The 55,933-nt window shown below is 72.0% G+C and carries 53 protein-coding genes, 5 tRNA genes and 2 pseudogenes (1 of these 60 running past the window's edge); 38 read left to right on the top strand and 22 right to left on the bottom strand.

The genetic code is table 11. The annotated features are described in order from the left end of the window. From pheT to ACFY0F_RS18275, 4 genes are all read left to right on the top strand, one after another. Positions 1-384, top strand: the end of a protein-coding gene (gene pheT, locus ACFY0F_RS18290; protein ID WP_388794657.1) for a phenylalanine--tRNA ligase subunit beta. Its footprint begins 2,130 nt before the window's first position; the window shows 384 of its 2,514 coding nt (coding positions 2,131-2,514); its start codon lies beyond the left edge, outside the window; its stop codon occupies positions 382-384. Positions 385-554: 170 nt separating this feature from the next. Next, entirely contained in the window at positions 555-1,637 is a 1,083-nt protein-coding gene (locus ACFY0F_RS18285) for a PP2C family protein-serine/threonine phosphatase (RefSeq protein ID WP_388794654.1), read from the top strand. Positions 1,638-1,811: 174 nt separating this feature from the next. After that, on the top strand, positions 1,812-3,152 hold the full coding sequence (locus tag ACFY0F_RS18280; RefSeq protein ID WP_388794651.1) for a transcriptional regulator: 1,341 nt from the start codon (positions 1,812-1,814) through the stop codon (positions 3,150-3,152). A gap of 57 nt (positions 3,153-3,209) precedes the next feature. Next, complete coding sequence (locus tag ACFY0F_RS18275) at positions 3,210-3,746, top strand: NUDIX hydrolase (RefSeq protein ID WP_388794648.1); 537 nt, start codon at positions 3,210-3,212, stop codon at positions 3,744-3,746. Positions 3,747-3,937: 191 nt separating this feature from the next. Here the strand turns inward: ACFY0F_RS18275 and ACFY0F_RS18270 are convergent, their stop codons facing one another. Next, positions 3,938-4,195 (bottom strand): hypothetical protein, encoded by a 258-nt coding sequence (locus tag ACFY0F_RS18270; protein ID WP_388794645.1) that lies wholly within the window; start codon positions 4,193-4,195, stop codon positions 3,938-3,940. 194 nt (positions 4,196-4,389) lie between these two features. Further along, positions 4,390-5,250: a 3-hydroxybutyryl-CoA dehydrogenase gene (locus tag ACFY0F_RS18265; RefSeq protein WP_388794642.1), complete on the bottom strand. Its 861-nt coding sequence runs from the start codon at positions 5,248-5,250 to the stop codon at positions 4,390-4,392. Between the two features lie 169 nt (positions 5,251-5,419). Here ACFY0F_RS18265 and ACFY0F_RS18260 point away from each other — a divergent pair, with 169 nt between their 5' ends. Next, positions 5,420-6,652, top strand: a complete 1,233-nt coding sequence (locus ACFY0F_RS18260) for a glycoside hydrolase family 10 protein (protein ID WP_388794639.1) — start codon at positions 5,420-5,422, stop codon at positions 6,650-6,652. 1 nt (position 6,653) lies between these two features. On the opposite strand, the gene ACFY0F_RS18255 is transcribed toward ACFY0F_RS18260, so the two are convergent. Together ACFY0F_RS18255 and ACFY0F_RS18250 are read right to left on the bottom strand one after the other, a co-directional pair. Further along, positions 6,654-6,857 (bottom strand): DUF1918 domain-containing protein, encoded by a 204-nt coding sequence (locus tag ACFY0F_RS18255; protein WP_388794637.1) that lies wholly within the window; start codon positions 6,855-6,857, stop codon positions 6,654-6,656. A 13-nt stretch (positions 6,858-6,870) separates the two neighbouring features. After that, positions 6,871-7,791: a DMT family transporter gene (locus tag ACFY0F_RS18250; protein ID WP_388794634.1), complete on the bottom strand. Its 921-nt coding sequence runs from the start codon at positions 7,789-7,791 to the stop codon at positions 6,871-6,873. Here ACFY0F_RS18250 and ACFY0F_RS18245 point away from each other — a divergent pair. The 3 genes from ACFY0F_RS18245 to ACFY0F_RS18235 all read left to right on the top strand — a co-directional run bounded on the left by ACFY0F_RS18245 (position 7,790) and on the right by ACFY0F_RS18235 (position 10,517). Then, a complete protein-coding gene (locus tag ACFY0F_RS18245) occupies positions 7,790-9,241 on the top strand; it encodes a PLP-dependent aminotransferase family protein (protein WP_388794631.1) in 1,452 nt (483 codons plus the stop codon). The two genes, ACFY0F_RS18250 and ACFY0F_RS18245, sit on opposite strands and share 2 nt — an antisense overlap. A 160-nt stretch (positions 9,242-9,401) precedes the next feature. Then, a complete protein-coding gene (locus tag ACFY0F_RS18240) occupies positions 9,402-9,839 on the top strand; it encodes a GNAT family N-acetyltransferase (RefSeq protein ID WP_388794628.1) in 438 nt (145 codons plus the stop codon). A gap of 84 nt (positions 9,840-9,923) precedes the next feature. Next, complete coding sequence (locus ACFY0F_RS18235; protein WP_388794625.1) at positions 9,924-10,517, top strand: histidine phosphatase family protein; 594 nt, start codon at positions 9,924-9,926, stop codon at positions 10,515-10,517. Here ACFY0F_RS18235 and ACFY0F_RS18230 read toward each other — a convergent pair. Beyond that, positions 10,508-10,942, bottom strand: a pseudogene (locus ACFY0F_RS18230) (DUF6314 family protein); the annotation flags it as partial. The gene ACFY0F_RS18235 and the pseudogene ACFY0F_RS18230 sit on opposite strands and share 10 nt — an antisense overlap. A 246-nt stretch (positions 10,943-11,188) precedes the next feature. Between ACFY0F_RS18230 and ACFY0F_RS18225 the strand changes: the two are divergent. From ACFY0F_RS18225 to ACFY0F_RS18200, 6 genes are all read left to right on the top strand, one after another. Further along, on the top strand, positions 11,189-13,891 hold the full coding sequence (locus ACFY0F_RS18225) for a YfhO family protein (RefSeq protein WP_388794622.1): 2,703 nt from the start codon (positions 11,189-11,191) through the stop codon (positions 13,889-13,891). Positions 13,892-13,987: 96 nt separating this feature from the next. Continuing rightward, complete coding sequence (gene argC, locus ACFY0F_RS18220) at positions 13,988-15,016, top strand: N-acetyl-gamma-glutamyl-phosphate reductase (RefSeq protein ID WP_388794619.1); 1,029 nt, start codon at positions 13,988-13,990, stop codon at positions 15,014-15,016. Positions 15,017-15,155: 139 nt separating this feature from the next. Further along, positions 15,156-16,307, top strand: coding sequence for a bifunctional glutamate N-acetyltransferase/amino-acid acetyltransferase ArgJ (gene argJ / locus ACFY0F_RS18215; RefSeq protein WP_388794616.1), 1,152 nt, complete (start codon positions 15,156-15,158; stop codon positions 16,305-16,307). After that, entirely contained in the window at positions 16,304-17,215 is a 912-nt protein-coding gene (argB, locus tag ACFY0F_RS18210; protein WP_388794613.1) for an acetylglutamate kinase, read from the top strand. Before argJ ends, argB begins: the two co-directional genes overlap by 4 nt. Then, the gene (locus tag ACFY0F_RS18205) at positions 17,212-18,408 is read left to right on the top strand and encodes an acetylornithine transaminase (protein ID WP_388794610.1); all 1,197 of its coding nucleotides are present in this window, start codon (positions 17,212-17,214) and stop codon (positions 18,406-18,408) included. The genes argB and ACFY0F_RS18205 overlap by 4 nt, the downstream gene beginning before the upstream one ends. A 7-nt stretch (positions 18,409-18,415) precedes the next feature. Beyond that, positions 18,416-18,955, top strand: coding sequence for an arginine repressor (locus ACFY0F_RS18200; RefSeq protein ID WP_388794607.1), 540 nt, complete (start codon positions 18,416-18,418; stop codon positions 18,953-18,955). Positions 18,956-19,138: 183 nt separating this feature from the next. Here the strand turns inward: ACFY0F_RS18200 and ACFY0F_RS18195 are convergent, their stop codons facing one another. The 5 genes from ACFY0F_RS18195 to ACFY0F_RS18175 are packed head-to-tail and all read right to left on the bottom strand — an operon-like array spanning position 19,139 to position 24,081. Further along, entirely contained in the window at positions 19,139-19,942 is an 804-nt protein-coding gene (locus ACFY0F_RS18195; RefSeq protein ID WP_388794604.1) for an FAD:protein FMN transferase, read from the bottom strand. After that, the gene (locus ACFY0F_RS18190; RefSeq protein ID WP_388794601.1) at positions 19,935-20,720 is read right to left on the bottom strand and encodes an FMN-binding protein; all 786 of its coding nucleotides are present in this window, start codon (positions 20,718-20,720) and stop codon (positions 19,935-19,937) included. Before ACFY0F_RS18190 ends, ACFY0F_RS18195 begins: the two co-directional genes overlap by 8 nt. A 49-nt stretch (positions 20,721-20,769) precedes the next feature. Beyond that, entirely contained in the window at positions 20,770-22,152 is a 1,383-nt protein-coding gene (locus tag ACFY0F_RS18185; protein WP_388794598.1) for a ferric reductase-like transmembrane domain-containing protein, read from the bottom strand. 59 nt (positions 22,153-22,211) lie between these two features. Next, on the bottom strand, positions 22,212-22,718 hold the full coding sequence (locus ACFY0F_RS18180; protein WP_388794595.1) for an FMN-binding protein: 507 nt from the start codon (positions 22,716-22,718) through the stop codon (positions 22,212-22,214). Positions 22,719-22,728: 10 nt separating this feature from the next. Further along, entirely contained in the window at positions 22,729-24,081 is a 1,353-nt protein-coding gene (locus tag ACFY0F_RS18175; protein WP_388794592.1) for a ferric reductase-like transmembrane domain-containing protein, read from the bottom strand. Positions 24,082-24,230: 149 nt separating this feature from the next. On the opposite strand from ACFY0F_RS18175, the gene ACFY0F_RS18170 reads away from it, so the two are divergent. Then, positions 24,231-24,971: a response regulator transcription factor gene (locus ACFY0F_RS18170; RefSeq protein ID WP_388794589.1), complete on the top strand. Its 741-nt coding sequence runs from the start codon at positions 24,231-24,233 to the stop codon at positions 24,969-24,971. After that, positions 24,968-26,446 (top strand): sensor histidine kinase, encoded by a 1,479-nt coding sequence (locus ACFY0F_RS18165; protein ID WP_388794586.1) that lies wholly within the window; start codon positions 24,968-24,970, stop codon positions 26,444-26,446. Before ACFY0F_RS18170 ends, ACFY0F_RS18165 begins: the two co-directional genes overlap by 4 nt. Here ACFY0F_RS18165 and ACFY0F_RS18160 read toward each other — a convergent pair. The 3 genes from ACFY0F_RS18160 to ACFY0F_RS18150 all read right to left on the bottom strand — a co-directional run bounded on the left by ACFY0F_RS18160 (position 26,433) and on the right by ACFY0F_RS18150 (position 28,753). Next, positions 26,433-27,131 carry a L,D-transpeptidase gene (locus ACFY0F_RS18160; RefSeq protein WP_388794583.1) on the bottom strand — a complete coding sequence of 233 codons (699 nt, stop codon included), beginning with the start codon at positions 27,129-27,131 and terminating at the stop codon, positions 26,433-26,435. The two genes, ACFY0F_RS18165 and ACFY0F_RS18160, sit on opposite strands and share 14 nt — an antisense overlap. 3 nt (positions 27,132-27,134) lie before the next feature. Beyond that, entirely contained in the window at positions 27,135-27,722 is a 588-nt protein-coding gene (locus tag ACFY0F_RS18155; RefSeq protein ID WP_388794580.1) for a pyridoxamine 5'-phosphate oxidase family protein, read from the bottom strand. Positions 27,723-27,829: 107 nt separating this feature from the next. Then, complete coding sequence (locus ACFY0F_RS18150; protein ID WP_388794577.1) at positions 27,830-28,753, bottom strand: hypothetical protein; 924 nt, start codon at positions 28,751-28,753, stop codon at positions 27,830-27,832. A gap of 181 nt (positions 28,754-28,934) precedes the next feature. On the opposite strand from ACFY0F_RS18150, the gene argH reads away from it, so the two are divergent. The 6 genes from argH (at position 28,935) to ACFY0F_RS18120 (ending at position 34,485) form a co-directional block, all read left to right on the top strand. Beyond that, a complete protein-coding gene (argH, locus tag ACFY0F_RS18145) occupies positions 28,935-30,368 on the top strand; it encodes an argininosuccinate lyase (protein WP_388794574.1) in 1,434 nt (477 codons plus the stop codon). Between the two features lie 53 nt (positions 30,369-30,421). Continuing rightward, the gene (locus tag ACFY0F_RS18140; protein ID WP_388794571.1) at positions 30,422-30,802 is read left to right on the top strand and encodes a hypothetical protein; all 381 of its coding nucleotides are present in this window, start codon (positions 30,422-30,424) and stop codon (positions 30,800-30,802) included. Continuing rightward, the gene (locus ACFY0F_RS18135) at positions 30,799-31,257 is read left to right on the top strand and encodes a hypothetical protein (RefSeq protein WP_388794568.1); all 459 of its coding nucleotides are present in this window, start codon (positions 30,799-30,801) and stop codon (positions 31,255-31,257) included. The genes ACFY0F_RS18140 and ACFY0F_RS18135 overlap by 4 nt, the downstream gene beginning before the upstream one ends. A gap of 97 nt (positions 31,258-31,354) precedes the next feature. After that, positions 31,355-32,326: an aldo/keto reductase gene (locus ACFY0F_RS18130; RefSeq protein ID WP_388794565.1), complete on the top strand. Its 972-nt coding sequence runs from the start codon at positions 31,355-31,357 to the stop codon at positions 32,324-32,326. Between the two features lie 84 nt (positions 32,327-32,410). Beyond that, positions 32,411-32,962, top strand: coding sequence for a TetR/AcrR family transcriptional regulator (locus ACFY0F_RS18125; protein ID WP_388794561.1), 552 nt, complete (start codon positions 32,411-32,413; stop codon positions 32,960-32,962). Continuing rightward, positions 32,959-34,485, top strand: coding sequence for an MFS transporter (locus ACFY0F_RS18120; RefSeq protein WP_388794558.1), 1,527 nt, complete (start codon positions 32,959-32,961; stop codon positions 34,483-34,485). The genes ACFY0F_RS18125 and ACFY0F_RS18120 overlap by 4 nt, the downstream gene beginning before the upstream one ends. An 87-nt stretch (positions 34,486-34,572) precedes the next feature. On the opposite strand, the gene ACFY0F_RS18115 is transcribed toward ACFY0F_RS18120, so the two are convergent. Further along, positions 34,573-35,244 carry a lysophospholipid acyltransferase family protein gene (locus ACFY0F_RS18115; RefSeq protein WP_388795256.1) on the bottom strand — a complete coding sequence of 224 codons (672 nt, stop codon included), beginning with the start codon at positions 35,242-35,244 and terminating at the stop codon, positions 34,573-34,575. A 369-nt stretch (positions 35,245-35,613) separates the two neighbouring features. Between ACFY0F_RS18115 and ACFY0F_RS18110 the strand changes: the two genes are divergently transcribed. From ACFY0F_RS18110 to ACFY0F_RS18100, 3 genes are all read left to right on the top strand, one after another. Next, entirely contained in the window at positions 35,614-36,819 is a 1,206-nt protein-coding gene (locus ACFY0F_RS18110; protein WP_388794555.1) for a glycerophosphodiester phosphodiesterase, read from the top strand. 76 nt (positions 36,820-36,895) lie between these two features. After that, positions 36,896-37,402, top strand: a complete 507-nt coding sequence (locus ACFY0F_RS18105; RefSeq protein ID WP_388794552.1) for an RNA polymerase sigma factor — start codon at positions 36,896-36,898, stop codon at positions 37,400-37,402. Positions 37,403-37,447: 45 nt separating this feature from the next. After that, positions 37,448-37,945: a GNAT family N-acetyltransferase gene (locus ACFY0F_RS18100; protein WP_388794549.1), complete on the top strand. Its 498-nt coding sequence runs from the start codon at positions 37,448-37,450 to the stop codon at positions 37,943-37,945. Here the strand turns inward: ACFY0F_RS18100 and ACFY0F_RS18095 are convergent. Next, positions 37,935-38,303 carry a hypothetical protein gene (locus ACFY0F_RS18095; RefSeq protein ID WP_388795253.1) on the bottom strand — a complete coding sequence of 123 codons (369 nt, stop codon included), beginning with the start codon at positions 38,301-38,303 and terminating at the stop codon, positions 37,935-37,937. The two genes, ACFY0F_RS18100 and ACFY0F_RS18095, sit on opposite strands and share 11 nt — an antisense overlap. 56 nt (positions 38,304-38,359) lie before the next feature. Beyond that, positions 38,360-38,719: a hypothetical protein gene (locus ACFY0F_RS18090; protein ID WP_388794546.1), complete on the bottom strand. Its 360-nt coding sequence runs from the start codon at positions 38,717-38,719 to the stop codon at positions 38,360-38,362. Between the two features lie 85 nt (positions 38,720-38,804). On the opposite strand from ACFY0F_RS18090, the gene ACFY0F_RS18085 reads away from it, so the two are divergent. The 9 genes from ACFY0F_RS18085 to ACFY0F_RS18045 all read left to right on the top strand — a co-directional run bounded on the left by ACFY0F_RS18085 (position 38,805) and on the right by ACFY0F_RS18045 (position 51,079). Next, a complete protein-coding gene (locus tag ACFY0F_RS18085) occupies positions 38,805-39,455 on the top strand; it encodes an HAD family hydrolase (protein ID WP_388794543.1) in 651 nt (216 codons plus the stop codon). Positions 39,456-39,809: 354 nt separating this feature from the next. Then, entirely contained in the window at positions 39,810-40,910 is a 1,101-nt protein-coding gene (locus ACFY0F_RS18080) for a methionine ABC transporter ATP-binding protein (RefSeq protein WP_388794540.1), read from the top strand. Positions 40,911-40,930: 20 nt separating this feature from the next. Then, entirely contained in the window at positions 40,931-41,653 is a 723-nt protein-coding gene (locus tag ACFY0F_RS18075) for a methionine ABC transporter permease (protein WP_388795250.1), read from the top strand. A 64-nt stretch (positions 41,654-41,717) separates the two neighbouring features. Then, positions 41,718-42,548 carry a MetQ/NlpA family ABC transporter substrate-binding protein gene (locus tag ACFY0F_RS18070; RefSeq protein WP_388794537.1) on the top strand — a complete coding sequence of 277 codons (831 nt, stop codon included), beginning with the start codon at positions 41,718-41,720 and terminating at the stop codon, positions 42,546-42,548. 155 nt (positions 42,549-42,703) lie between these two features. Further along, positions 42,704-43,342, top strand: a complete 639-nt coding sequence (locus ACFY0F_RS18065) for a GNAT family N-acetyltransferase (protein ID WP_388794534.1) — start codon at positions 42,704-42,706, stop codon at positions 43,340-43,342. A 145-nt stretch (positions 43,343-43,487) separates the two neighbouring features. After that, positions 43,488-44,702 carry a precorrin-6y C5,15-methyltransferase (decarboxylating) subunit CbiE gene (gene cbiE, locus ACFY0F_RS18060; RefSeq protein ID WP_388794531.1) on the top strand — a complete coding sequence of 405 codons (1,215 nt, stop codon included), beginning with the start codon at positions 43,488-43,490 and terminating at the stop codon, positions 44,700-44,702. Between the two features lie 347 nt (positions 44,703-45,049). Further along, entirely contained in the window at positions 45,050-48,814 is a 3,765-nt protein-coding gene (cobT, locus tag ACFY0F_RS18055) for a nicotinate-nucleotide--dimethylbenzimidazole phosphoribosyltransferase (RefSeq protein WP_388794528.1), read from the top strand. A gap of 138 nt (positions 48,815-48,952) precedes the next feature. Next, positions 48,953-50,197 carry a uroporphyrinogen-III C-methyltransferase gene (cobA, locus tag ACFY0F_RS18050; RefSeq protein ID WP_388794525.1) on the top strand — a complete coding sequence of 415 codons (1,245 nt, stop codon included), beginning with the start codon at positions 48,953-48,955 and terminating at the stop codon, positions 50,195-50,197. 63 nt (positions 50,198-50,260) lie between these two features. Then, a complete protein-coding gene (locus ACFY0F_RS18045) occupies positions 50,261-51,079 on the top strand; it encodes a TrmH family RNA methyltransferase (RefSeq protein WP_388794522.1) in 819 nt (272 codons plus the stop codon). A 256-nt stretch (positions 51,080-51,335) separates the two neighbouring features. Here the strand turns inward: ACFY0F_RS18045 and ACFY0F_RS18040 are convergent, their stop codons facing one another. After that, positions 51,336-52,700: a serine/threonine-protein kinase gene (locus tag ACFY0F_RS18040; protein ID WP_388795247.1), complete on the bottom strand. Its 1,365-nt coding sequence runs from the start codon at positions 52,698-52,700 to the stop codon at positions 51,336-51,338. A 196-nt stretch (positions 52,701-52,896) separates the two neighbouring features. On the opposite strand from ACFY0F_RS18040, the pseudogene ACFY0F_RS18035 reads away from it, so the two are divergent. From ACFY0F_RS18035 to ACFY0F_RS18020, 4 genes and pseudogenes are all read left to right on the top strand, one after another. After that, a pseudogene (locus tag ACFY0F_RS18035) lies at positions 52,897-53,204 on the top strand (hypothetical protein). 198 nt (positions 53,205-53,402) lie between these two features. Continuing rightward, positions 53,403-53,597 carry a hypothetical protein gene (locus ACFY0F_RS18030; RefSeq protein ID WP_388794519.1) on the top strand — a complete coding sequence of 65 codons (195 nt, stop codon included), beginning with the start codon at positions 53,403-53,405 and terminating at the stop codon, positions 53,595-53,597. A gap of 370 nt (positions 53,598-53,967) precedes the next feature. Further along, entirely contained in the window at positions 53,968-54,918 is a 951-nt protein-coding gene (locus tag ACFY0F_RS18025) for a phosphotransferase (RefSeq protein ID WP_388794516.1), read from the top strand. Between the two features lie 81 nt (positions 54,919-54,999). Next, positions 55,000-55,308, top strand: coding sequence for a zf-TFIIB domain-containing protein (locus ACFY0F_RS18020; protein WP_388794513.1), 309 nt, complete (start codon positions 55,000-55,002; stop codon positions 55,306-55,308). 90 nt (positions 55,309-55,398) lie between these two features. Here ACFY0F_RS18020 and ACFY0F_RS18015 read toward each other — a convergent pair. From ACFY0F_RS18015 to ACFY0F_RS17995, 5 genes are all read right to left on the bottom strand, one after another. Then, positions 55,399-55,470 (bottom strand) — tRNA-Val (locus ACFY0F_RS18015). 11 nt (positions 55,471-55,481) lie between these two features. After that, a tRNA-Val gene (locus tag ACFY0F_RS18010) sits at positions 55,482-55,553 on the bottom strand. 36 nt (positions 55,554-55,589) lie between these two features. Continuing rightward, positions 55,590-55,661: transfer RNA gene (locus ACFY0F_RS18005), tRNA-Val, on the bottom strand. A gap of 1 nt (position 55,662) precedes the next feature. After that, positions 55,663-55,736, bottom strand: a tRNA-Cys gene (locus tag ACFY0F_RS18000). Positions 55,737-55,774: 38 nt separating this feature from the next. Continuing rightward, a tRNA-Gly gene (locus ACFY0F_RS17995) sits at positions 55,775-55,847 on the bottom strand. Between the last annotated feature and the right edge of the window lie 86 nt (positions 55,848-55,933).

The following is a 55,933-nucleotide window of genomic DNA, read 5'->3' as shown; positions in this document are numbered from 1 at the left end:
GCCCTCGGCCTGCCCGAGCGCAGCTCCGCCATGGAGCTCGACCTGGACGCCCTGGAAGCGGCCGGCGACGGCGCCCCGCAGGCGCCGCGGATCTCCGCCTTCCCGGTCGCCACGCAGGACGTCGCCCTCGTGGTCGACCGGCCCGTCCCGCACGCGGACGTCGAGGCCGCGCTGCGCGAGGGCGCCGGTGAGCTCCTGGAGTCCATCCGCCTGTTCGACGTCTACGAGAACGCCGACCAGCTGGGCGAGGGCAAGAAGTCCCTGGCGTACGCGCTGCGCTTCCGCGCGAGCGACCGCACGCTGACCGTCGACGAGGCCTCCGCGGCCCGTGACGCGGCGGTGGCCCTCGCGGGCGAGCGTACGGGCGCGGTGCTGCGGAGCTAGCGAGGACAGCTGCCACCTGCATAAATGCACGGATCCGTTGAACTTTCACTCATTAGGGTGAGAACTTCGGGTGATCCATCCCCTTCGGGGGCATGCCGTGGACAGAATCGGACCGGCCTTTCGGGGTCGGTCCGTCTGCTCTGCCAGAGCCTGTATGGGGGGCCATCGGCATGATCCGTATCAACGCTCGGGGACCGACCCGAGGGTGGTCCGCCCGCAGGCCCGACCGGCGGCCGCTGTGCCGCGCGCTGGGACTGCCGCTCGCCTGGGGCGTCATGGCGGTCCTCTACAAACTGGCCTGTCCGCTCGCCCGGCAGGACGGGCTCGCCGCCAGGCTCGCCACCAGCGCCGTGTTCTTCACGGTCGGCACCGGCCTGGTGGCCCATCTCGGCCGGACCCTGCTGGGTGAGCTGCGGCAGGCCCGCCGAGCGGCGGGCGCCGCGCAGAGCGTGTTGCTGCGGCCCCCGCCCCCGCGCCTGGACGGTCTGAGCATCGCCGCCGCCCAACTGTCCGCCGACCGCGGAGCGGCCATCGGCGGCGACCTGTACGAGGCGGTGGCCACCGAACACGGCGTCCGGGTGGTGATGGGCGACGTGCGCGGTCACGGACTGTCCGCCATCGGCACCGCGGCCGCGGTCCTCGGCAGCTTCCGCGAGGCCGCGCACGACGAGCCCGGACTGGACCGCGTGCTGCGGCGCCTGGACCGCGCCCTGGCCCGGCACCTGAGGGAGCGGGCCCGCGCCGAGCATCCCGCGAGCGGGCAGGAACCCGACACCCCCGTCGCCGAGGAATTCGTCACCGTACTGCTCCTGGAGATCGACCGGGGCGGCGAGGTGCACGCACTCAACTGCGGCCATCCCTGGCCGTACCTGCTCAGCGGCGCCCGGGCCGAGCCCCTGACGGGGGCCGACCCCCTCCCGCCGCTCGGCCCCTTCCCGCTCCCGCCCGACCTGCCGGTCCTGGAGTGCGGACAACTGCCGCCCGGCGAGACCCTGGTGCTCTACACGGACGGCGCGGAGGACGCCCGTGACGCGCGGGGCCGCTTCTTCTCGCTGCCGACGGCGCTGAGCGAGGCCCTGCACGCCCACTCCGTCACGCCGCAGGCCATCCTGCGCAGGGTCTTCACGGCCCTGCTCCGCCACACCGGCGGCACCCCGGCCGACGACGTCGCCCTGCTCGTGCTGCGCAACGACCGCGACCCCCACCTCTGGGCCGCAAGGGCCGGCGCCGACGGCCAGGCCACCGCTGTATGAGGGGGAGCCGGTGGCCCGGCCGGCCTCTTGCGAGGCAATCAAGTCAATCGGCCGACGACTCTGCGCGACAGCGCGCGCACCGTGCGGATTCGCGTACTCCGTTCACACCCCGTGTGAAGACGCACCCGCTACTCTGGCGAAGGTGGCGCCCACCGAGCCACCCGGGGGGCCTTGATGCAGCCCAACACTCTGCTGGACGCGATCCTCGACGAGGCCGGGATCTCGCACGCCGGTCTCGCCGCCCACGTCAACCAGGCGGGCCGGGCGCGCGGTCTCGCGCTCCGGTACGAACACACCGCCGTCGCGCGGTGGTTGAAGGGACAGCGGCCACGCGGCCAGGTGCCCGACCTGATCTGCGAGGTGCTCGCCGCCCGGCTGCAACGGCCGGTCACCCTCGACGACATCGGCCTCGGTGTGCCCGGCGAGCCGAGCGTCCCGCACGGCACCTCGCTCTCCGGCTTCGTCGAACGCGCCACCGCCCTGTGGCGCTCCGACGAACAGCAGCGGCCCCACCTCCTCGGTGCCCCCGCGGTCACCGGAACACCCGCCGTGATGCCGGTGTGGGAGTGGGAGAACCCGCCGGAGGACGTGGACGTCTCCCGAGGCGGCCGGCACCGGGTCACCTCGGCCGACATCGAGATGCTGCGTGCCGCCCGCACCCACTACGAGCAGCTGTACCGCAAGGCAGGCGGCATCGCGACCCGCACCCGTATCGTCGGCTTCCTCAACGCGGAGGCGGCCCCGCTGCTGCGTGGCAGCTACACGGATGCCACCGGCCGCCAACTGCACCGGGCCACCGGCGGGCTGGTGGCGATCGCCGGCATCTGCGCCTACGACTCCGACGCGCACGGCCTGGCCCAGCGCTACTTCCACCAGGCCCTCAGGCTGGCCAAGGCCAGCGGGGACCGGGGACTTGGCGCCTACGTGATCGCGCTCCTGGTCAACCAGGCGCTGTTCATGCGGGAGTACCGGCAGGCCGTCGCCTTCGCGGAGGCGGCGCTGCGCGCCGCCGGCCGGCACATCACCCCCGCCCTCGCCTCCGACCTGTACGCGATGCAGGCCAAGGCGTACGCCCACCTCGGCGACGGCACGAGCGCCCTGTCCTGCATCCGGCGGGCGGAGACGGCCGCCGACCGCATCCGGCGCGGGCACGAACCCGACGAGACCGGCTATGTCCAGCCGGGCCTGGTCAACGTCCAGGTGGCGGAGGCGCTGCTCAGCCTCGGGGAACTCGCGGCCGCCCAGGAGCACGCGGCCGCCGCCGTGGACAATCCGGCCCACGACCGGGGCCGGGTGCACCGGCTCGCCATGCTCAGCACCATCGAACTCCGCCAGGGCAACGCGGACAAGGCGGTGGTTACGGCGGTGCAGATGGCCGAACAGGCCAGGGGCATGGAGTCCCAGAGACTGCGGGACAGACTGCGCACGGTACGCGAACACCTCGTGCGCAGTGGCTGCGCGGGCACTGCCGAGGCCGCCGAACTCATCGACGGGGCACTGCGCGTTCCCCTGTAGGTCCACCAGAGACGCTGCTGCGATATTGCCACTTACTCGACGGAAGGTGGCAGAACCGTGCAGTGGACGAAACAGAACGAACAAACTGTCTACGCGAACCGCTGGTTCAGCGTCAATCTCGCAGACGTCGAGCTGCCGGACGGCCGGCACCTCGACCACTTCCTGATACGGCTGCGTCCGGTGGCCGTGGCCACCGTGGTCAACGAGGCCAACGAGGTGCTGCTGCTGTGGCGGCACCGCTTCATCACGGACAGCTGGGGGTGGGAACTGGCCGCGGGGGTCGTCGAGGACGGCGAGGACATCGCGTGCGCGGCCGCCAGGGAACTCGAGGAGGAGACCGGCTGGCGGCCGGGGCCTCTGCGCCATCTGATGAGCGTGGAGCCGTCCAACGGCCTCACGGACGCCCGGCATCACATCTACTGGGCCGACGAGGGCGAGTACGTCGGACACCCGGTGGACGACTTCGAGTCGGACCGCCGGGAATGGGTCCCCCTCAAACTCGTTCCCGACATGGTCGCCCGCGGGGAGGTCCCGGCCGCCAACATGGCGGCCGCGTTACTACTGCTGCATCACCTCAGGCTCGCCGATGACTAGGGCCTGTCCGTCGGATCAGGTCGCAGCAAACCAGCGGTGACTCATCGACGCCGGTGAGCGGGGCTTGGTGCGTCCGGCTGCAAGGCGGAGGGGGGCGTCGACGCGATGCGGGTCCCCCCGCTCGAGCGGAGCCGAGAGTGGGGGAGGGCGTGCCAAGCCCCGCGTCTGCGGCCTGGTCCGCCGGACAGGCTCTAGTGGGCCAGCGCCTGCCAGACCGTCACCACGAGCGCTCCCAGTGCGGTGAGCGCGGCGAGCGAGGGCAGTGGCCAGCGTGCGTGTTCCAGCGAGATCACGCGGGTGTTCAGCTCGTCGACTTCCTTGGCGGTCTCCTCGGTGCGGTGGCTGAGCAGCGCCAGCCCGCCCTCGACGCGGGCGTACGCCATGTCGAGGCGGCGACGTAACTCCGCGAGTTCTCCATGGACCACGGGATGCTCAGGATCGACGGTCACGGGTCCACTCCCTTCCGTAGTCGAACGTGGTGGTTTTCGCATCCCAGCATGCGCATGATGAGTGAACTCGCCTGGTGGACGCGTGGGGAGAGTGTGCGACGGGCATATGCGTGCCCGGGGCGCACACGGGGAGTGAAACACGTGTGCCCGGCACCGAGCGGGTGCCGGGCACAGCGGAGCGTGGCAGCCTGTGATCAGCCGTACGTGTAGAAGCCGGATCCGGCCTTCCGGCCCAGCCGGCCCGCCTCCACCATCCGCTGGAGCAGCGGGGGAGCGGCGTACAGCGGCTCCTTGTACTCGGCGTACATCGAGTTGGCGATGGACACGATGGTGTCCAGGCCGATCAGGTCGGACAGCTTCAGCGGACCCATCGGGTGGGCGCAGCCCATCTCCATGCCGTTGTCGATGTCCTCGCGGCTGGCGATGCCGGACTCGAACATGCGGATGGCGGACAGCAGGTAGGGCACCAGCAGCGCGTTGACCACGAACCCGGAGCGGTCCTGGGCGCGGATGGCGTGCTTGCCGAGCAGCTTCTCGGCGAAGAGCTGGGCGCGGCCGAGCGTGCCCTCCGAGGTGGTGAGCGCCGGGATCAGCTCGACGAGCCGCTGCACGGGGGCCGGGTTGAAGAAGTGGATGCCGATGACGTGGTCGGGGCGCGAGGTGGCCACCGCGAGCTTCACCAGCGGGATGGAGGAGGTGTTGGACGCGAGGATCGCGTCCGGCCGGGTCACCACCTGGTCGAGCACCTGGAAGATCTCGGTCTTCACCTGCTCGTTCTCGACGACCGCCTCGATCACCAGGTCGCGGTCGGCGAACTCGCCGAGGTCGGTGGTGAAGCTCAGCCGCTCCAGGGTGGAGTCCCGCTCCTCCTCGGTGATCTTGCCGCGCTCGGCTGCCTTGGCCAGGGAGTTGAACAGCCGGGTACGGCCTATCTCCAGGGCTTCGCCGGTGGTCTCGGCGACCTTCACGTCCAGCCCGGCGCGGGCGCACACCTCGGCGATGCCCGCTCCCATCTGGCCGCAGCCCACGACTCCGACCCGCTCGATGTCGGTCACATCGTCCCCTTCGCTGATCAACGACCGGACGGCAGGCGCTCCGGGTTGTGCCCCTGCTCCGATCGAGCACGTTACTCCCAAGTATCGATGATCGATCGTCCGGGGAGGGGCATCCTTTGCCCCGAGACGATCCGTGACCGGGCGGATCCTGAGCGTATGGGGTGTGCCCATGGGGTCCACGAGGCGGGTCTCGCGGCGTGCGTTCGCCCTCGCGGCGCTGTCGACACTGGCGATGACGCAGGGCGCGTCGGCGGGGCCGCGCCGCCCGCGGGCGGCCACCGAGATGCGGGGCGTGTGGCTGGCGACGGTCGACAACCGGGACTGGCCCTCGCGTCCCGGCCTCACGGCAGCCGAACAGCGCGCGGAGCTGACCGCCCTCCTCGACCGCGCCGTCCGCGACCGGCTCAACACCGTGGTCTTCCAGGTGCGGCCCACCGCGGACGCCCTGTGGCCCTCGCCGTACGAGCCGTGGTCGCAGGTGCTGACCGGCACCCAGGGCAGGACCCCCGGCTGGGACCCGCTGGGCACCGCCGTCACCGAGGCGCACGCGCGGGGCCTGGAACTGCACGCCTGGTTCAATCCCTACCGGGTCGCGCTCCACGCCGACCCGACGCGGCTCGCCGCCTCGCACCCCGCCCGCAAGCACCCGGACTGGGTCGTGCCGTACGGCGGCAAGCTCTACTACAACCCGGGCCTGCCCGAGGTCCGGTCCTTCGTCGAGGACGCCATGCTCGACGCGGTCGCCACGTACCCGGTCGACGCGGTCCATTTCGACGACTACTTCTATCCGTACCCGGTCGCCGGGCAGACCTTCGACGACGACACCGCGTACGACGCGTACGGCGGTGACTTCGACAGCCGGGCCGCCTGGCGCCGTGACAACATCGACCGGCTGGTGCGCGAGACCGCGGCCCGGATCAAGAAGGTCCGGCCCGGCACCCGGTTCGGGATCAGCCCGTTCGGCGTATGGCGCAACGCCACGACCGACGAGCGGGGCTCGGACACCCGGGCCGGTGTCCAGACGTACGACGATCTGCACGCGGACACCCGCAAGTGGGTCCGCGAGAACTGGATCGACTACATCGTGCCGCAGGTGTACTGGCACATCGGCTTCGCCGCCGCCGACTACGCCACGCTCGTGGCCTGGTGGGCGGAGGTCGCCCACGGCACGAAAACGCGCCTGCACATCGGCGAGGCGCTGTACAAGGCGGGCGCCGCCGCCCAGCCCGCGGCCTGGCAGGATCCGGTCGAGCTCTCCCGGCACCTCACTCTGGCCGCGCGGTACCCGCAGGTGCGCGGACACGTCTTCTTCGCCGCACAGGACATGGCGAAGGACCCGATCGGGGCGATGGCGCGGGTGGTCGCCGACCACTACGGGCAGCCGGCGAAGCCACCCCGCTGATCTACTGTGTCCGGTGTTCCGGTTCCCGGTGCCGGACCTCGCAGTCGGGGCCGGGGGACATCACGGCCTCGCGGCCGTCCGGGAAGCGGACGCGGTACGGCGGGGTGCCCTCCGTACCCATCACTTCGACGACTACCGTGACCTGGTCGTGCTGGCCGACCACCCTGCCGTGCTGGACAAGCTGGTCGCCCACGGATGCGTGCATCTGCGGGGCCTCCTCATGATCGAGACCGTTGGGTGACGGCGATGCACACGAGCACGGCGGCGGCCGTCAGTGGAGCGGCCACCGTGAGGTGCTCGCCCAGCAGCAGCACCGACCACACCAGTGTGAGCAGCGGCTGAGCCAACTGCAACTGGCTGGCCCGCGGGATGCCGATGGCCGCCATGCCCCGGTACCAGACGACCAGCCCGAGGAACTGCGAGCCCGCCGCCAGCCACAGCACCCCGGCCACACCGTGCGCGGTGAGGGACACGGGTTCGAAAGACAGCGCCAGCGCGGCGGCCGGCACGGTGAGCGGCAGACACAGCACCAGCGCCCAGCCGATCACCTGCCAGCCCGGCATCACCCGGGCCAGCCGACCGCCCTCGGTGTAGCCGGCCGCGCACACCAGCAGCGCGCCGGCCAGGTAGCCGTCGGCGGCGGTCAGCGCGCCGCCGCTCTGCTGCACGGTGAACGCGAGAACCGCACCCGCCCCCGCGAGGGCCGCCACCCAGAACGTACGGGAGGGGCGGGTGCCCATCCGCAGGGCGGAGAAGAGCGCCGTGGTCAGCGGAAGCAGGCCGACGACCACGGCGGCGTGCGCGGTCGTGGAGGTCTGCAGGGCGAGCGTGGTGAGCAGCGGGAAGCCGAGCACCACTCCCGCGGCGACCACGGCCAGTCCCGCCCGGTGCCGGCGGTCGGGCAGGGGCACGCGCAGAAGGAGCAGGCAGAAGCCCGCGATGACCGCCGCCAGAACACTGCGCACCGCCACGAGCGACCAGGGCCCGAAGCCCTCCAGGCCCCAGACGGTGGCCGGGAAGGTGAGGGAGAAGGCCGTCACGCCGAGGGCGGCCTGAAGGGTGCCGCCGAAGCCGGGGCGTTCCCGGGGAGCGGTGACCGTTATCGATGGTGCGGTAGTAGCGCTACTCTGTGTCCTCATGCAAGAGCGTAGCAGTGTGGCGGAGCTGGCCGATCGCCTGCGACGGGAACTCGACCGCTATTCACCGGGTGGAAAGCTCCCGTCGAGCCGGGCACTCGTCGAACGGTTCCGGGTGAGTCCGGTGACCGTGTCGCGCGCGCTGGCACAGCTGGTCGCCGAGGGCCTGGTCGTCACCCGGCCCGGAGCCGGCGCCTTCCGCGCTCCCGTACGCACCGCGCCCACCGCCACCGGCGACACCTCCTGGCAGGAGGTCGCGCTCAGCGCCGACAGCGTCGCGGAACTCGTCCCGCGCACGGTCGACGCCTCAGGGGTCACCGTCTCCCTCGCCGCTCCACCGCCGGGCGTGCTGGAGTTCAGCGGCGGCTATCTGCACTCCTCGCTGCAGCCGGAGCGGGCGATGGCGGCGGCGCTGGCCCGGGCCGGGCGGCGCCCGGGCGCCTGGGAGCGGCCGCCGATGGAGGGGCTGCCGGAGCTGCGGGAGTGGTTCGCGCGCGGCATCGGCGGCGCCGTCACCGCGGCGGAGGTCCTGATCGCGGCGGGCGGGCAGTCCGCGCTGGCCACCGCGCTGCGCGCCCTCGCCCCGCCCGGGGCGCCGGTGCTCGTAGAGTCGCCCACCTACCCGGGCATGCTCGCCATCGCTCGCGCCGGCGGGCTGCGCCCGGTGCCCGTGCCGGTGGACCCCGACGGGGTGCGGCCCGAACTGCTCGCCGACGCGTTCCGGGCGAGTGGCGCCCGGGTGTTCGTCTGCCAGCCCCTGTTCCAGAACCCCACCGGAGCCGTGCTCGCCCCCGGGCGGCGCGCCGAGGTGCTCGCCATCGCCCGGGAGGCGGGCGCGTTCGTGGTCGAGGACGACTTCGTACGACGGCTCGTGCACGCCGACGCCGGTCCGCTGCCACGCCCGCTGGCCGCGGACGACCCCGACGGCGTCGTGGTGCACGTGGGGTCGCTGACCAAGGTCACCTCGCCCAGCTTCCGGGTGAGCGCGCTGGCGGCCCGCGGACCCGTGCTGGAGCGCCTGCGCGCGATCCAGGTCGTCGATTCCTTCTTCGTGCCCCGCCCGTTGCAGGAGGCGGCCCTGGAGCTGGTCGGCTCGCCCGCCTGGCCCCGCCATCTGCGCACGGTCGCGACCGAGTTGCAGGCCCGCAGGGACGCGATGACCACCGCCCTGCGCCGCGACCTGCCCGAACTCGCCCTGCCGCACGTCCCGTCCGGCGGCTACCACCTCTGGCTCCGCCTCCCGGACGGGACCGACGACTCCGCGCTCACGTCGGCGGCGCTGCGCGCGGGCGTGGCCGTCACCCCCGGCCGCCCCTACTTCAGCGCAGAGCCCCCGGCGGCCCATCTACGGCTCAGCTTCGCCGCGGTCGCGGGCACCGGGGAGATCGCGGACGGGGTGCGGCGACTGCGGAGGGCGTGCGACGAGGTGTTCCAGTACCTGCCGGGGCACTGACCAAGGGGCAGGCTCCCACAGACGAACTCCAGCGACCCGAACAGGTCTTCCGTGTCCGCGGCCCGCCCCCCACGGGCGGCATCGCACCCGCCGCCGACCACGCCCACGTACGCGGTGAAACGATTCGACACCCGTACTCGGGACCTGCCAGTCTCCTTGCATGACCGATACACCCACCCTTCCCGAAGGCTACGAGTTCTCCGCCGACGCCGACCGAGTCGACGCCGACCGCGTCCACCGCTGGCTGTCGACCGACTCCTACTGGGCGACCGGACGCACGCGCGAGACGCACGACCGCGCGATGGCCGGCTCGCTGAACTTCGGGGTGTACGACACGGCTTCGGGGGAGCAGGTGGCCTACGCGCGCGTGGTGACCGACGGGGCGCTGTTCGGCTGGCTCGCCGACGTGTACGTGGACCCGGTCGTGCGCGGCAAGGGCGTCGGAACGGCGATGGTCGGCGCCATCCGCGAGCACCTGCGGCCGTACGGACTGCGCCGCCTCCTGCTCGCCACCGAGGACGCCCAGGGGGTCTACGAGAAGCTGGGCTTCCGGCCGCTCGACCAGCCGGACCAGTGGATGCTCCACAGTTACCAGTAGGAACTGACACCCCCTCGGGTAACTCCCGGGTAACGGCCATATCCGACCCTTGACCTGCTCACTTGCGCGGCTCACCATCACCGCATGCAGATTCGGGTCACGTTCGTGGCCGCCGTGCGGAGCGCCCCGCTGCTCGCCGAGCGCTTCCAGGACGACCGGCCACTGGACCAGGCGGGCTGGGACGAGGTGCAGCGGGTCGTGCCGGAGCTGCTGCCGCTGGCCGCGGCCGAGCTGCGCTACTGCTCGCCGACGCCGCGCAGCCGCGCCACCGGCGACGCCCTGGGGTACGCCCCGCTGGCTCAACTCGCCCTGCGGGACTGCGACATGGGCCGCTGGCGCGGGCTCACCCTGGGCGAGGCGATGGCCCGGGAGCCGGGGGCGGTGGACGCCTGGCTCGCCGACCCGCGCTCCACACCGCACGGTGGTGAGTCGCTGCTGGCGTTCATCTCCCGGGTCGGCGGCTGGCTGGACACCCGGCCCGCCGACGACGGCGGCCGCATCGTCGCCGTCGCCGAGCCCTCCGTGATCCGCGCCGCCCTGGTCTACGCCCTGAAGGCGCCGCCCTCGACCTACTGGAACCTCGATGTCCGCTCGCTGTCGACGATCTCCGTCATCGGCCGCGCCGGCCGCTGGAACCTCCGCTTCGACAGCGTGTCCCCCTCGACCACGCGCGCGTAGTCGGTCGTGAGCACGAGATCCTTCGCCGGGCCGCCGACCCGCCACACCGTGCGCCAGTGGTCGATGTCCGCCACGGTGAACTCGCCCCGGTAGAGGTCCGCCGCGCACGGATGCTCGGCTACGTACCGCCCGGACGTCAGGTCCAGGCCGTGAAAGGGCCGCCCGTCGGCGAACCGCACGTCCGCCGTGCCCGGCGCCGCACCCGGCAGGAACCGCAGCGTGCGTTCGGCGGGCCGCGGGACTCCCCGCCAGGTGAAATGGCCCGACTCCGCGTGCAGCAGGCCGCCGCCCTCCAGCGGGCCGAAGACGGTGACCCCGTGGAACCGCCCCTCGTCCCCGCTCGCCAGGTCCCGCACGGTACGCGTCACGCGCCACCGGCCGGCCAGATGCTCCAGCACGTCGGGAACGGGCCAGAACTCACCCATCGTCACCACACCCTTGACAGTAGCGCACGCCCCACCGCATCGACCGTGCGGCACCCATTGGCCTGTTCATCATTTGCCGGTCATCTTTTATTCACCTACCGGTCGGAAAGCAATTGCACAAGGCATCGGTCGGGTATTCGGAGTTCCCTCACCCACTTATCGGTCGTGGCACAACCAATCCGAAATCCGGTCCGTCTTAGCGGGCAAACCAGTGACACGTCAGAATTCTCCGGGGGCTTTCAAAGAATGCGACGCACCATCCTGCGCGCGGACGGCGGCAGTGTCCGGCGAGCCGCCTCCCTGCTCGCGGCGGCCCTCACCGTCACCGCGTTATGCGTGGGCGACGTCATCGCCCGCAGTTACCCGTTCGGTCCCCGGACCCGGAACGTCAACGACCTGGGCAATCAGTACGTGCCCTATCACGCGCACCTGTGGGACCTGCTGCACGGACGCGCCGACGGTGGACTCCTCGTCAACTGGCAGTCCGGTTTCGGCGCCGGTTTCCTGCCCGACTTCGGCACCTACCTCAGCAGCCCGTTCGCCCCGCTGGTGGCGGTGTTCCCGAGGGACGAGATCGACCTCGCGGTGTACGTCATCACCGTGCTGAAAACGGGGTGCGCGGCCGCCGCCATGGCCTTTCTGCTGCTCACCCTGCGCCCGGGCCGCTGGTGGGCGGCGGGACTGCTGGGCACCTCCTACGCCCTGTGCGGCTGGAGCGTGGCGGCCGCCTCGTACAACCCGATGTGGCTCGACGGGCTCATCGCCCTGCCGCTGCTGTGCCTGGTCGGCGAGTGGACGCTGACCGGACGCCGCCCGCTGCTCGGTGTGCTGGTCGTCGCGGCCGCCTGGACCGCCAACTTCTACACCGCCTACATGGCCACCCTCGGCGCCGGTCTGGTGCTGCTGCTCCGGCTGCTGGTCGCCGGTCTCCCGCGCCGACGGGCGCTCGCGGCGGCGGGCCGCGCGGCCCTCACCTTCGCGCTCGGCGTGGGTCTGGCGGCGCCGCTGGTCATGGTGGTGTACTTCGGCAGCAAGCACGCCTCCCCGACCAGATTCCAGGACTTCGTGCCGGCGACGGGCCAGGACCTGGCAGCCCGTCTGCTGCCCACGACGTACAGCTTCGCCACGCCGGCCGTGTACGTCGGCGTCATGGCGCTGCTGCTCGCCCTGGCCCTGCCGTTCCACCGGGCGGTGCCCCGGCGGGTGCGTGTGGGATGGACGCTGCTGGTGGTGGCGGTGACGCTGTCGATGCAGTGGAACCCGACCCATCTGGCCTGGCACGCCTTCACCGCACCGCAGGGCAGTCCGTACCGCCAGGCCTTCGTCCTGTGCGGGCTGCTGGTCATCGCCGCGTGGCATGCGCTCTCGTACGGCCCGCCCGGCCGGCGTGCGCTGCTCGCGGCGAGCGGGCTGCTCGTACTGATCGCGGCCGTCGCTAGCCGAAGCCATCTGGTCCGCCCGTACGCCTGGCCGGTGCTCCTGCTCGCCGCCGTGGGCGTGCTGGGCGGGCTGCTCCTGCTGGCCGGGCTCCAGAGCGGGCGACTCGCCGCCGGCACCCGCCGCACCGCGCTGACCGTGCTGGCCGTCGTCCTGCTCGCCGGGGCGCAGTTCGGGGAGGCCACCGCCAACTCCGCGGCGACCACCCGGCAGCGGCTCGCGGGCATGGACGACTACGCGCCGTGGGGGGAACGGCAGCAGCAGCAGTCGGAGGCGATCGCGCAGGCCGACGGCTGGCCCCGCTACCGTACCGACCCGGGCCGGGAACAGACCGTCGGCAACGACCCGCTGGTGGTGGGCGGTCAGGGCGCCCAGTACTACAGCAGCCACACCTCCGACGTCCTCTACCGCCTGCTCACCGCTCTCGGGGCCGGCTGGACCTCGGGCGGCCGCAGCCCGCAGAGCCTGGACAACGCCGTCACGGACACGATCTTCTCCGTCGGCGCGCGGGTGCACTCCCCGCCGGACCCGCATCAGCAGTGGCCCCCGCAGGACGGCAGCCGGATGACCGTGTCCCGGCGGGACGTACCGCCCCTCGTCACGGTGCGGCCGGCCGCCGTGGGCCCGCGCACGGGCGTCGCCGCCTTCGGGGCTTCGCCGTACCGCAATCAGGAACGGCTGCTGGGCACCCGCGTCTACACCGTGCCCCGGCTGACCGTGCGGACCGCCACCGGGCGGACTCCGGACGGCGGTGACGCCGGGCACCCCGGACTGCTCATCGGCGCCCCCGCCGCCGGCGCCGTGCGCAGGCCGACCATCACGGCCCGGTGCAGGGCGGGCAGCGAGGCGTACCTCTGGGCGCCGCACTTCTCGGGCAGCGCGCGGCTCATCGGTGCCGTGGCCGGTGGGCGGCCCGCGTGGTTCCGGGCCGATGCCAACCGGATCGCCGCCATGCAGCCGCTCGGCATGGTCCCGGCCTCCGGGCGCCTCCGGATCGAACTGGCCCCCAACCGGGCCGGCCGCATCCCGGACCGGGCGGTCGGCTGTCTGGACACCGCCCGGCTGCACACCGCCGTCGAACGGCTCAAGGCCACCGGCGCCACCCGGGTGAGCGTCTCCGACGGCACCGTACGGGCCGAGCTCCCCGCGGGCAGCAAGGGAACCGCGATCGTGGCGGTCCCCCGGACAGCCGGCTGGCGCTGCGCCGCGGGCGGTGCCGCCGCCCGGTCGGCCAGGCAGTACTACGGCCTGATCGCCGTCCCCCTCGACGGTTCGTCGAACACCGTCACCTGCACGTTCCACCCGCCCGGGCTACGGCTCGGCACGGCGGTCGGGACCGCCTCCCTCCTGGTGCTGATCCTGCTCGGCGTCCTCGGCTCCATCCGCCGCCGCCGACGGCGTGCCGCCGGACTGCCGGTGTCCCCGCCCGCGCCCACCGGCTCGCCCGGGGGAATGATCGTACGGGCGCCGGCGAAACACAGCGCGGCGGGCGCCGGCCGACGGGCGGACTGACCTCCGACAGCCATCCGCGCTTGATCGGGGACCGCGAACACGGATTGCATAAACGTGCAGCGAAACGTATAGTCATGCCATCCAGAGGAGGGTGACATGGCGGTACGTGCGGCGGTGGCCGGAGCGAGCGGATACGCGGGCGGAGAGGTCCTGCGGCTGCTCCTCGCGCACCCCGAGGTCGAGATCGGTACCCTGGCCGGCAACTCCAACGCCGGGCAGCGGCTCGGCGCGCTGCAGCCGCACCTGCTGCCGCTGGCCGACCGGGTGCTGGCCGAGACCACGCCCGAGGCCCTCGCCGGACACGACGTCGTCTTCCTCGCCCTGCCGCACGGGCAGTCCGCCGCGGTCGCCGAACAACTGGGGCCCGAGGTGCTCGTGATCGACATGGGCGCCGACTTCCGGCTGAAGGATCCGGCCGACTGGGAGCGGTTCTACGGTTCCCCGCACGCCGGCACCTGGCCCTACGGCCTCCCCGAACTGCCGGGTGCCCGCGCCGCGCTGGAGGGGTCCAAGCGCATCGCGGTACCCGGTTGCTACCCGACGGCCGTCTCCCTCGCGCTCTTCCCCGCCTACGCCGCCCACCTGGCCGAGACCGAGGCCGTGATCGTGGCCGCCTCCGGCACCTCGGGCGCGGGCAAGGCGCCCAAGCCGCACCTGCTGGGCAGCGAGGTGATGGGCTCCATGTCGCCGTACGGCGTCGGCGGCGGCCACCGGCACACTCCCGAGATCATCCAGAACCTCAGCGCGGCGGCGGGGGAGCGGGTCACCGTCTCCTTCACGCCCACGCTCGCGCCGATGCCCCGCGGGATCCTCGCCACGTGCAGCGCCAAGGCGCTCCCCGGCGTGACCGGGGAATCCCTGCGGGCCGCGTACCGGAAGGCCTTCGCCGACGAGCCGTACGTCCACCTCCTGCCCGAGGGACAGTGGCCCGCCACCGCGTCCGTCCACGGTTCCAACGCCGTTCAGGTGCAGGTCGCGTACGACGAGGCCGCGGGGCGCATCATCGCGATCAGCGCCATCGACAACCTGACCAAGGGCACCGCGGGCGGTGCCGTGCAGAGTATGAACCTCGCCCTGGGGTTCGACGAGACCACGGGGCTTTCCACGATCGGTGTCGCACCGTGAGCTGGGGGCACCTCCCAGCGGTAGCCGGGGGAGCACGTGCAGCCACCGGGCCGCACACGACGACGATGGCCGCACCGCTGCGCTGCACGGGCGGCAGTGACATCAGCCGCTACCGCGGCGGAGCGAACGAGGAGATGCAGTGAGCGTCACGGCAGCCAAGGGATTCACGGCGGCGGGGATCGCCGCCGGGATCAAGGAGAACGGCAACCCGGACCTGGCCCTCGTGGTCAACAACGGGCCGCGCCGCGCCGCCGCCGGTGTCTTCACCTCCAACCGTGTGAAGGCCGCGCCGGTGCTCTGGTCCGAGCAGGTGCTGAAGAGCGGTCAGGTCTCGGCGGTCGTCCTCAACTCCGGTGGCGCCAACGCCTGTACGGGGCCGAAGGGCTTCCAGGACACCCATGCCACCGCCGAGAAGGCCGCCGAGGTCCTCGGCCGGGGCGCCATCGAGGTCGCCGTGTGCTCCACCGGCCTCATCGGTGTACTCCTCCCCATGGACAAGCTGCTGCCGGGCGTGGAGAAGGCCGCCGCCCAGCTCACCGAGCACGGTGGTGAGAAGGCCGCCATCGCCATCAAGACCACGGACACCGTCCACAAGACCTCCGTGGTGACCAAGGGCGGCTGGACCGTCGGCGGCATGGCCAAGGGCGCGGGCATGCTCGCCCCGGGCCTCGCCACCATGCTGGTCGTCCTCACCACCGACGCCGATCTGGACGACGCCACCCTGGACCGGGCACTGCGGGCGGCCACCAGGGTCACCTTCGACCGGGTCGACTCCGACGGCTGCATGTCCACCAACGACACCGTGCTGCTGCTGGCTTCCGGTGCCTCCGAAGTCACCCCGGAATACGAGGAGTTCGCCGAGGCGGTACGCCAGGTCTGCGACGACCTCGGTCAGCAGCTGATCCGCGACGCCGAGGGGGCCAGCAAGGACATCAAGGTCGAGGTGATCAACGCCGCCAGCGAGAACGACGCCGTCGAGGTGGGGCGCTCCATCGCCCGCAACAACCTCCTGAAGTGCGCGATCCACGGCGAGGACCCCAACTGGGGCCGCGTGCTCTCCGCGATCGGCACCACGAGCGCCGCCTTCGAACCCGACCAGCTGAACGTCGCCATCAACGGCGTCTGGGTGTGCAAGAACGGCTCGGTGGGCGAGGACCGCGACCTCGTCGACATGCGCTACCGCGAGGTCCACATCGTCGCCGACCTCGCCGCCGGCTCGGAGACCGCCACCATCTGGACCAACGACCTGACCGCCGACTACGTCCACGAGAACAGCGCCTACTCCTCATGAGCAATGTGACCAGGAAACACACCGCTCTGCCCAAGGCCCAGACCCTCATCGAGGCGCTGCCCTGGCTGGTCCGGCACAACGGCAAGACCGTCGTGATCAAGTTCGGCGGCAACGCCATGATCGACGACGAACTGAAGGCCGCGTTCGCCCAGGACGTCGTGTTCCTGCACCACGCCGGCCTGAAACCGGTCGTCGTGCACGGCGGCGGCCCGCAGATCAGCGCCGCCCTCGACAAGCACGGCATCGTCAGCGAGTTCAGGGCCGGCCTGCGCGTCACCACCGAGGACGCCATGGACGTCGTACGGATGGTGCTCGCCGGGCAGGTGCAGCGCGAGCTGGTCGGCCTGCTCAACCAGCACGGGCCGCTCGCCGTGGGCCTCACCGGCGAGGACGCGCACACCATCACCGCCACCAGACACCAGCCCGAGATCGACGGCGAGTTGGTCGACATCGGGCGGGTGGGAGAGATCACCGACATCGACACGGGCGCGATCGAGGCCCTGCTCGCCGACGGCCGCATCCCGGTCGTCTCGTCGATCGCCCGGAGCCAGGACGACGGACATGTCTACAACGTCAATGCCGATACGGCGGCTGCGGCACTCGCTGCGGCACTGGGCGCCGAAACCCTCATGGTCCTCACCGACGTCGAGGGACTCTACGAGGACTGGCCGAACTCGGACGAGGTGATCAGCCGCCTCACCGCATCCCAACTGGAGAAGCTGCTGCCGGACCTGTCCGCCGGCATGGTGCCGAAGATGGAGGGCTGCCTGCACGCCGTGCGGGGCGGGGTCAACACCGCCCGCGTCATCGACGGCCGGGTCCAGCACTCCATCCTGCTGGAGATCTTCACCGACGAGGGCATCGGCACGATGGTCGTGCCCGACGAGCAAGAGGGGGAGTCGTCATGAGCAACGAGGAACTGACCACACGCTGGCAGGGCGCCCTCATGAACAACTACGGCACCCCGCGGCTGCCCCTCGTGCGCGGCGAGGGCGCCAGGCTGTGGGACGCCGACGGCAACGAGTACGCCGACTTCGTCGGCGGCATCGCGGTCAACGCCCTCGGCCACGCCCACCCGGCCGTCGTGGAGGCGGTGAGCAAGCAGATCGCCTCCCTCGGCCATGTCTCCAACCTGTTCATCGCCGAGCCGCCCGTCGCCCTCGCCGAGCGGCTGCTGCAGCTCTTCGGCCGGGACGGCAAGGTCTACTTCTGCAACTCCGGCGCCGAGGCCAACGAGGGCGCCTTCAAGATCGGCCGGCTGACCGGCCGGACCCACATGGTCGCCACCCAGGGCGGCTTCCACGGCCGGACGATGGGCGCCCTCGCGCTCACCGGCCAGCCCGGCAAGCAGGAACCCTTCCGGCCGCTGCCCGGCGACGTCACCCACGTCCCGTACGGCGACGCGCAGGCACTGGCCGCCGCGGTCACCGAGGAGACCGCGCTCGTCGTCATCGAGCCGATCCAGGGCGAGAACGGGGTCGTGGTCCCGCCCGCCGGATATCTGAAGGCGGCCCGCGCGATCACCGCCTCCACCGGCTCCCTCCTCGTCCTGGACGAGGTGCAGACCGGCATCGGGCGGACCGGTAACTGGTTCGAGTACCAGGCCCACGAGGGAGTCCTGCCGGACGTCGTGACCCTGGCCAAGGGGCTCGGCGGCGGACTGCCGCTCGGCGCCACCGTCGCCTTCGGCCGCGCCGCCGAACTCCTCCAGCCGGGCCAGCACGGGACGACCTTCGGGGGCAACCCGGTCGCCTGCGCCGCCGGCCTCGCCGTCCTCGACACCATCGAGAACGAGGGGCTGCTGGAGAACGTCAAGCGGCAGAGCGAGAAGCTGCGGGGCGGAATCGAGGCGCTGGGCCACTCATTGATCGACCATGTCCGGGGCGCCGGCCTGCTCCTGGGTATCGTGCTCACCGAGCCGCTCGCGCCGCAGGTGCAACAGGCGGCTCAGGAGGCCGGTTTCCTGGTGAACGCGCCCGCCCCCGACGTCGTCCGGCTGATGCCGCCACTGAACCTCGGCGACGACGAGGCGGATGCCCTTATCCGGGCACTGCCCGGCATCCTCGACGCGGTTCACGGGGACGGACGATCCGGAGAATGAGACGACGATGAGTCAGGCGCAGGAGCACGACCAGCCCGGGGGGCCTGCCGTACCGCAGACCCGCACCGCCCGCCACCGCCGGATCGTGGACATCCTCAACCGCAAGCCGGTGCGCTCGCAGAGCCAGCTGGCGAAGCTGCTCGCCGACGACGGGCTGAGCGTCACCCAGGCGACGCTCTCCCGGGACCTCGACGAGCTGAACGCGGTGAAGATCCGCAACACCGAGGGCGACCTGATCTACGCGGTGCCCAGCGAGGGGGGCTTCCGTACCCCTCGGGCGCCGCTGGGGGAGTCGGCGAAGGAGGAGCGGATGCGGCGGCTGTCGCAGGAGCTGCTCATCTCCGCGGAGGCTTCGGCGAATCTGGTGGTTCTGCGTACCCCTCCGGGGGCGGCACAGTTCCTCGCCTCGGCGATCGACCAGGCCGAGCTGCACGACATCCTCGGGACGATCGCGGGGGACGACACGGTGTTGCTGATCAGCCGGGAGCCGACGGGTGGGCAGGCCCTGGCGGAACACTTGCTGAGGCTGGCTCAGAACGGCCACTGAGGGGGGGTGACGGTGGTGTGCCGACCGCGGGCCGGTGGGGACTGGTCGCGCCCACGCGGCGGAGCCGCACATCGACACAGCCCCGCGCCCCTGAGGTCGGTACAGTCGCCCGCGCCGAGCCGCTCGCCCGCCTGGCTGCGCCCACCCGGGCAAGTGAAACCTCCGCCCGAGCAGCAGCCCCGGTCAGCCCAGACGCGCCGCCAACCCCCCGGTGCACCGCACCTCGTCACCCGCGGTGATCAGCAGGGCCTCCACCCCTGGCAGGGACTCCAGCCAGGCCAACCCCTCCCGCGAGCCCATCGCGAACGCGGCCGTGGCCCAGCAGTCCGCCCAGGTCAGTCGGGGCGCCACCACGGTCACGGCGACCAGGTCCGTGACCGCCGACTTCTGTGTGCGGGGGTCGACGATGTGCGCCCCCCGCTCCGCCGTACCGGACGTGGCCACGGCCAGCTCGTCCACTCCGGTGGAGGAGATCACCGCCGCCAGCCCGCCCGGCCGCAACGGATCCGACACCCCGACCCGCCACGGCCGCTGCGGCTCGGGCGCGCCGAGCATCTGGACGTCTCCGCCGCCGTTCACACTCACGCCGTTCACCCCGGCCGCTTGCGAGATCCGCCGCGCGCAGCGCTCCGCGGCCCAGCCCTTGACGACTCCGGTCGGGTCGAGCCGTCCGCCGTACGTCATGCTGAACCAGCCACCGCTGACCCGCTCCGCCTCGGCACCCAGTTCGAGCACCTCGGCGACCTCGGGATCGCAGTCGGCCACGGTCACCTCGCCCCGCACCAGCCGGGACACCTGGCTGTCCTCGCGGTAGGTGCTGAAGACCTCGTCGATCCGGTGCAGGCCGGCGACCGCCTCGTCGAGGGCCGCGCGCACGGCGCGCGGTTCCCCGCCGCGGACGTCGAAGGAGAAGACCGTCCCCATGACCTCCTCCGCGTGCCGCACCGCGGCGGGAGCTTCCGGTGAGTCCGTCACCGTGTCAGCCACCGGCCTGGTCCAGCGCGGACTGGAGGGACTGTTTGTACCCGGTGCTGGTGTAGGTCGCCCCCGACACGGAGTCGATGTTCGCGGTCCCGGCGGCCACGGCCTCCTGGTTGAGCTTGGGCACGGACAGCGCGGTCTTCTGGTCGCTGGTGCCGCCCTTGGGCGCCTGCACCGCCTCCGCCTTGGTGATCTTGCCGTTCGCGAGGGTGACCCGGACCTGGACCTGCCCGTACGGGGTCTGGGCGGCCTTGCCGGTGACGGTACGGCTCGCCTGGGCCGCGCCGCCGCCGGCGGAGGACGACGACCCGCCGCCGCTCTGCGCGGACGACGCCTTCACCTTGTCCAGCGCCGACTGCAGCGACTTCTTGTACCCGGTGCTGGTGTAGGTCGCCCCGGACACGGAGTCGATGTTCGCGGTGCCGGCGGCCACGGCCTCCTGGTTGAGCTTGGGCACGGACAGCGCGGTCTTCTGGTCGCTGGTGCCGCCCTTGGGCGCCTGCACCGCCTCCGCCTTGGTGACCTTGCCGTTCGCGACGGTCAGGCGCACCTGGACCGGGCCGTACTGGGTCTGCGCCACGTCACCGGTGACGGTGCCGGTCCCGGCGGCCGCCGCGCCGCCCTGCGGTGCCTCCTGTCCCGCCGCGGGCTGCTGCGGGGCCGCGCCGGCCGCGGACGCGGAGGCCGGGTCCGTGGACGGCTTCAGCGACAGCAGCAGTACGACACCGGACACGGTGGCCGCGGTCGCGAGCATGACGCGCCGAACGGGGTGGCTCTTCCTCATGGTTGCTGGGCTCCTGATTTCCCGTGGGTTTCCCGACGATTCCCGTCGCTCACATCTCGAACGACTCGTGATGGATGCGGCGGGCGGGAACCCCCGCGCCGCGCAGTGCTTCGTACACGCCCTGCGCGAATCCGGGCGGACCGCACATGAAGACGTCGTGGTTCTCTATGTCCGGGATCTTCCGCTGGAGGTTCTCCGCGGAGATGTCCGGCCGCTCGCCCTCCGGGCTGTTGACCGCGTACATCAGCCTGGCACCGCGCTCCTTGGCGATGAGGGCCAGCTCGTCCCACAGGGCCAGGTCCTGGGTGGTGTTGGCGCGGTAGAGCAGGGTGATGTCCCCGGCCCCGCCCGGCAGCGTCTCGAACAGGGTGCGCATCGGCGTGATGCCGACCCCGCCCGCGACCAGCAGCACCTTGCCGCGGCTGCGCCGCTGGGCGGTCATCGCGCCGTACGGGCCCTCGGCCCACACCCGGGTGCCGGGCGTGAGCTCGCGCAGCCGGGCGGTGTGGTCGCCGATCGCCTTCACCGTGATCCGCAGCATGTCCGGGCGGGGCGGCGCGGACAGCGAGTACGGGTGGGAGCTGAACCGCATCCCCGGGGCCAGGAACCGCCACCGGAAGAAGTGGCCGGCCTCCGCGCCCATCCGGTGCAGCTTCCGCCCGCCGATCAGCACCGACACGATGCCCGGCGTCTCCTCGATGACCGCCTCGACCCGCATGCGGTGCCGCAGGTTCAGCCGGATCGGGGTGATGATGCGGTACCAGACCACCAGCGCGGTGACCGTGCCGTACAGGGCGTACCAGAAGGTCTTCGCGGTCGGTTCGATCGCGAAGTCGTTGCCGGTGGTGATCTGGTGCCAGAAGGTCAGGAACACCGCGGCGTAGGTGAACACGTGCACGTGGTACCAGGCGTCGTACGGCAGCCTGCGGCGGACCACACCGATCGAGGTGAGACCGATGACCACGAACAGGCCCGTGCCGATGGCCGCCTTGCCCATGTCCGGGAGCTGGTTGATGGAGTCGATGGTCTGCTGGACGATGTCGCCGAGCGATTTGCCCGCCTGCAGCGCGTAGCCCCACATGATGAGGAAGACGTGCGCGAACACCAGGCAGAGGGTGTACCGGCCGCTCATCGCGTGCCAGCGGGCCACCCGGTCAGAGCCCACCCGGCGCTCCAGCGCGGGCACCCGGGCCATCTGCAGCACGACCAGGGCCATCAGATACCCGGCGAGCAGACCGGTGATCCGGCCGGCGTTGAGGATCTTGCTGTTGTCGTCGGCGATGTTCGGCGTGTTGTGCCACCACAGCCACAGCACGCCCGCCGCACCCGCCCAGACGGCGAGCAGCAGCGGGACGGCCGGGGAGCGGCGCGGACGGATGCGGCGCATCGTCTGGCGGCGGGCGGCACGTCCGCCTGCGATCGTGGTGGTCACTGTTCCTCCGTGGGGACTTGACCCTTGGCCCACAGATACGTGCCGTGACGGCCGAGTGTTCAGACGCCCACCGAGTCCAGTGCGGACTGGAGTGACTGGCGGTAACCCTCACTCGTGTACGTGGCACCCGAGACGGTGTCGATGTCGGCACTCTGCGCGGCCAGTGCCTCGCGCCGCAGCTGGGGGATGGCGTAGCTGTTGATCTCCTGGTCGCGCGGGTTCTCCGTGGGGTAGGTCACCGCGGTCACCTCGGTGAGCTTGCCGCCCTTCACGGTGATCCGCACCTGGACGGGGCCCCAACGGGTCTGGACCGTGTCGCCGGTGGCGGTCCTGGTGCCGGTGGAGCTCGATCCGCTGGAGCCCTTCGATCCGCCCGACCCGCTGGAGCCGCCGGGCCCGCCGGGGGACGCGCTCGCGCTGCTCGACGGCGCCGGGGACGACGCGCTCACCGTGATACCGGGACTCTCGTGCGGCTTCAGCGACAGCAGCAGCACCATCCCGGAGACGGTGGCGGCGCTGGCCAGCACGATGCGGCGCAGGGGGCGGTTCTTCCTCAAAGCGTGCACTTCCACTGCCTCACAGCTCGAACGACTCGTGGTGGATACGCCGGTCCGGGACCCCGGCGGCGCGCAGTTCCCGGTACAGCTCCTGGGCGAAGCCGTGTGGTCCGCAGATGTACACGTCGTGCTCGGCGAGACCGGGAACCGTGGCGGCCAGCGCCTCGGCCGTGAGCCTCGGGCGCTCGCCCCGCGGTCCGTTGAGCGCGTACAGCACCCTCGCCCCGCGCCAGTTCGCGATCGCCTCCAGTTCGCGGCCCAGGGCGAGGTCCTCGGCCGTACGGGCCCGGTAGAGAAGGGTGACGTCGCCGGGCAGCGTCTCGAAGAGCGCCCGCAGGGGGGTGATGCCGACGCCGGCCGCGATCAGCAGCGACCGGTGGGTGGTGGCCCGGTCGGCGGTCATGGAGCCGTAGGGGCCCTCCGCCCACACCCGGGTGCCCGGGCGCAGCAGCGGAACCGCCGCGCTGTGGTCGCCCAGCGCCTTGACCGTGATCCGCATGAGGTCCGGGCGGGGCGGCGCGGACAGTGAGTACGGCGTCGACGTCCAACCCATGCCCTCGCCGAGGAACCGCCACCGGAAGAACTGGCCCGGCCGCGCGTCCAGCTCGTCCAGCCGCCGCCCGTGCACCACGACCGAGTACACGCCCGGCGCCTCCTCGTGCACGGACTCCACCCGCAGCCGGTGCCGCCGGTTGAGCCGCACCGGCGCCAGGATCCGGTACCAGATCACCAGTGCGGCCACGCCCAGGTACAGGGCGTACCAGGCGGCCGTGGAGAACGGCTTGCCGTTGAAGTCGTTGCCCAGCGAAAGCTGGTGGAAGAAGGCCAGGAAGACGGCGGCGTACGTGAGCAGGTGGACGTAGTACCAGAACTCGTAGCTGGTCCGGCGGCGCACGGCCCGCGCGGAGGTGATGCCGACCGCGAACAGGATCACCGTGCCGGCCGTCGCCATCAGCATGTCCGGGTAGTCCAGGATCACCGTGACCGTCTCGTGCAGGATCGAGGCGCGGTCCTGTGCGGCGTACCCGGTCAGGATCAGCACGACGTGGGCGACGAGCAGGCAGACCGTGTACCTGCCCGCCATGGCGTGCCAGCGGGCCACCCGGTCCGAGCCGATCCGCCGCTCCAGCAGCGGCACCCGGGCCATCAGCCCGACCAGGACCGCGCACGAGTAGCCGCACAGCAGCCCGGCGATCCGCCCGGCCCCGGTCAGCCAGCCCTCGGTGCCGACCACCGAGCCGGTGTCCGCCCACCACAGGACCAGCACGGCCGCCGCGCCCGCCCACAACAGGGCGAGCAGCGGGCCCGCGGGGGAGCTGCGGGGAGCGGGCGCCACAGGGGGCGCCGTCCGCCGCTCGTACACGGTGGTCATGAGGCGTTCCTTTCTGCCGTTCGTAGGCAACTGTGCGGGGCGGACCTCTGAGACAGCTCTGAGCAGGCCCTTCTCTCAGCGCACTCAGAGGAAACTCAGAGCCAGGGCGGTCACCTGCCGCACCGCGCAGGGGCGATCCTGGAAGGGAGATGAACACGACCCGCTCAGGCCGCCCGGCCCTCACCCGACCCGACGGCACGCCGCTGCGCGTCCTCGTCGTCGACGACGACCCCGACCTCGCCGAGGTGCTCACCGGCGCGCTGCGCTACGAGGGCTGGGAGGTGCGCGCGGCCGGGGACGGCGCCTCGGCGGTCGCCACCGCGCGCGAGCTCATGCCCGACGCCGTCGTCCTTGACGTGATGCTCCCGGACACCGACGGCTTCGCCGTGCTGCGTACGCTGCACCAGGTGAAGCCCGACGTCTGTGTACTCTTCCTCACCGCCCGGGACGCGGTGGAGGACCGTATAGCGGGCATCACGGCGGGCGGCGACGACTACGTCACCAAGCCCTTCAGCCTGGAGGAGGTCGTCGCCCGGGTGCGCGGCCTGCTGCGCCGCGCGGGCATGGCCCGGCAGCAGGACGAGGGGCCGCGGCTCGTCGTCGGCGATCTCGTCATGGACGAGGAGTCCCGTGAGGTGACCCGGGGCGGGGAACTGATCGAGCTCTCCCCGACCGAGTTCGAGCTGCTGCGCTTCCTGATGCGCAACCCGCGCCGCGTGCTCAGCAAGACGCAGATCCTCGACCGCGTGTGGTCCTACGACTTCGGCGGCCGGGCCCATGTCGTCGAGCTGTACATCTCCTACCTGCGCAAGAAGGTGGACGTGGGACGCGATCCCATGATCCACACGGTGCGCGGGGCGGGCTATGTGCTCAAGCCGGTGGTCAAGTGAGGTACCCGCGCCGCCTGCCCCGTCCCCGTACCCTGCGGGCCCGGCTCACCGTCGGCCTGGTGGTGCTGCTGGCGGTCAGCTGCGCCGCGGTCGGGCTCGCCGCGGTGGTGGAGCTGAACGGCTTCCTCACCCAGCGCCTGGACCAGCAGCTCGAACAGGTCGGTGCCCGGTTCCCGCAGAGCCTGGAGCACGGCGGCAAACTTCCGGACGACCACGACGGCGACGAGCACGGCGACGACCGCAGGCAGGCGACGGGCACCTTCGGCGCGCGCCTGGTGGACGGGAAGGTCACCAACGCGGCCGTCGTCCGTCCCGGCGGCATCGAGAACGTGATCGGCGAGCTGACCGGCAGGGACAGGAAGCAGCTCACGGCGGTCGACACCGACGGCCAGGCCCACACCGTCGAACTCGCACCCCTGGACGACTACCGGGTCTACGCGGCCCAGGGCCTCGACGGCGACGTCCTGATCGTCGGCCTGCCCCTGGAGCCGGTACAGGCCGCCGTCCACCGCCTGGAACTGGTCGCCGGGATCGTGTTCGGGCTCGCCCTGGCCGCCACCGGCGTGATCGGCGCCCTCTGGGTGCGCTGGTCGCTGCGGCCGCTGAGCCGGGTCGCGGCGACCGCCGCCCGGGTCAGCGAGCTGCCGCTCGCCAGCGGCGAGGTCATCATGCCCTCGCGCGCCCCCGAGGCGGACCCGCACAGCGAGGTCGGCCGGGTCGCGGCGGCCTTCAACCGCATGCTGGGCCATGTCGAGGACGCCCTGACCAAACGGCACGCCAGCGAGGAGCGGCTGCGCAGCTTCGCGGCCGACGCCAGCCACGAGCTGCGCACCCCGGTCGCCTCCGTGCGCGGCCACGCCGAGCTCGCCCTGCTGCACCCAGGGCCGGTCCCGCCGGCGGTCACCCGGGCGCTCGGCCGGATCGCCGCCGAGTCGTCCCGGATGGGCGAGATGGTCGACGACCTGCTCCTGCTGGCCCGTCTGGACGCCGGCCGCCCGCTCGAACGTCTCCCCGTCGACCTCACCCACCTCGTCCTGGACGCCGTCACCGACGCCCGCGCGGCCGGTCCCGACCACCGCTGGACCATGGAACTCCCCGAGGACCCGGTGACCGTGACCGGCGACGCCCACCGCCTTCACCAGGTGCTGGGCAACCTGCTGGCCAACGCCCGTCTGCACACCCCCGCGGGCACCAAGGTGACGGTGTCCCTGGAGACCGACGGCGCGGTGGCCCGCCTGCAGGTCCACGACGACGGCCCCGGCGTCCCCGAAGAGGTCCAGCCGGGAGTCTTCGAACGCTTCACCCGGGCCGAACACCGCCGCCGCACGGACGCTTCCGGGGGCGGAGCCGGGCTGGGGCTGGCGATCGTGGCGGCGGTGGTGGAGGCGCACGGGGGGAGCGTGGGGCTGGAGAGCAGGCCGGGGTCGACGACGTTCACGGTGCGGCTGCCCCTGGGCGACGTCAGTACCGGGTGATGTCCGTCGGACCGTCCTGCGTGCCCACGGCGATGTGCGGCGCTCTGCGGGGGTCGGCCCAGGCGAGGATCCGCCGCATCGCCTCCTCGGGAACCGACACACAGCCGGCCGTCGCGCCCGGGCCGTCGACGTGCAGGAAGATCCCGGCGCCCCGTCCTCGTACCGGCTGCCGGTAGTTGAACCCGATGACGAGCGCGTGCGCGTACTGCCCCCGGTAGTCGACGAGGTGCTCGGACTCGCCGGCCCGGCAGTCGGCGGCCAGGGGTTCGGTCCACCGGTTGTAGGCGGCGGAGTCGTTGTCCTGGCACCACCAGGAGTCCGGGTGGACCGGGCGGTACGGCATCCTGGTGCCGGCCGGTGCCGCCTCGGTGCCGAAGGCGAACGGCAGGTCGTACAGGCCGGTCGGCGTCGTCTTGGTGCCCTGTTGCCGGGCGGTCCCTTCGACGAGCCCCTTCGCGCCGAAGCGGGCGGGGGCAGAACCCGCCCGCACCCACCGCCCGTTTTGCAGGTCCCACCAGACGAGCGTGCCCGTCGTCGCATCGGTGCCCGCCGCCTGAGCCGTGACCAGCTGGGTCCCGCCCCCGGTGTCCGCCATCCGGGCGGGCAGCGGAGCGGGGCAGCCGCCGGACGCGGCACCGATCAGGAACACGGACGCGGACGCGAGGGCGACTGCAACGGGGCGCATGGTTCAGACGGTAGAGGGCGGCAGTGGCAACGGCAGCCCGGGTAGTCCGTCCAGGCTGGTGGCCACGTGGTCCTTCTTGCGGAAGTACTCGCTCAGTGAGGCGTCGTCCTCGCGGGCGAAGCGCTTTGCGTGCAGGTCGCGGTCCGTCTCGTACGACATGAAGGGCACCGCGTAGCCGCAGGTGTCCCGGACGAGTTCCGCGTGCACGACGATGATCGCGCGCAGGCCGTGCGGCGTCGGGTCGATGCCGGGGAAGTGGGTGAGGAGCTCCCCGAAGCGGGGGTCGTCGCGGAAGACCGGTTCGCCCCGGCCGTGCACCCGCACGATGTTCGGCGGGCCCTGGAAGGCGCACCACATCAGGGTGATCCGCCCGTTCTCGCGCAGGTGTGCGATGGTCTCCGCGTTGGACCCGGCGAAGTCGAGATACGCCACGGTGTGCTCGTCGAGCACCGCGAAGGAGCCCTTGAGGCCCTTGGGGGAGAGGTTGACCGTGCCGTCGCCGGAGAGCGGGGCGGTCGCGGTGAAGAAGAGGGGTTGTTCCTCGATGAACGTGCGGAGCCTGCCGTCTATGCGCTCATAGGTCTTTCCCATGACTGCTGATTATCGGTGAACCCCGCTCGGCTGTACGAGACCTCGCGGCCGGCCACCAGGGCCGCCCCGGCCGGCGTCACTCGGGGCGGCCCCGGCTGCCTGTCACCTCACTTGTTGAGGGTGCAGGCGGCCAGCGCGTCCAGGCCGGTCGGCTTGGTCCCCTTGCGGCCGATGGCGGTGGCGATGCGGTCGACCGTGGACTTCCGCTTGTCGGCCAGCGGGCCGAGGATCGCGTTCTGCACGAAGTTCGGACCGCCCTGACCCACCGTGTCCTGCAGGCGCTTGTTGGCCTCGGCGATCTGCGTCTGCAGCAGCGTGAGGTTGCGGTCCACCTCGGCCTGCGCGGAGGCGGGGATGTCGGCCGGGAGCTGCGACTTCACGTCGGGGCAGCTGATGGTGCCCGCCGCGGCGGCACCGGCGTTGCCCGCGTTGCCGCCCGCGTTCTGGTTCGCGTTGGCCCCGTTGTTCGCCTTGGCACCGCCCGCGTTGGCGTTGGCGTTCCCACCCGCGTTGGCGTTGCCGTTCGCGTTCCCCTTCGCGCCGCCCGCGTTGGCGTTGGCGTTCACGCCGCCCCCGTTCAGCGTGCACGTCGCGAGGGCGTCCAGGCCGGTCGGCTTGGTCCCCTTGCGGCCGATGGCGGTGGCGATGCGGTCGACCGTGGACTTCCGCTTGTCGGCCAGCGGGCCGAGGATCGCGTTCTGCACGAAGTTCGGACCGCCCTGGCCGACCGTGTCCTGCAGGCGCTTGTTGGCCTCGGCGATCTGCGTCTGCAGCAGGGTGAGGTTGCGGTCCACCTCGGCCTGCGCGGAAGCGGGGATGTTGGCCGGGAGCTGCGACTTCACGTCGGGGCAGGTGATCGTGCCGGGACTGGCCAGCGTACGGGCGTTCGTGCTGCCGCTGTTGCCGTTGCTGTCGTCGGGCGTCCCGGCGAGAGCGGAGCCCGCGATGATCGCGCCGGACAGCGCGACGGCGGCGGCACCGCCGATGATCGCGACGCGACGCTTGTTGTACTTCGGAAGAGCCCTGGACATGCGGATGCCTCACTTGGGTCAGGAGTGGGATTACTAACGCGGCGCCAGCGTTCGGAGATCAGTACGCGAAAGCGGTTTCGTTTGTTCAACGCGTCCGTCGATCTCTTTCAGATTGACGAATCATGCAGTGCTCTGCATACTCATGCATAACGTGGTCACCACCTTCGAGGAGCAACCCACAGTGAGCAGCAACAGCGGTGACGTACGGCTCTGGGGCGGCCGTTTCGCCGACGGTCCCGCCGAGGCCCTGGCGAAGCTGTCCGCATCCGTCCACTTCGACTGGCGGCTCGCGCCCTACGACATCGCCGGTTCGCGTGCCCACGCGCGCGTGCTGCACAAGGCGGAGCTGCTCACCGGTGAGGAACTCACCCGGATGCTCGCCGGACTCGACCAGCTCGAGGCCGATGTCGCATCCGGCGCCTTCGTCGGCACGATCGCCGACGAGGACGTCCACACCGCCCTGGAACGCGGCCTTCTGGAGCGCCTCGGCCCCGAACTCGGCGGCAAGCTGCGCGCGGGCCGCTCCCGCAACGACCAGGTCGCCACCCTCTTCCGGATGTACCTGCGCGACCACGCCCGGATCATCGGCGGTCTGATCGCCGATCTCCAGGACGCGCTGATCGGCCTGGCCGAGGCCCACCCGGACGTGGCGATGCCCGGCCGCACCCACCTCCAGCACGCCCAGCCCGTACTCTTCGCCCACCATGTCCTCGCGCACGTGCAGTCCCTGTCCCGGGACGCCGAGCGGCTGCGGCAGTGGGACGAGCGGACCGCGGTGTCGCCGTACGGCTCCGGCGCCCTGGCGGGCAGCAGCCTCGGCCTGGACCCGGAGGCCGTCGCAGAAGACCTCGGATTCGAGCACGGCAGCGTCGGCAACTCCATCGACGGCACGGCCTCCCGGGACTTCGTCGCCGAGTTCGCCTTCATCACGGCGATGATCGGGGTCGACCTGTCCCGGATCTCCGAGGAGATCATCATCTGGAACACGAAGGAGTTCTCCTTCGTGACCCTGCACGACGCGTTCTCCACCGGCTCGTCGATCATGCCGCAGAAGAAGAACCCGGACATCGCGGAGCTGGCGCGTGGCAAGTCGGGCCGCCTGATCGGCAATCTCACGGGTCTGATGGCCACGCTGAAGGCCCTGCCGCTCGCCTACAACCGGGACCTCCAGGAGGACAAGGAGCCGGTCTTCGACTCCTGCGACCAGCTGGAGGTGCTGCTCCCCGCCTTCACCGGCATGATCGCCACCCTCACGGTCCACCGCGAGCGCATGGAGGAGCTGGCCCCGGCCGGCTTCTCGCTCGCCACCGACATCGCGGAGTGGCTGGTCAAGCAGGGCGTGCCGTTCCGTGTCGCGCACGAGGTGGCCGGCGAGTGCGTGAAGGCAGCCGAGGCCGAGGGCAAGGAGCTGGACGAGCTGACGGACGAGCAGTTCGCCAAGATCAGCACCCACCTCACCCCCGAGGTGCGCTCGGTCCTCAACGTCCCCGGCGCCCTCGCCTCCCGCAGCGGCCGCGGCGGCACGGCACCCAGCGCCGTCGCCGTCCAGCTGGCCGAGGTCAGGGCGGACGTGGCTGCGCAGCACGCCTGGGCGGACGCCAAGAACAAGCGGTAGTGCCCGAAGGGTGAACCCCCGCCTCCCCGGGCAGGCAGGGAGGCGGGGGAACCATGGAGAACAACGCACCGGGAAGTCGTCGGCTGCTGAGCAGATTCCGCGCCGCTCTCGCGCTCTGCGTCCTGCTGGCGGGCTTGAGCCCGGCACCTCGGTCCCACGGCCGCGACGGTTTCGGCTGGGCCTTCGTCAACGAACTCGCTCTCTTGGCGGCGGCCGGTGTCGCCGTGCCCTTCTCTTACGACCTGTTCCAGCGGGACGCCGAACGGCAGACGTTCCTCCAGGAGTTGGCCGGGGTCATCGACGAGCGGCTGCCTGTCGGCAACCAAGGCCACGGCCTGACTGTCCACGCCGAGGGGCGGTCGGCCCCCGGGCCGGCTTCCTCGAAGGGGCACAGGAGGAGATCGTCGAGGTCGGGGTGGCCCTGCGCAGCTTGACGAGCCTGTTCGTCTCCCGCCCGGCCCGCGACTTCACCGAGCCGGTGCGCCGACTGCTGAGCCGTGGCGTGCGGATCACCTGTCTGGTGGCCGACCCGGAGTCGGCGCTGACCACCGAGTACGCCCGCAGTATCGGCGACCCCGACCTGCACGCCCGGGCAGCCGAGTCCGCCCGTCAGCTGGTAGGAGTCGCACGGGACTTCGCCGCCGAAGGCCACCCCGGACGGATGGAGGTGCGCTTCACCCGGCAGCTGCCCACGTGCTACCTGTCCCTCGTCGACCCCGACCTGGACACAGGGCGCTGCCGTACCTCTCCCTGCCTGGCCGGCGTTCGGAGAGCGGAATCGCCCATGCTCGACATCGTCCGAGCGCACCAGCCGCAGATGTTCGAGCGCTATGCGGCACACGTGCGGCATGCACGGGAGGACAGCAGGCCGTTGGGCCCGGACGCGTAGCGGCTCGCGGGTGTCCCGGGAGCCCGCTGTGTCCGCCGTCACCCGGCGGGTTACGTTGGTCCGGAGCAGCAAGGAGCCGACCGAACGGAGCCCCCCGATGCCCTTCGACCGACTGGCCTCGGCCACGACTCCGACCTGCCACATCGGCCTGGGTCTGGCCGCCGTCGGCCGGCCCGGTTACATCAACCTCGGCCGTGAGCAGGACCTGCCCGCCGAACGCACCGTCGAGGCCCTGCGCGAGCGCACCCACCAGCTCCTGGACGCCGCCTACGCCCAGGGCGTCCGCTATTTCGACGTCGCCCGCTCCTACGGCCGCTCCGAGGAGTTCCTCGCCGACTGGCTGAGTGCCCGGCCGGACGCCGACGACGTGGTCGTGGGCAGCAAGTGGGGCTACACGTACACCGCGGGCTGGTCCGCCGACGCCGAGCGGCACGAAATCAAGGACCACACCCTCGCCACCTACGAGCGGCAGCGCGCCGAGACCGCCGGGCTGCTCGGCGACCGGCTCGACCTCTACCAGATCCACTCGGTGACCCCGGACAGCCCCGCTCTCGCCGACAAGGAGCTGCACGCCAGGCTCGCCGAGGCCGCCGCGCAGGGCCTCACCGTCGGGTTCTCCACCAGCGGACCCGCCCAGGCCGACGCCATCCGCGCCGCCCTGGCCGTCACCGTCGACGGCGAACCCCTCTTCCGTACGGTCCAGTCGACGTACAACGCGCTGGAGACCTCCGCCGACGCCGCGCTCGCCGAGGCGCACGAAGCCGGCCTCACCGTGATCGTCAAGGAGGGCATGGCCAACGGCCGGCTCGCCGAGCCGCACGCGCCCGAGGAACTGAAGGCAGTGGCCGCGGCGACCGGCCTGGGCTGCGACGCGGTCGCGCTGGCGCTGATCCTCCGTCGGCCGTGGGCCGGGGTGGTCCTCTCCGGCGCGGCCACCCTCGACCAGCTCGCCTCCAACCTGCACGCCGCCGTCGTGGACCTCGACGAGGACCAGCTGGCCCGACTCGCCACGCTGGTCGAGGAGCCGCGAGCGTACTGGGAGCACCGCGGCCGGCTCCCCTGGCACTGATCGAATTCCCCGGCTGACCAGCGCTGATGAGTCACGCATGATGCGCATGAGACAGCAATGTCTCATGCGAGCTATGCTTGTCTCATGGCTGTCGACCGTGACCAGGTGCTGCGCAGCGCAGCCGCCCTGCTGACCCGCAGATCCACCGCGACCATGGACGAGGTCGCCAAGGCCGCCGGGATCAGCCGAGCCACCCTGCACCGCCACTTCGCCGGGCGCGACGCCCTCGTGCGGGCGTTGGAGGCGCTCGGCATCGAGGAGTGCGACGCCGCGCTGGACGGCGCACGGCTCGACGAGGGCACGGCCGAGGAAGCCCTGCGCCGGTTCGTGAAGGAGATCGAACCGGCCGCCGGACTGCTCGCCTTCCTCTACACCGAGAACCAGCTCTTCGAGGGCGAGGAGCAGAACGAGGGCTGGTCCCGGCTCGACGACCGCGTCTGCGCCCTGTTCCGGCGCGGTCAGCTCAGCGGCGAGTTCCGCATCGACCTCACCCCCGCATGGCTGACCGAGGCCCTCTACGGCCTGCTGGCCTCCGGCATCTGGGTCGTGCAGAGCGGCAAGGGCGCCCCCAAGGACTTCCATCACATGATCGTCGAGCTGCTGCTCGGCGGCGCGCTACGGAGAGAGGAACCATGACCAGCACCCTGCGGCCGGCGAGCGTGACACGGGAGGGGGAGAAGCGTCCGGGCCGCTGGCTCGCGCTCTCCGTCCTCGTGCTCGCCGTGCTGCTGGTGGCCGTGGACGCCACCGTCCTCGGCCTCGCCACCCCGTACATCAGCGAGGACCTGAGGCCCACCGGCACCCAGCTGCTGTGGATCGGTGACGTCTACTCCTTCGTCATCGCCGGTCTGCTGGTCTCCATGGGCAGCCTCGGCGACCGCATCGGCCGCAAGCGGATCCTGCTCGGCGGCGCGACCGCGTTCGGCGCGATATCCGTCCTCAACGCCTACGCCACCACGCCGGAGCTGATGATCCTGGCGCGGGCGCTGCTCGGGGTCGCGGGCGCCACGCTGATGCCCGCCACGCTCGCCCTGATCCGCACCCTCTTCCACGACCCGCGCGAACGCAGCCTCGCCGTCGGCATCTGGGGCGCCACCGCCTCCGCGGGCACGGCGGTCGGCCCCGTCGCGGGTGGTTTCCTGCTCGAGCACTTCTGGTGGGGCTCGGTGTTCCTCATCAACCTGCCGGTGATGGCGGTGCTCGTCCTCGTCGGCATCCGCACGCTCCCCGAGTACCGCGACCCGAGCCCCGGCCCCTGGGACCTGATCAGCGTCGCCCTGTCCCTGGTCGGCATGATCGGCCTGGTGTACGCGGTGAAGGAGGCCGCCACCCACGGCTTCACACGTGCCACGCTCGGCGTGGGCCTGCTGGGCGCGGCCGCCCTCTACGGGTTCGTACACCGCCAGCTCACCGTTCCGGCCCCGCTGCTGAACATGCGCCTCTTCCGCGACCGGGGTTTCAGCGGTGCGGTCGTGGCCGACCTGCTCACCGTCCTCGGCCTGTCCGGGCTGGTGTTCTTCCTCTCCCAGTACCTGCAACTCGTCCAGGGCCGGCACCCGTTCGAGGCAGGGCTGGCCGAACTGCCCGGCGGCATCGGCGCGGTGGTGGCCGGACTGGTCGCGGGCCGAGCGGCCCGGCGCCTCTCGGTCCGTGCCGTCGTCTCCGGCGGCCTCGCGGCCATGGGGCTCGCCCTGGCCGCGCTGACGACGTCGACCCGGTCGACCGGCTACCCGCTCATCGGCGCCGCGCTGCTGGTCGTCGGTGTCGGCGCGGGTTTCTCCTTCACCGTCACCGCCGACGTCATCCTCGCCTCGGTCCCCAAGGAACAGGCGGGCGCCGCGTCGGCGGTGTCCGAGACGGCCTACGAACTCGGCGCCGCCCTGGGCATCGCCCTGCTCGGCTCGATCATGACGGCGGCGTACCACGACTTCACCGCCCCGGCGGGCACCCCCGAGGCGGCACACGAGTCACTGGGCGCGGCGGTGCGGGCGGCAGCGGATCTGCCACCCCACACCGCCGAGCCCCTCCTGGCCGCGGCCCGCGACTCCTTCGTACAAGGCCTGCACCTGGCATCGGGCGCGGGCTCAGCAGTCCTGCTGGCCACGGCGGTAGGCGCGTGGTTCCTGCTGAAGGAGCAGAGCCTTGAGGACGCCGGGTGACGGGGAGCGCCCTTAAGGGGCGCGGGGAACTGCGCGACAAGCCCCCACGCACCCGCACTGAATTTGATTGCCGAACCGCCGGAGGCGCTAGGCGGCTTTCGCCTTCGTCGCATACATGTCCACGTACTCCTGCCCGGAAAGCCGCATGACCTCGGCCATCACGGAATCGGTCACGGCCCGGAGCACATACCGGTCCCGGTCCATGCCCTCGTAGCGCGAGAACTCCATCGCCTCACCGAAGCGGACGGTGACACGGCCGGGCCGCGGCATGCCCCGCCCGCCCGGCTGCAACTTGTCCGTGCCGATCATCGCGAAGGGAACCACCGGCGCCCCGGTCATCAGCGTCAGCCGCGCGATACCGGTACGTCCCCGGTAGAGACGGCCGTCGGGCGACCGCGTGCCCTCGGGGTAGATGCCGAAGATCTTCCCCTCCTCCAGCACCCGCCGTCCGGTCATCAGCGCGGCCACGCCACCCCGCCCGCCGTCACGGTCCACGGGGATCATGCCGACGCCGGTGAAGAACCACGCCATCAGCCGGCCCTTGAGGCTCGTGCCGGTGACGTACTCGTCCTTGCCGATGAAGAAGACCTGACGGTCGCACACCAGGGGCAGGATCATCGAGTCGATGAACGTGAGGTGGTTGCCGGCCAGGATGACCGGGCCGTCGCCCGGGATGTGCTCCACGCCCTCCACCTGTGGGCGGAACATCAGGCGCATGATCGGTCCGAGCACTGCCTTGATGAGCGCGAAGCGGGACAACGGTTCCTCCGATGTCAAGGGGCCGGTATATGTCTGTGCAGGTGAGGACGATACTCGCGGGTCGCTGCGAAGCGCACATCGGGCGCGTCCGGTTCACCGATGTCTTACGCACTGTTGACGCTGGTTTACCTGCGGTACCGCGCCGACGGCCGCCCGTAACGCGACCGCGACGATGTGACGGACCTCGCTCGCTTCGGCCTCGGCCGGGCGCGTACCCGGGGTACGCCGACCGAAGCGGACGGGCTGTCAGATGCCGCCGTTTCTAGGCCATCCGGCGTCACCCACCTGTTCGGACCAAGGTCTCCCGCGAGTCATGTCCACGACCCTACGATCGGCCCGCACCGATGGGCGGACGGCTGGAGGGCCCTCATGGAAACCCGGAACTCGAACGGGCGGGACTCGAACGAGCGGGACGCGAACGGACAGGCGCACGGCACCGGACGGCGGGCGCTGCTCGGTGCCGCGGTGCTCGGCGCGGGCGGAGCCGCCCTCGGGCTGCCCGGCGTGGCCAGAGCCGCCGACGGGAGGGCGGCCGGACACCACGGCGCGGGTCTGAAGAGCCTGCCCGTGCCGACGATCATCGGTCACCGGGGCGCCAGCGGCTACCGGCCCGAGCACACCTTCGGCTCGTACCAGCTGGCCCTGGACCTCGGCGCGGACGTCGTCGAGGCGGGCGACCTGGTGCCCACCAAGGACGGTCATCTCGTCTGCCGCCACGAGCCGGAGATCGGCGGCACCACGGACGTCGCCTCCCACCCGGAGTTCGCCGGCCGCAGGACCACCAAGGTCCTCGACGGGGTCTCCACCACCGGCTGGTTCACCGAGGACTTCACGCTCGCCGAGCTGAAGACGCTGCGCGCGGTCGAGCGCATCCCGGCCAACCGCCCGCACAACACCCTCTACAACGGGCGCTGGGAGATCCCCACGTTCGAAGAAGTCCTGAAATGGCAGGACGAACAGACCCGCAAGCGCGGCAAGCAGGTGTTCATCTACCCCGAGACCAAACACCCGACGTACTTCCGCAAGCTGGGCCTCGGCCTGGAGGAGCGGGTGGCCAAGCTGCTGCGCAAGTACGGCAAGGACAAGCGGAACTCGCCGGTCATCCTGCAGTCCTTCGAGCCGAGCAGCATCCAGCGTCTGAACACCCTGGTCGACAACCCTCTCGTCGTGCTGCTCTCCGCGGCGGACAGCCGTCCCTGGGACTTCGTCGAGGCGGGCGATCCGCGCACGGTGGCCGATCTCATCACGCCGAAGGGCCTCAGGGAGATCGCCGGTTACGCACAGGGCATCGGTCCGACCCTGGACCTGGTCATCCCCAAGGACGCGAACGGCAAGCTCACCACGCCGACCACCCTGGTCAAGGACGCTCACGCCGTGGGGCTGATCCTGCATCCGTACACCATGCGCAACGAGAACCCCTTCCTGCCCGCCGAGTTCCGCAAGGGCAGCGGCGCCGACGCCTACGGTGACGCGTTCGGTGCGTTCAAGGCGTACTTCGCGACCGGCATCGACGGTGTGTTCACCGACAACGCCGACACCGGTGTCCTCGCCCGCGCGGACTTCGTCAACGGCTGACCCGCCCGGCCCCCGTTCGGGGAGACTCACGGCCGCCCCGGCAACCTGCGCCCGGGGTGGCCGCGTCGCACTGCACATGACGCACGACCTGGTTGCCTCCCTGCGCCCGCTCCTCACCGCCGAAGCCTGCGCCGAGGCGCATGCCGCCGGAGCCGAGCCGGGCGACCTGGAACAGGCGGTCTGGCTCCGCCTTCTGGAGCGGCTGGAGACGGACGGGCCGCCGGCCGATCCGCAGGGCTGGCTGCGCAGGGCCGTCCGTGCCGAAGCGCGCCGCAGCCGTCGTACGACCCGTCACGAACGCCCGTACGGCGACGAACCCGCCGACGACAGCGGTCGCGGCCCGGAGCAACTGGCGCTCGCCGCGGCCCGGCGGCGTGCCCTGCGCGACGCGGTGCGCCGGCTTCCGGGCCGCTGTCCCCGGCTGATGGAGGTCCTGCTGTCGGCACGGGATCTCACCTACCGGGAGATCGCGGGGGAGTTGGGTATCTCACAGGGCAGTCTCGGCCCGGAACGTTCCAGATGTCTGGGATGTCTTCGACGTTTGCTGGCGCCGGAGGTTGCGGCCCGCGAAGTGCGGGGATAGGAGTGAGGAACGACCGGTGATCAGGTGAGCGGGAGGCGTGCGCACATGGGCATGAGCGTGACCATCTCGGTGGCGACCGAGCAGGACGCGGAGCAGATCTTCAAGCTCCAGTACCTGTGTTTCCAGAGTGAGGCCGCGCTGTACGGCAACTACCGCATCGACCCGCTCGTCCAGAGCCTCGACTCGGTCCGCCAGGAGGTCGTCTCCGACTGCGTCTTCGTCGCGCGGCTCGGGGACGAGGTGGTCGGCTCGGTGCGCGGCCGGATCACCGAGGACGGCGAGGCCTGCATCAGCAGGCTCTGCGTCCACCCGCGCCTGCAGGGCCACGGCATCGGCGCCCGGCTGCTGCGCGCGGCCGAGGAGGCCCTGGCCCAGGAGCGCGGCGCCACGAGGTTCCGCCTGCACACCGGCCGCCGCAGCGAGGGCAACCTCCGCCTGTACCGCCGGGTCGGCTACCAGACGGTGGGTACGTCCAAGGGCACCGACGGAGTCGAGATGATCGTCCTGGAGAAGCAGGCCGGGACGTACGCGGCTACGGCGTGACCGTGCGGGACTTCCGCAGCCAGTAGATCGCGGACAGCGGCAGCAGCACCGGGATGAAGACGTAGCCCATGCCGTAGTCGGACCAGACGGTCGCGTCCGGGAAGGCCGACGGCTCGACCACGGTCCACGTACCGACGATCAGCACCCCCGCCAGCTCGGCGGCACAGCACACCAGTGCCGCCCTGCGGGCCGTCTCCCCACCGCGTACCAGCGTGTACGTGATGAAGCCGTAGACGACACCGGCCACCGCCGACAGCGAGTAGGCGAGCGGCGCCCGGCCGAAGTCCGTCGCGATCTGGTACGCGGAACGGGACACCGCGCCGACCACCATCACGCCGTAGAACCAGACGAGCAGCATCCCCGGACCGCTGATGAGCCGCGTCCGCGCCGGCTTGTCCTGAGCGGTGTCCACGGTCATCCTCCCCAGATGTCATAGAGCCGCACCTCGAGCACGGCCAGCACCACGCCGCCGGCGGCGGCCGTCACCGAGCCCCAGCGGGTCCGCTCGGCCAGCGACATGAAACCCGCCGCCGGCACGCAGGCGAAGGCGCCCAGCAGATACGCCACGAAGATCGTCGTGCCCTGTTCCGGCTTCTCGCCCCGCGCCAGCTGCACGAACCCGATCACCAGCTGCACCACGGCCAGCAGCGTGACCACGGCCATCCCGATGAAGTGCCAGTCCTTGGTCGGCTGGTCGCGATAGGCGGCCCATCCGCACCACGCGGCGAGCAACAGCGCGGCGACCCCCGTCACCAGCGTCAGGACATTGAGCATGCGGCGACCCTATTACGGGCCGTACCGTCCGCTGCGCGCGGGCCGCCCGTCGGCCGGGGCGCGCGGGGCTCGTAGGGTCGGGACCATGACGATCCACGCACAAGCCCTGCTCTTCGACAACGACGGCACCCTCGTCTCCTCCCTGGCCTCCGTGGAGCGCTGCTGGACGCGATGGGCGCGGGAGTACGGGATCACGGCCGAGGAGTTCGGGCGGGTCGAGCTGCACGGACGGCCCGCCGTGGAGATCGTCGCCGACCTGCTGCCCGCCGGCCTCGTGCCGGAGGCCGTCGCCCGGGTCGAGCAGCTCGAGGTCGAGGACGTACCGAACGGAGGCGTCCACCTCCTCCCCGGCACCAAGGACCTCCTCGACCTGCTGCCCGCCGACTCATGGGCCGTCGTCACCTCCGCCACCCGGCGGCTCGCCGGGGCCAGGCTGGACGCCGTCGGCATCCGGCCCAAGTCGCTGATCGCCGCCGACGACATCACCCGTGGCAAGCCCGATCCCGAGCCCTATCTGCTGGCGGCCCGCCGGCTGGGCGTGGACCCGGCCCGCTGCGTCGTCTTCGAGGACGCCCCCGCAGGGCTCCAGGCGGGCCGCGCCGCCGGGATGACCACCGTGGCCTTGACCACAACCCATCAGACCCACGAGCTGGTCGCCGACCTGGTGGTCGAGAACCTGGCGGCCCTCTCCGCACTGGTCACCGACGGGGGAATCCGGATATCCGCCCGCCACTGACCCCGCACCGTCCCCCGTCCACGGCCGACCAGGACTGTCCACGGCTGTCCAGCATGTGGACGGGCGCGGTCTGTCAGGACCGTACGTCTGGTTTACTGATCGCATGACCACGACGAGCTGCCGCACCCCTGCGACCGAGGCGACCATGACGCCCGGTGCTCGTTGTCTGTGTCGCACGTGCCGAATGTGTGCCTTCTAGAGGGCCCCTGCACCACCCCCGGGCTCGCGCCCCGAAGCGAGCCGGCGTGGCACGTTCGTACGCCGTGAGCCGTACGTGACCTGAGCCGCGCCCCGCGCACATGTTCTCTTCCGGTTCCATCGCCACCGCGAGAACCGTGCCGCGTCCCTGAACGAATGCACCCGTGCCCGGGCATATCCACGCCCGCGCACTCGACAGTGACGGAAACCCACGTGATCACCACATCGGGCCTCACCAAGGTCTACCGATCCCGCGGCCGGGAGGTCACCGCCCTCGACGGCGTCGACCTGCACGTCCGCGAAGGCGAGGTGTACGGCGTCATCGGCCAGTCCGGCGCCGGCAAGTCCTCGCTCATCCGGTGCGTCAACCTGCTGGAGCGCCCCACCGCCGGCACGGTCACCGTCGCCGGACAGGACCTCACCGCCCTCGCCGGGCGCGGACCGCGCGCCGGCCGGGAACTGCGCCGGGCCCGCAGCCGGATCGGCATGGTCTTCCAGCACTTCAACCTGCTGTCCTCCCGGACCGTCCAGGACAACGTCGAGCTGCCGCTCGAGATCCTCGGCAAGTCAGGGAAGGAACGTTCCCGCAAGGCGCTGGAACTGCTCGACCTGGTGGGCCTCGCCGACAAGGCGAAGGCCTACCCCGCCCACCTCTCCGGCGGACAGAAGCAGCGCGTCGGCATCGCCCGCGCCCTGGCCGGCGACCCCAAGGTGCTGCTCTCCGACGAGGCCACCAGCGCCCTCGACCCGGAGACCACCCGCTCGATCCTGACGCTGCTGCGCGACCTCAACCGGCAGCTCGGACTGACCGTCCTGCTCATCACCCACGAGATGGACGTCGTGAAGTCGATCTGCGACTCCGCCGCACTCATGGAGAAGGGGCGCGTCGTCGAGTCCGGCACGGTCAGCGAGCTCCTGGCCACCCCGGGCTCCGAACTGGCCGCCGCGCTGTTCCCGGTGGGCGGCGAGGCCGCCGGTGCGGACCGCACCGTCGTGGACGTCACCTTCCAGGGCGAGGCGGCCACCCAGCCGGTCATCTCCCAGCTCTCGCGCACCTACAACATCGACATATCGATCCTCGGTGCCGCCATCGACACCGTCGGCGGCCTCCAGGTCGGCCGCATGCGCATCGAACTGCCCGGCCACTACGAGGACAACGTCGTGCCGATCGGCTTCCTGCGCGAACAGGGACTCCAGATCGACGTCGTCGGCAACGAGGGCCATGAGCGCGCACTGGTGAAGGAAGGTGCCAAGTGAGCTGGACTGACTGGTCCGCGATGCAGCCCCTGCTGTCCCAGGCCTGTTGGGACACCCTCTACATGGTCGGCTGGTCGACGCTGATCGCCGTCGTCGGCGGACTTCCGCTCGGCATCCTGCTCGTGCTCACGGACCGGGGCGGACTGCTCCAGAACCTCGTCGCGAACAAGGTCATCGGGCAGATCGTGAACGTCGCCCGGTCCATGCCGTTCATCATCCTCATGGTCGCCCTGATGGGCTTCACGCGCTCGATCACCGGAACGACCATCGGCCGTGAGGCCGCCATCGTGCCGCTCGCCATCGGCGCCATCCCCTTCTTCGCGCGTCTGGTCGAGACGGCTGTCCGCGAAGTGGACGGCGGGCTCGTCGAGGCCGTGCAGTCGATGGGAGGCAACACCTGGACGGTCGTGCGCAAGGTGCTCGTACCGGAGTCCCTGCCCTCCCTGATCTCGAGCACCACCACCACCATCGTGGCGCTCATCGGCTACTCCGCGATGGCCGGCACGGTCGGTGCCGGAGGCCTCGGCGACATCGCCATCCGCTACGGCTACCAGCGCTTCGAGACCCAGCTGATGTGGATCACCGTGGCGATCCTCGCCGTGGTCATCTCCCTCATCCAGTTCGCCGGCGACTACGCGGCCCGCTCCCTGCACCGGCGCGGCGGCCGCTCCGGACCCGCACCGAAGCTCCGCCTGCTCAGGGCCAAGGAGCCGGCGGCGGCCGACATCGGCAAGGTCGCCTGAACACCCCCTCGGACTCCCCGCGAACCCACAGCGGGGCCGCACCACCCCAGGAAAGGCACTTTTCGTGCGTAACACCGCCAAGCTCACCACCGCCGTCCTCGCCGCCGGAGGCCTCACCTTCGGGCTCGGCGCCTGCGGCTCGGGCAAGGACTCCGCCGCCGCCGACTACAGCGGCCCGCTGGTCGTCGCCGCCAGCCCCACCCCGCACGCCGAGATCCTGAACTACGTCAAGGACCACCTGGCGAAGAAGGCGGGCCTCGACCTGCAGGTCAAGGAGTTCCAGGACTACATCGTGCCGAACACGGCCACCGAGGACGGCTCGGTGGACGCCAACTACTTCCAGAACCAGCCCTACCTGGACGACTTCAACAAGAAGCGCGGCACCGACATCGTGCCCGTCGTCACGGTGCACCTGGAGCCGCTCGGCCTGTACTCCCACAAGGTCAAGAAGGCCGACGCCCTCAAGAGCGGTGCGACCGTCGCCGTCCCCAACGACGCCGTCAACGAGGCGCGCGCCCTGAAGCTGCTCGCCGCCAACAAGCTCATCACCCTCAAGGACGGCGTCGGCAACGAAGCGACCCCGCAGGACATCGCCAAGAACCCCAAGAACCTCAAGTTCAAGGAGGTCGAGGCGGCCCAGACCCCGCGCTCCCTGGACGACGTGGACGCCGCGGTGGTCAACGGCAACTACGCCATCTCCTCGGGCCTGAAGCCCGCCAAGGACGCGCTCGTCCTCGAGTCCCCGAAGAACAACCCGTACGGCAACTTCCTCGCGGTGAAGAAGGGCAACGAGAAGGACCCGCGCGTCAAGAAGCTTGCCAGGCTCCTGACCTCGCCCGAGGTGAAGAAGTTCATCGAGGACAAGTACCAGGGTTCGGTCATCGCGTCGTTCTGATCCCATATCGCCACGCACGGGGTCCGCTCCTTCACTACGAGTGGACCCCGTTGTGCGGCCGAGGGATTTCATGCTGCATGCTGGGCAGTTCAGCAGTCCCTGTTGTAGCGGTTGTAGCGGTTGTAGCGGTTGTACCGAAGGTTACGGAGCGGCGCATGACGAGCACCTTCCCCAGCATCTCCATCAGCACGGAGCGGTTGGTGCTGCGTCCCCTCGACGAGGACGACGTCCCCGCCCTGGCCGAGATGATGAACGACGAGCAGGTCGGGGCCTGGACCGACGTCCCCCAGCCCTACACCGAGGAACAGGCCCGCCGCTGGATCGGCGAGTACGCCCCCGCCGAGCGCGCCGCGGGGCGCGGCCTCGACCTCGCGGTCACCGAGTTCCTCACCCAGCGCCTGGTGGGCGTCGTCCAACTGACCAAGACCAACTGGCACATCCGGTCCACCGAACTGTCGTACGTGATCGCCCCCTGGGCCCGCGGCGAGGGATACGCCTCCGAGGCCGCCCTCGCCACCGCCCAGTGGCTGCTCGGCGACCAGAAGTTCGAGCGCATCGAACTGCGCACCGCCGCCGGCAACACCGCCTCCCAGCAGGTCGCACAGAAGATCGGCTGCATCAGCGAGGGCGTCCTGCGCAACGCCTGCATAGCCCGCGTCCGCACCGAGGACGGCACCTGGACCGAGGCGCGCACCGACTTCATCGTGTGGAGCCTCCTCCCGGAGGACCTGGAGGGCGCGGGCGAACAGCTCGCCGACACCGGCGGTTTCACGTCGTTCTCCGACTGGAACTGACGAGACACGAACGGCGGCGACGGACCGGACGGAACCCACGGCGACCCGCCCGCCGCGCGCCGGCAGCACCGCCAGGTACCCTCACGGAGCCCGCCTGTGGGCGACCGTACGCTGACGACCTGCGAAAATCTGGAGACTGACGACGATGGCCGACCGGGTCACGGTGATCGGCTGGGACGGCTCGCCGCTGACCGCCGCGGCACGTTCCGCGCTCGGCGCCGCCACTCTCGTGGCGGGCGCGGCCCACCACCTGGCGCTCCCCGAGATCCCCCGCGCCGCCGAGCGCGTCCGCCTCGGCAGTGTTCCCCTGGCCGCCCGCCGCATCGCCGCCCACCGTGGCACCGCGGTGGTGCTCGCCGACGGCGACCCCGGTTTCTTCGGCGTGGTACGGACCCTGCGCGCACCGGAGTTCGGCCTTGAGGTCGAGGTCGTGCCCGCCGTCTCCTCCGTGGCCGCCGCCTTCGCCCGCGCCGGCATGCCCTGGGACGACGCCCAAGTGGTCGTCGCACACCGGCGCACCCTGCGACGCGCGGTGAACGTGTGCCGCGCCCACGCCAAGGTCGCCGTGCTCACCTCACCCGGCGCCGGGCCCGCCGAACTCGGGCTGCTCCTGGACGGGGTCCACCGCACCTTCGTCATCTGCGAGGAACTGGGCACCGAACGCGAGCGGGTCTCCGTCGTCACCTCCGACAACGCCGCCGACCACACCTGGCGCGACCCCAACGTCGTCATCGTCATCGGCGGCACGGCCGGCCCCGCCGCCGCGGGGGACGGCTGGATCGCCGGCCGCGAACCGGGCTCGGGTCCACGCGGCTGGGTGCTGCCCGACGAGGCGTACGGCGGCGGGCTCGGCGAGGGGGAGGCCGATCTGCTCCGCGCCGCCCAACTCGCCCGCCTCGGACCGCGCGTCGGCGACCTGGTGTGGGACATCGGGTGCGCCAGCGGCGCGTTCGCCACCGAGGCGGCACGCGCGGGCGCCGCCGTCATCGCCGTGGACCAGGATCCGCAGGCCTGCGCCCGCACCGAGACGGCCGCACGACGCTTCGGCGTACAGCTCCAGGTCGTGCGCGGCACCGCCCCGCACGTGCTGGAGAACCTGCCGGAGCCGGACGTGGTCCGCGTCGGTGGCGGGGGAGCGGCCGTGGTCTCCGCGGTCGCCGACCGCCGCCCCCAACGCATCGTCACCCACGCCGCGACCCGCGACGCCGCCGAACTGGTCGGCCGGGACCTGACCGAGCACGGCTACCGGGTCGAATGCGCCCTGCTGCAGTCGGTCGAACTCGACACGCGGGCCTGGACGGAGACGGAGCGGAGCGTTGCGTTCCTGCTCAGTGGGGTACTGGCCGACCGCGCCCCGTGATCCGGTTGTCGTACCGCTCGCGGTAGGCTGGCCGATCGTTGTACCGCACCCGGTGGTCCGGAAATTCGTTCGCCAATGTCCGGAAAACCCGCCTGTTTTGGGACGGGTGTGGTACGGCAGAACCGGAGGACGCGCAACGTGGCGCAGTCCACAGCGGGCTGTCGCGGATCAAGCTGTCGTGACGGCGGCACGGCCGGGACAATGCCACTGAATGGCTTTGTCGCCTTTTCCGGGCGGGTCGTTCGTGCCGCTGGGCACGCATGCTCGTTCTTCACTGCGGGGCGGTCGGTGCGCCGTTCCGGATGAGCTGGTCGTAGGGAGCACTAACCGATGGGCGAGGGGTACGCATGACGGACACCGGCCAGGTCCCGGGCGAGGGGCTGCCGGAGAGCGCAGGCATGGTGGAACAGCCGGGCGTCTCCGCACACGGCGCGTACACCTACCTCTCCGAGACCACCGCCGAGGACGAAGACCTGCTGCTGCCGGGCGCCCAGGGCGCATGGGGCAACGAGGTACCGCCGCCTCCTCCGGAGCCGGTCGTGGAGACCGTCCACGAGCCGGAGCCGCACGAGAGGGACGGCCGTGACAGCGGCTCCGTCGACCTCGGCGGCGTCCGCCTGCCCGAGACCGGTCCCGTCTCCGTCCCGCCGTCCCCGATCCTCTCGGTTCCGCACGACCCCGCGACGGCCCCGGCGGTCCCGAGACGCCCCCTGCACCTCGGCCCGCCGATTCCCGACGCCTCGGCGAGCCCGGTCCGTTCGCTCGCCGACCGCGGCCCCGCCGGGGCACCCGTACGGCAGCCCGGCCCGCCGGCCCCCGGCCCCGAGTACCTCGACGCGCAACCGTTGCGTGACCTCGCCCCGCAGGGCGCGGCACCCTGGGGTCCGGCTCAGGCGGCGCCCCAGGAAGCGCCCCAGGTGCAGGTGAGCCCTCCGGCGGAGGCTGCCGAAACGGTTGTTCCGGCCGCCGACCCCTCCGGACCGGCCCAGGCCACCCTGGCCAGGCTTGCCGCGCAGGCGGCCACCGCGAGCGCCACGACCGAGACCGCCGCTGCCGCCGCGCACGCGGCGGCGCAGGAGACGGGCACCGGGCCGGCCGCTCAGGAAACGGACCCGGCGCAGGGCGCCCATGAAGCCGCCGGGGCGTACCCGGCAGCCGGAGACGAGGGCGCCGAGGCGGCCCACGCGCCCGGTGCCGTACGGGGCTCCGAGGCCGCACCGGAACCAGAGGCCGTCCCCGGCCCCGAACCCGTCCAGGGCCCGGAGGCCGCCCACCTCGCGGAGGCGGTGCCGGCCCCCGCGGACGCGCAGCCCGTCCCGGACGCCGAGGCGATCGAACAGGCGCCCGCACCGCAGGACGTCCCGGTCGACGGGCAGGTGGATGCGCTCGGCGAGCCGCTCCCGGAAGCCCCCGAAGCCCCCGAAGCTCCGGAGGCCGTGCACGCGCCGGTGCTGGAAGAGGCACAGGTCCAGGAGGCTCCGACCGGAATCACGGAGACCCAGCAGCCCGTCGAGGCTCTTGAGCCCGTCGAGCCCGTCGAGCCTGCCGAGCTCACGGTCCAGTCCGCGGTCCAGGCCGCCGACGCTCACCCCACCGCCGAGGCCGTCGAAGTCACCGAGGCCGCTGGGACCAGTGACGGGGTCCAGGCCCCGGAGCACGTTCCGTCGCCCGAGGACACGCCGGTGCCGGACGCCGAGGCCCAGTCGGATGCCACCGCTCCCGAACCGGTCCCGGCCGCCGCGCCCGCCGCCGAGCCCCCGCAGGCCGAGCCGGGCCCGGTCGCTCAGGAGGCCGTACCGACGGCGCCGACCGGCCACGACGTTCCCGAGCAGGTCCAGGGGCCTCAGTCGGTGCACCCCCTGACGGATGCCCAGCCGCAGCCCGCCACCCTCGTACCGGAGCAGCCGCACGCCGGGCCCCAGGCCCCTGAGGCCGGCCCCGCGGAGCCGGGCATCCCCGACGCCGCCACGCCCGAGCCCGTGCGCACCGAGGACGGCACCGGCCCCAGGGCGTCCGCCGTCCAGCCGGCCGACGAGCCCCCGGCCCCGCCCGTCCAGGCGTCCGCGCCCGTCGCTGAATCCCCGGCTCCCGCCGCCGAGCGGATCCCGGCCCAGGCCGACCCCGCCGCGGCGGCCGGCAGCGTGCCCGCGCAGGCCCAGCCGGACCAGCAGCCGGGGGCGTTCGTGCCCGCGCAGGGCTCCGTGCCGGACAGCCCCCACCTCGCCACGGTCCCCGCCCCCCGGGAGGCCGACCAGGCCTCGGCGCACCGGGACGAGGAGCCCCACCCCGACGTCGTACAGCACGCGGAGGACCTGGACACCAGGGCCGCCGACCAGGAAGAGAGCACGGCCGAAGTGGCGGAAGCCCGACAGCCCACCGGCCCGGCCGCGCCCGGCTACGACGACGCCGAGCGTGAGGCCGTGCTCAAGGTGATGCGCGAGCGACGCGACATCCGCAACGGCTTCCGCAGCGACCCGATCCCGCACGAGGTGCTGCTCCGCGTCCTGGAGGCGGCCCACACCGCGCCCTCCGTGGGCCACTCGCAGCCCTGGGACTTCGTCGTCATCCGGTCCGCCGACACCCGGCGCAGCATGCACGAACTGGCCATGCGCCAGCGCGACGCCTACGCCAAGTCCCTCCCGAAGGGCCGGGCGAAGCAGTTCAAGGAACTGAAGATCGAGGCCATCCTCGACACCCCGGTGAACATCGTCGTCACCGCCGACCCGACCCGCGGCGGCCGGCACACCCTGGGCCGGCACACCCAGCCGCAGATGGCGCCCTACTCCGCCGCGCTCGCCGTGGAGAACCTCTGGCTCGCCGCCCGCGCCGAGGGCCTCGGCGTCGGCTGGGTCAGCTTCTTCGACGAGCGCGAGATGGTCCGTGCCCTCGGCCTGCCCGAGCACCTGGAGGTCATCGCCTACCTGTGCGTCGGATACGTCGACGAGTTCCCGGACGAGCCCGAGCTGCTGCAGGCCGGCTGGTCCAAGCGACGCCCGCTGTCCTGGGTGGTGCACGAGGAGACCTACGGCCGCCGGGCCCTGCCCGGCGAGGACCCGCACGACCTGCTCGCCGAGACCGTCTCCCAGATCCGCCCGCTGGACGCCAAGGCGCTCGGCGAGGCCTGGGAGCGGCAGAAGCGGATGACCAAGCCGGCCGGCGCGCTCGGCATGCTGGAGATCATCTCCGCGCAGCTGTCCGGTCTCTCGCGCCAGTGCCCGCCGCCGATCCCGGAGCCCGCCGCCGTCGCGATCTTCGCTGGTGACCACGGTGTGCACGCCCAGGGCGTCACCCCCTGGCCGCAGGAGGTCACCGCCCAGATGGTGGCCAACTTCCTCGGCGGGGGAGCGGTCTGCAACGCCTTCGCGGGCCAGGTGGGCGCCGAGGTCTGCGTCGTCGACGTGGGTGTGGCCGCCGAACTGCCCGCCACGCCCGGCCTGCTGCCCCGCAAGGTCCGCGCGGGCACCTCCGACATGACCACCGGTCCCGCGATGACCCGCGAGGAGGCCAAGCAGGCCATCGAGGTGGGCATCGAGACCGCCCGTGACCTGGTGGCGGCCGGCAACAAGGCCCTGCTCACCGGTGAGATGGGCATCGCGAACACCACCGCCTCGGCCGCCCTGATCTCCGTCTACACGGGCGCGGACCCGTCCGAGGTGACGGGCCGTGGCACCGGCATCAACGACGAGACCCTGGCCCGCAAGACCGAGGTGGTCCGCCGCGCCCTCGAACTGCACAAGCCGGACCCGGCCGACCCCATCGGCGTCCTCGCGGCGATCGGCGGCTTCGAGCACGCGGCCATGGTCGGCCTGCTCCTCGGTGGCGCCTCGCTGCGTACGCCGGTGATCCTGGACGGCGTCAGCGCCGGTGCCGCCGCGCTGGTCGCCCGCGCGATCGCCCCCGAGGTGCTCGCCGCCTGCATCGCCGGCCACCGCAGCGCCGAGCCCGGGCACGTGGCCGCCCTCAACAAGCTGGGCCTGCGCCCCCTGGTCGACCTCGACCTGCGCCTCGGCGAGGGCACGGGCGCGCTGCTCGCCCTGCCGCTGGTGCAGAGCACGGCGCGAGCGATGCACGAGGTGGCCACGTTCGATTCGGCGGGGGTGACGGAGAAGTAGGCCCCAGCGGCGGGGTCCGGTGTTCAGCCACCGGACCCCCGCGCGGCCTGCCCCGCCCACACCATAAAATCCGCACGTCAGGGCCGCTCCGACGCAGCAGCGACCCATCAGCACCGCCTGCGCGAGGAGCCGTACCCCATGGCCGAACACCCCGCCTACCCCGTAGGCCTCCGCCTCACCGGACGCAGGGTCGTCGTCCTCGGCGGCGGCCAGGTCGCCCAGCGCCGCCTCCCCGCCCTGATCGCTGCGGGCGCGGACATCCACCTCGTGTCCCCCGAGGCGACCCCGTCCGTCGAGGCCATGGCGGACGCGGGCGAGATCACCTGGGAGCGGCGCCCCTACGCGGAAGGCGACCTCGCGGACGCGTGGTACGCCCTGATCGCCACCAGCGACCCGGAGGCCAACACCGCCGCCTCCGCCGAAGCCCAACGCCACCGCGTCTGGTGCGTCCGCTCCGACGACGCCGACGCGGCGACCGCCTGGACCCCGGCCACCGGCCACAGCGAGGGCGTCACCGTCGCCGTGCTCACCACCGACGCCCGGGGCCGTGATCCCCGGCACACCGCGGCGATCCGCGACGCGGTCGTCGAGGGGCTGCGCGACGGCACCCTGGTGGCACCGCACCACCGCACCCGTACCCCCGGCGTCGCCCTGGTCGGCGGCGGCCCCGGCGACCCGGACCTGATCACCGTCCGCGGCCGGCGTCTCCTGGCCGAGGCCGACGTCGTCATCGCCGACCGCCTCGGCCCGCGCGACCTGCTCGCCGAACTCCCCTCGCACGTCGAGGTGATCGACGCGGCGAAGATCCCGTACGGCCGTTTCATGGCCCAGGAGGCCATCAACAACGCGCTGATCGAGCATGCCCAGCAGGGCAAGTCCGTCGTACGCCTCAAGGGAGGCGACCCGTACGTCTTCGGCCGGGGCATGGAGGAGGTCCAGGCGCTTGCCGAGGCCGGGATCCCGTGCACGGTCGTCCCCGGCATCTCGAGCTCCATCTCGGTGCCCGGCGCGGCCGGCATCCCGGTCACGCACCGGGGGGTCGCCCACGAGTTCACGGTGGTCAGCGGCCATGTCGCGCCCGACGACGAGCGCTCCCTGGTCGACTGGCCGTCGCTGGCCAGGCTCACCGGCACCCTCGTGATCCTGATGGGTGTCGACAAGATAGGGAAGATCGCCGAGACGCTGGTCGCCCACGGCAAGTCCCCCGAGACGCCCGTCGCCCTGGTCCAGGAGGGCACGACCGCCGCCCAGCGCCGCGTCGACGCGACCCTCGCCACGGTCGCGGACGCCGTGCGTACCGAGGACGTGAAACCCCCCGCGGTCATCGTCATCGGCGAGGTGGTCGCGGTGGGAACCACCCCCTCCGCGCTCCTCCCCGAGTAACCGCGGGTAACCCACCCGTTCCGAGCCGTTGGCACCGCACCCAGGACAAGGCAGTATCGCTCTGTGGCCGATCTCATCACCGTTGAGGACCCCGCCGACCCGCGCCTGCGCGACTACACGGGCCTGACCGACGTCGAGTTGCGCCGCAAGCGCGAACCGGCCGAGGGACTGTTCATCGCCGAGGGCGAGAAGGTCATCCGGCGGGCCAAGGAAGCGGGCTACGAGATGCGCTCGATGCTGCTCTCGGCCAAGTGGATCGACGTCATGCGCGACGTCATCGACGAACTCCCGGCCCCCGTATACGCGGTGAGCCCCGAACTCGCCGAACGGGTCACCGGCTACCACGTGCACCGCGGCGCCCTCGCCTCCATGCAGCGCAAACCGCTTCCGACGGCGGCCGATCTGCTGCAGGACGCGCGCCGAGTCGTGATCATGGAAGCGGTCAACGACCACACCAACATCGGCGCGATCTTCCGGTCGGCGGCCGCCCTCGGCATGGACGCGGTCCTCCTCTCCCCGGACTGCGCCGACCCGCTCTACCGCCGCAGCGTGAAGGTGTCGATGGGCGCCGTCTTCTCGGTGCCGTACGCCCGCCTCGACACCTGGCCCAAGGGCCTGGAGTCGGTCCGCGAGGCGGGCTTCAGCCTCCTCGCGCTCACCCCCGACGAGAAGGCGAAGACCCTGGACGAGGCGGCCCCGCACCGCATGGACCGCGTCGCGCTGATGCTGGGCGCCGAGGGCGACGGGCTGTCCACCCAGGCCCTGGTCGCCGCCGACGAATGGGTACGGATCCCCATGGCCCACGGCGTCGACTCCCTCAACGTCGGCGCGGCGGCCGCGGTCGCCTTCTACGCCGTGGCCACCGGCCGCCCGGAGGCGTAGACCTCAGCGCGTCCGGCGTGGGGGTACGAAAGTCGTCCGGCCCGAACCGGGTCCGAACCGGGAGTCCGCCGTCCCCCCAACGGGGGCGCGCCCTGACATCCCCCGCGGGACTACACCCCTTCACCCTCGGGGAGTCCGCCCCGCCTTCCGCACAACCGCACCTCGCGCCGCCAGGGCCGAGCCCCGCGGGGGTCAGGGGGCGGAGCCCCGTGACGGGGTCGAAGGGACGAAGCCCATGTCCACCACCGGCCGCGCGCTACTCCCGCAGATGCGCCGGAGGCACGGGCGCCTGCCGCGCGTGTACGACGCTCCCGGCGCCGCCGCCGAGCCCGTGCGCCGGCCCCTGGCAGCCCTGGGCCGCCGCGATGCCGAGCGCGACCAGCAGGGTCACCACGACGAACACGAACAGCCGCTGCCGCAGCAGCCGGGGGTTGGCGGGCCGCCGCCCGGTTCCCGTGGGGCGCGGACGTCCGGGACCGCCGCGCTGACCGGGACGCCCCGCACCGCCGGACCGGGTGGTGCCCCGCGGGGCGGGGGTCGCCCGCCCGCCGCCGGTGCGCGACCCGTCCGGGCGTGACGGCGCCCCGCCACCCCGCGGAAGACCCCCACCGCGCGGCGGCGTGCCGCCCGTGCCGCCCCGCACGGGCACCCCGCCGCGCGCCGCAGGGGTGCCCTGCGAGGGTGCCGGGCGCCGCTGCGCGCGCTGGGCCTCCGGATAGGTCTCGGCGAGCCGCCCGGTGGGCCGGTCCGCCTCGGCGGCGCGCGGCGCGGGCGGCCGGACGGCGGCCAGGCCCTGCGCCTCACGCGCCGCGATCTCCTTCAGCCGCAGCGACAGCTGCAGTGTGCTCGGCCGCTCCTCGGGATCCTTCGCCAGACAGGCCCGCACGAGCGGCGCGAGCGCGTCCGGCACGCCGTGCAGCTGGGGCTCCTCGTGCACCACCCGGTACAGCATCACCTCGGAACTGCCGTGCCCGAACGGGGAGTCACCCGTCGACGCGTACGCCAGGGTCGCCCCCAACGAGAACACGTCCGTGGCCGGCGTGACCGCGGCGCCGCGCACCTGCTCGGGCGCGAGGAAGCCGGGGGAGCCGACGGCCGTGCCGACGTGCGTCAGCGTCGAGGCGCCGGTGGACCAGGCGATGCCGAAGTCGATGATCCGCGGTCCCTTCGGGGACAGCAGGATGTTGGACGGCTTCAGGTCCCGGTGCACCACCCCGGCCTCGTGCACCGCGACCAGCCCCTCGGACAGGGCCGCCCCGATGGAGGCCGCCTCGGCCGCACCGAGCGGGCCCTCGTCGGCGACCTTGTCGTGCAGGGAGGGGCCGGGCACGTACTGCGTGGCGAACCACGGCCGTTCCGCCTCCAGGTCCGCCGCCACCAGCCGCGCCGTACACCCGCCCCTGATGCGCCGCGCCGCCGAGACCTCACGCGCGAACCGCGACCGGAACTCCTGGTCCTCCGCCAGGTCCGGCCGGATGACCTTCAGGGCGACCCGCTGCCCCTTCTTGTCGGAGCCCAGGTAGACAACCCCCATGCCGCCCGCGCCGAGCCGTCTGTGAAGCCTGAACGAGCCGACGACGCGCGGGTCCTCGCGCCTCAGGCGCATCATCGCCATGTTCATCCCCGCTGCCCGGTCCGTGTGACGTGGCACAGCTTACGTTTCCACGGCCCGCTGCGCGCAGAGGCCGCGCCCTCTCGCCCCGATGGATTGTCAGTGCCGGGTGGGAGACTTGAGGAGTGGTCAGGGAGCGGTCACGAACCGCGCCCTTGACCACCCAGTGGCCTCAACCATCCATCCCGGAAGGGGTATTGGACGCGTGAAGGGTGACCGCGTGGAGATAGTCGTGGACGCGGGGGACACGACACGGACGTACGAGGTGGTCGCGAGCCGGGCGGGCCGCCGAGTGGAGACGGCGGTACGGCGGGGTGTGGTCGAAGTGAGCGAAGTCACTCGGTGGGGGTCCCCCCACGCCCTTGAGGCAGTGGGGGAGGCAGCGTGGTCCGCACGGCCCGTTTCATGGCGAACAGGGTCCTGGCCCTGGTCGAACAACCGGTGCCGCGCGAGGACAGCTCGGAAAACCAGGGACACTCCGGGCGTCCCCTCAGGGAAGACCCCGAGACGTAGGGCCGCATCTCCACCCAGGGGAGTACTCCGCAGGTGACGGCTCATCCTTCGGGAGGCCCGTCAATCGGTACGACGGCATGACGCCCGCCGTCGCCGACCCGCCTAGATTGGGGGTCAAGCGGCGGGTGCAGCACTCGTCCCCCGAGGTCAAGCCACCCGCCGCTGCCAAGGACAACTGAAACGGTCAGGAGAGGGACCATGGCCCACACGGCTCCGCGGACACTCATCCGCACATCGGCACGCACCGCGCGCCCCCGCCGTACCGGCCGTCGCCACCCACTGGTGGCGACCGCGATGGTCCTCCCCCTGGCGGCCCTGCTCGTCTACGCCTTCGGCGGATGGGAAGCAGTGGTCACACAGGCGTCGTCCGTGGGTGTGATGCTGGGGCGCTGAACAGCGACCCCAGGCCCGGAAGAGCGGTCCGGGCGGGGACATCCACCCATGAAACCCCGTGGGGACGGGGGTGCGGCGGACGGCACGGATGCCGGCGCAGCTGGGGAGCTGCGCCGGCATACACCCCCTGCGCCTGAACCGGCGCCGCTTTCGCGGACGTGGTTGGTGCCTGTGGGGGTTGCTCAATCATTGGTTGCGGTCCAGACGGGCTCGTCGTGTCTCCGCGTAGCTGCGGGCGGTCGTGCCTCCCCCAGGCACCCCGTCGGCGCCGGGCCGCACGCCCCACCCGCAGCGCCCCGGGCAACACTCAACCTGGCCCACCGCACCCACGTACCCTTCGCAGAAACGTCGCCGCGTTCCAGAGGACCCCGTGCCCGCAGACCTCCTGCTGCCGCAGCTGACCGCGAAGGTCGCCGCCGCCGCCCACCCCGGCGCAGCCTCCTGTGCCTGCGGAACCGCCCCCGTCACCCTCGCCGACCGCCCCGACGTCACCGTCGTCCGGCACGCCGGAATCGTCGCGAAGGCCCACGCGCCGGACACGGACCCCGCCGAGCTGACCCAGCGCCTCGCCACCGCCTCCCGCCTGCCGGACATACTCCTCGCGCCGATCGGCCCGGCCCCGGTCACCGTGAACGACCGGTTCGTCACTTTCTGGCCGTACGGCACCCCCGTCGACCCGGACGATCCGGACGCCGCCCCCTGGGAAGCCGCCGCCACCCTCCTCGCCCGCCTCCACCGGGCGCCCGCGCCCAGCACCGCGCCCCCGATGCGCGGCCCCGCCAAGGCCGCTCGTGCCCTGGCCAGGCTCCGGGCGGCCCTCGCCGGGGAAGACCACCCCGCCGCACGCCCCGTCCTGCGCGCCTGGGCCGCCCTCCCCGCGTGGGCCCGCGCCGAGGCACCCATGCCCGGCACCGCCGCCCTCTGCCACGGCGACCTGCACCTCGGTCAGCTCGTCCGGCACCCCGCCCCGGACGGCTCCTGGCGTCTCATCGACATCGACGACCTCGGGGTGGGCGTCGCGGCCTGGGACCTCGCCCGTCCCGCGGCCTTGTACGCCTGCGGACTCCTCCCGCCCGAGGAGTGGGCCCGCTTCCTCGCCGCTTATCGCGCCGCGGACGGCCCGGCCGTGCCCCCGGACGGTGACCCCTGGCCCGCCTTGGACGTCCCGGCCCGTGCCCTCACCGTCCAGACCGCCGCCCTGGTGATCAGCAAGGCCCGTGCCGCGGACCGGCCGCTGGACGAGGTGGAGCAGTCCGTCGTCGACGCCTGCGCGCGGATGGGTTCCCTGCCGCCCGAGTTGTCGCACGGATTCCCGAAGTAAGGTGCAACCGACCGGGGCCGCACGGAGTCTGTCCTGGGGAAACGCGAAGCAGGACCAACCGGCGAGGAGTTGAGCCGATCAATGAAGTGCCCCAAGTGCCATGCGGAGATGCACACGTACAACCGCAACGGCGTCCAGATCGAGCAGTGCAGCGGCTGTCGCGGCATCTTCCTGGACTACGGTGAGCTGGAGGCCCTCACGCGGCTGGAGTCCCAGTGGTCCCAGCCCGCTCCTCCGCCTCCGCCGGCCCCGCAGGCCTACCCGGCCCCGCCGGCCCCCGCCTGGGGCGCTCCGTACGGCGGCGGTCATGGTGGCCACGGGGGCCACTACGGCGGTCACGGCGGCCACCACCGTCACAAGAGCTTCGGCCACATGCTGTTCTCCAGCTGAGCCCATCGGATCTACCGGCATCCACCGGCATCCACCGGGCGCACGACGAAGCCCCCGGCCGTACGAGACGGCCGGGGGCTCCGGTGTGCGTGGACGATACTGGGATTGAACCAGTGACCTCTTCCGTGTCAGGGAAGCGCTCTCCCGCTGAGCTAATCGTCCGGGATGCTGCGTGCGCGATACTGGGATTGAACCAGTGACCTCTTCCGTGTCAGGGAAGCGCTCTCCCGCTGAGCTAATCGCGCGGGTACGGATCGTGCCGAAGGTGCGGGCAGATCCCGTGGACGATACTGGGATTGAACCAGTGACCTCTTCCGTGTCAGGGAAGCGCTCTCCCGCTGAGCTAATCGTCCTTGGAGGTGGAGACGGGATTTGAACCCGTGTAGACGGCTTTGCAGGCCGTTGCCTCGCCTCTCGGCCACTCCACCAGGAGTGTGCAGGGGACCGGGAAGTCCCCTCTCCTTCGAGCGGACGACGAGGTTCGAACTCGCGACCTCAACCTTGGCAAGGTTGCGCTCTACCAACTGAGCTACGTCCGCCTGTCGGTTCGGACCGCTTGCGCGTCCCGGCGACGTGTTGAACTCTAGCGGATTCCCGGGCCAGCACAAAAACGCGTTTGCGCAGC

The organism is Streptomyces sp. NPDC001544 (assembly GCF_042894285.1).
GTDB lineage: Bacteria > Actinomycetota > Actinomycetes > Streptomycetales > Streptomycetaceae > Streptomyces.
The sequence above is the reverse complement of the archived record's forward strand: the minus strand, read 5'-3'. Positions and strand labels throughout refer to the sequence as shown.

Coding starts and splice junctions, on each gene's coding strand:
- ACFY0F_RS18285 (WP_388794654.1), top strand. CDS start 555: ATGATCCGTATCAACGCTCGGGGACCGACCCGAGGGTGGTCCGCCCGC.
- ACFY0F_RS18280 (WP_388794651.1), top strand. CDS start 1,812: ATGCAGCCCAACACTCTGCTGGACGCGATCCTCGACGAGGCCGGGATC.
- ACFY0F_RS18260 (WP_388794639.1), top strand. CDS start 5,420: ATGGGGTCCACGAGGCGGGTCTCGCGGCGTGCGTTCGCCCTCGCGGCG.
- ACFY0F_RS18255 (WP_388794637.1), bottom strand. CDS start 6,857: ATGCACGCATCCGTGGGCGACCAGCTTGTCCAGCACGGCAGGGTGGTC.
- ACFY0F_RS18245 (WP_388794631.1), top strand. CDS start 7,790: ATGCAAGAGCGTAGCAGTGTGGCGGAGCTGGCCGATCGCCTGCGACGG.
- ACFY0F_RS18250 (WP_388794634.1), bottom strand. CDS start 7,791: ATGAGGACACAGAGTAGCGCTACTACCGCACCATCGATAACGGTCACC.
- ACFY0F_RS18240 (WP_388794628.1), top strand. CDS start 9,402: ATGACCGATACACCCACCCTTCCCGAAGGCTACGAGTTCTCCGCCGAC.
- ACFY0F_RS18235 (WP_388794625.1), top strand. CDS start 9,924: ATGCAGATTCGGGTCACGTTCGTGGCCGCCGTGCGGAGCGCCCCGCTG.
- ACFY0F_RS18225 (WP_388794622.1), top strand. CDS start 11,189: ATGCGACGCACCATCCTGCGCGCGGACGGCGGCAGTGTCCGGCGAGCC.
- argC (WP_388794619.1), top strand. CDS start 13,988: ATGGCGGTACGTGCGGCGGTGGCCGGAGCGAGCGGATACGCGGGCGGA.
- argB (WP_388794613.1), top strand. CDS start 16,304: ATGAGCAATGTGACCAGGAAACACACCGCTCTGCCCAAGGCCCAGACC.
- ACFY0F_RS18205 (WP_388794610.1), top strand. CDS start 17,212: ATGAGCAACGAGGAACTGACCACACGCTGGCAGGGCGCCCTCATGAAC.
- ACFY0F_RS18200 (WP_388794607.1), top strand. CDS start 18,416: ATGAGTCAGGCGCAGGAGCACGACCAGCCCGGGGGGCCTGCCGTACCG.
- ACFY0F_RS18190 (WP_388794601.1), bottom strand. CDS start 20,720: ATGAGGAAGAGCCACCCCGTTCGGCGCGTCATGCTCGCGACCGCGGCC.
- ACFY0F_RS18175 (WP_388794592.1), bottom strand. CDS start 24,081: ATGACCACCGTGTACGAGCGGCGGACGGCGCCCCCTGTGGCGCCCGCT.
- ACFY0F_RS18170 (WP_388794589.1), top strand. CDS start 24,231: ATGAACACGACCCGCTCAGGCCGCCCGGCCCTCACCCGACCCGACGGC.
- ACFY0F_RS18160 (WP_388794583.1), bottom strand. CDS start 27,131: ATGCGCCCCGTTGCAGTCGCCCTCGCGTCCGCGTCCGTGTTCCTGATC.
- ACFY0F_RS18155 (WP_388794580.1), bottom strand. CDS start 27,722: ATGGGAAAGACCTATGAGCGCATAGACGGCAGGCTCCGCACGTTCATC.
- ACFY0F_RS18150 (WP_388794577.1), bottom strand. CDS start 28,753: ATGTCCAGGGCTCTTCCGAAGTACAACAAGCGTCGCGTCGCGATCATC.
- ACFY0F_RS18140 (WP_388794571.1), top strand. CDS start 30,422: ATGGAGAACAACGCACCGGGAAGTCGTCGGCTGCTGAGCAGATTCCGC.
- ACFY0F_RS18130 (WP_388794565.1), top strand. CDS start 31,355: ATGCCCTTCGACCGACTGGCCTCGGCCACGACTCCGACCTGCCACATC.
- ACFY0F_RS18125 (WP_388794561.1), top strand. CDS start 32,411: ATGGCTGTCGACCGTGACCAGGTGCTGCGCAGCGCAGCCGCCCTGCTG.
- ACFY0F_RS18120 (WP_388794558.1), top strand. CDS start 32,959: ATGACCAGCACCCTGCGGCCGGCGAGCGTGACACGGGAGGGGGAGAAG.
- ACFY0F_RS18110 (WP_388794555.1), top strand. CDS start 35,614: ATGGAAACCCGGAACTCGAACGGGCGGGACTCGAACGAGCGGGACGCG.
- ACFY0F_RS18105 (WP_388794552.1), top strand. CDS start 36,896: ATGACGCACGACCTGGTTGCCTCCCTGCGCCCGCTCCTCACCGCCGAA.
- ACFY0F_RS18100 (WP_388794549.1), top strand. CDS start 37,448: ATGGGCATGAGCGTGACCATCTCGGTGGCGACCGAGCAGGACGCGGAG.
- ACFY0F_RS18095 (WP_388795253.1), bottom strand. CDS start 38,303: ATGCTGCTCGTCTGGTTCTACGGCGTGATGGTGGTCGGCGCGGTGTCC.
- ACFY0F_RS18090 (WP_388794546.1), bottom strand. CDS start 38,719: ATGCTCAATGTCCTGACGCTGGTGACGGGGGTCGCCGCGCTGTTGCTC.
- ACFY0F_RS18085 (WP_388794543.1), top strand. CDS start 38,805: ATGACGATCCACGCACAAGCCCTGCTCTTCGACAACGACGGCACCCTC.
- ACFY0F_RS18080 (WP_388794540.1), top strand. CDS start 39,810: ATGCACCCGTGCCCGGGCATATCCACGCCCGCGCACTCGACAGTGACG.
- ACFY0F_RS18075 (WP_388795250.1), top strand. CDS start 40,931: ATGCAGCCCCTGCTGTCCCAGGCCTGTTGGGACACCCTCTACATGGTC.
- ACFY0F_RS18065 (WP_388794534.1), top strand. CDS start 42,704: ATGACGAGCACCTTCCCCAGCATCTCCATCAGCACGGAGCGGTTGGTG.
- cbiE (WP_388794531.1), top strand. CDS start 43,488: ATGGCCGACCGGGTCACGGTGATCGGCTGGGACGGCTCGCCGCTGACC.
- cobT (WP_388794528.1), top strand. CDS start 45,050: ATGACGGACACCGGCCAGGTCCCGGGCGAGGGGCTGCCGGAGAGCGCA.
- cobA (WP_388794525.1), top strand. CDS start 48,953: ATGGCCGAACACCCCGCCTACCCCGTAGGCCTCCGCCTCACCGGACGC.
- ACFY0F_RS18040 (WP_388795247.1), bottom strand. CDS start 52,700: ATGAACATGGCGATGATGCGCCTGAGGCGCGAGGACCCGCGCGTCGTC.
- ACFY0F_RS18030 (WP_388794519.1), top strand. CDS start 53,403: ATGGCCCACACGGCTCCGCGGACACTCATCCGCACATCGGCACGCACC.
- ACFY0F_RS18020 (WP_388794513.1), top strand. CDS start 55,000: ATGAAGTGCCCCAAGTGCCATGCGGAGATGCACACGTACAACCGCAAC.